The sequence below is a fragment of the Sphingomonas sp. genome (assembly GCF_003248515.1).
Classification (GTDB): Bacteria; Pseudomonadota; Alphaproteobacteria; order Sphingomonadales; family Sphingomonadaceae; genus Sphingomonas_I.
Genome location: NZ_QFOB01000004.1, coordinates 340,819 through 398,489, shown reverse-complemented (window position 1 = coordinate 398,489; position 57,671 = coordinate 340,819). Strand labels below are relative to the sequence as shown.

48 protein-coding genes (2 of these 48 only partly in view) are annotated in these 57,671 nt (G+C 66.0%); 23 read left to right on the top strand and 25 right to left on the bottom strand.

Going from position 1 to position 57,671, the window contains the following annotated elements; genetic code table 11:
• The 5 genes from DI605_RS09355 to DI605_RS09335 form a co-directional block, all read left to right on the top strand.
• Positions 1-1,983: the 3' portion of a TonB-dependent receptor gene (locus tag DI605_RS09355; protein ID WP_293972368.1), read on the top strand. 585 nt of this gene lie to the left of the window's left edge; the window shows 1,983 of its 2,568 coding nt (coding positions 586-2,568); the start codon falls outside the window, past its left edge; the stop codon is at positions 1,981-1,983.
• A 283-nt stretch (positions 1,984-2,266) separates the two neighbouring features.
• Entirely contained in the window at positions 2,267-4,243 is a 1,977-nt protein-coding gene (locus tag DI605_RS09350) for a hypothetical protein (protein ID WP_293972365.1), read from the top strand.
• 212 nt (positions 4,244-4,455) lie between these two features.
• Positions 4,456-7,338, top strand: a complete 2,883-nt coding sequence (locus tag DI605_RS09345) for a TonB-dependent receptor (RefSeq protein ID WP_293972362.1) — start codon at positions 4,456-4,458, stop codon at positions 7,336-7,338.
• A 47-nt stretch (positions 7,339-7,385) separates the two neighbouring features.
• A complete protein-coding gene (locus tag DI605_RS09340) occupies positions 7,386-8,420 on the top strand; it encodes an MBL fold metallo-hydrolase (protein WP_293972360.1) in 1,035 nt (344 codons plus the stop codon).
• A gap of 11 nt (positions 8,421-8,431) precedes the next feature.
• The gene (locus tag DI605_RS09335) at positions 8,432-9,577 is read left to right on the top strand and encodes a mandelate racemase/muconate lactonizing enzyme family protein (protein ID WP_293972357.1); all 1,146 of its coding nucleotides are present in this window, start codon (positions 8,432-8,434) and stop codon (positions 9,575-9,577) included.
• Between the two features lie 124 nt (positions 9,578-9,701).
• Here the strand turns inward: DI605_RS09335 and DI605_RS09330 are convergent, their stop codons facing one another.
• From DI605_RS09330 to DI605_RS09285, 10 genes are all read right to left on the bottom strand, one after another.
• Positions 9,702-11,258, bottom strand: a complete 1,557-nt coding sequence (locus DI605_RS09330) for an aldehyde dehydrogenase (NADP(+)) (RefSeq protein ID WP_293972607.1) — start codon at positions 11,256-11,258, stop codon at positions 9,702-9,704.
• Between the two features lie 40 nt (positions 11,259-11,298).
• Positions 11,299-12,570, bottom strand: coding sequence for a glucarate dehydratase family protein (locus DI605_RS09325; protein ID WP_293972354.1), 1,272 nt, complete (start codon positions 12,568-12,570; stop codon positions 11,299-11,301).
• A 117-nt stretch (positions 12,571-12,687) separates the two neighbouring features.
• Positions 12,688-13,575 carry a LysR substrate-binding domain-containing protein gene (locus DI605_RS09320; protein WP_293972352.1) on the bottom strand — a complete coding sequence of 296 codons (888 nt, stop codon included), beginning with the start codon at positions 13,573-13,575 and terminating at the stop codon, positions 12,688-12,690.
• 115 nt (positions 13,576-13,690) lie between these two features.
• Complete coding sequence (gudD, locus tag DI605_RS09315) at positions 13,691-15,052, bottom strand: glucarate dehydratase (RefSeq protein WP_293972349.1); 1,362 nt, start codon at positions 15,050-15,052, stop codon at positions 13,691-13,693.
• A 5-nt stretch (positions 15,053-15,057) separates the two neighbouring features.
• Positions 15,058-15,990 carry a 5-dehydro-4-deoxyglucarate dehydratase gene (gene kdgD / locus DI605_RS09310; protein ID WP_367120035.1) on the bottom strand — a complete coding sequence of 311 codons (933 nt, stop codon included), beginning with the start codon at positions 15,988-15,990 and terminating at the stop codon, positions 15,058-15,060.
• A 125-nt stretch (positions 15,991-16,115) separates the two neighbouring features.
• Positions 16,116-17,486 carry an MFS transporter gene (locus DI605_RS09305; RefSeq protein WP_293972346.1) on the bottom strand — a complete coding sequence of 457 codons (1,371 nt, stop codon included), beginning with the start codon at positions 17,484-17,486 and terminating at the stop codon, positions 16,116-16,118.
• Positions 17,487-17,696: 210 nt separating this feature from the next.
• Positions 17,697-18,821, bottom strand: a complete 1,125-nt coding sequence (locus DI605_RS09300) for a mannonate dehydratase (RefSeq protein ID WP_293972343.1) — start codon at positions 18,819-18,821, stop codon at positions 17,697-17,699.
• 169 nt (positions 18,822-18,990) lie between these two features.
• Positions 18,991-20,019 carry a hypothetical protein gene (locus tag DI605_RS09295; RefSeq protein WP_293972340.1) on the bottom strand — a complete coding sequence of 343 codons (1,029 nt, stop codon included), beginning with the start codon at positions 20,017-20,019 and terminating at the stop codon, positions 18,991-18,993.
• Positions 20,020-20,064: 45 nt separating this feature from the next.
• Entirely contained in the window at positions 20,065-21,288 is a 1,224-nt protein-coding gene (locus tag DI605_RS09290) for an MFS transporter (RefSeq protein ID WP_293972601.1), read from the bottom strand.
• Positions 21,289-21,365: 77 nt separating this feature from the next.
• The gene (locus DI605_RS09285; RefSeq protein ID WP_293972337.1) at positions 21,366-23,744 is read right to left on the bottom strand and encodes a TonB-dependent receptor; all 2,379 of its coding nucleotides are present in this window, start codon (positions 23,742-23,744) and stop codon (positions 21,366-21,368) included.
• A gap of 151 nt (positions 23,745-23,895) precedes the next feature.
• On the opposite strand from DI605_RS09285, the gene DI605_RS09280 reads away from it, so the two are divergent.
• The 5 genes from DI605_RS09280 to DI605_RS09260 all read left to right on the top strand — a co-directional run bounded on the left by DI605_RS09280 (position 23,896) and on the right by DI605_RS09260 (position 27,983).
• Positions 23,896-24,516: a TetR/AcrR family transcriptional regulator gene (locus tag DI605_RS09280; protein ID WP_293972335.1), complete on the top strand. Its 621-nt coding sequence runs from the start codon at positions 23,896-23,898 to the stop codon at positions 24,514-24,516.
• Positions 24,513-25,370, top strand: a complete 858-nt coding sequence (locus tag DI605_RS09275) for an alpha/beta fold hydrolase (RefSeq protein WP_293972333.1) — start codon at positions 24,513-24,515, stop codon at positions 25,368-25,370. Before DI605_RS09280 ends, DI605_RS09275 begins: the two co-directional genes overlap by 4 nt.
• Positions 25,371-25,491: 121 nt before the next feature.
• Positions 25,492-25,974, top strand: a complete 483-nt coding sequence (locus tag DI605_RS09270; protein WP_293972330.1) for a hypothetical protein — start codon at positions 25,492-25,494, stop codon at positions 25,972-25,974.
• A gap of 95 nt (positions 25,975-26,069) precedes the next feature.
• Positions 26,070-27,194 (top strand): sensor histidine kinase, encoded by a 1,125-nt coding sequence (locus tag DI605_RS09265; RefSeq protein WP_293972327.1) that lies wholly within the window; start codon positions 26,070-26,072, stop codon positions 27,192-27,194.
• Positions 27,195-27,221: 27 nt separating this feature from the next.
• On the top strand, positions 27,222-27,983 hold the full coding sequence (locus tag DI605_RS09260; protein ID WP_293972325.1) for a LytTR family DNA-binding domain-containing protein: 762 nt from the start codon (positions 27,222-27,224) through the stop codon (positions 27,981-27,983).
• Positions 27,984-28,025: 42 nt separating this feature from the next.
• On the opposite strand, the gene DI605_RS09255 is transcribed toward DI605_RS09260, so the two are convergent.
• The 3 genes from DI605_RS09255 to DI605_RS09245 form a co-directional block, all read right to left on the bottom strand.
• Positions 28,026-28,409, bottom strand: a complete 384-nt coding sequence (locus DI605_RS09255; protein ID WP_293972323.1) for a hypothetical protein — start codon at positions 28,407-28,409, stop codon at positions 28,026-28,028.
• Positions 28,410-28,590: 181 nt separating this feature from the next.
• Complete coding sequence (locus DI605_RS09250) at positions 28,591-29,658, bottom strand: sensor histidine kinase (protein ID WP_293972321.1); 1,068 nt, start codon at positions 29,656-29,658, stop codon at positions 28,591-28,593.
• A gap of 143 nt (positions 29,659-29,801) precedes the next feature.
• Complete coding sequence (locus DI605_RS09245) at positions 29,802-30,371, bottom strand: rhodanese-like domain-containing protein (RefSeq protein ID WP_293972319.1); 570 nt, start codon at positions 30,369-30,371, stop codon at positions 29,802-29,804.
• 80 nt (positions 30,372-30,451) lie between these two features.
• Between DI605_RS09245 and DI605_RS09240 the strand changes: the two genes are divergently transcribed.
• The gene (locus DI605_RS09240; protein WP_293972317.1) at positions 30,452-31,234 is read left to right on the top strand and encodes a quinoprotein dehydrogenase-associated SoxYZ-like carrier; all 783 of its coding nucleotides are present in this window, start codon (positions 30,452-30,454) and stop codon (positions 31,232-31,234) included.
• A complete protein-coding gene (locus DI605_RS09235) occupies positions 31,234-32,175 on the top strand; it encodes a quinoprotein relay system zinc metallohydrolase 1 (protein ID WP_293972599.1) in 942 nt (313 codons plus the stop codon). Before DI605_RS09240 ends, DI605_RS09235 begins: the two co-directional genes overlap by 1 nt.
• 67 nt (positions 32,176-32,242) lie before the next feature.
• Here the strand turns inward: DI605_RS09235 and acs are convergent, their stop codons facing one another.
• From acs to DI605_RS09220, 3 genes are all read right to left on the bottom strand, one after another.
• A complete protein-coding gene (acs, locus tag DI605_RS09230; protein WP_293972314.1) occupies positions 32,243-34,219 on the bottom strand; it encodes an acetate--CoA ligase in 1,977 nt (658 codons plus the stop codon).
• 25 nt (positions 34,220-34,244) lie between these two features.
• Complete coding sequence (locus DI605_RS09225; RefSeq protein ID WP_293972312.1) at positions 34,245-35,651, bottom strand: porin; 1,407 nt, start codon at positions 35,649-35,651, stop codon at positions 34,245-34,247.
• Positions 35,652-35,885: 234 nt separating this feature from the next.
• Entirely contained in the window at positions 35,886-36,845 is a 960-nt protein-coding gene (locus tag DI605_RS09220; protein ID WP_293972597.1) for a PQQ-dependent catabolism-associated beta-propeller protein, read from the bottom strand.
• Between the two features lie 121 nt (positions 36,846-36,966).
• Between DI605_RS09220 and pedF the strand changes: the two genes are divergently transcribed.
• From pedF to DI605_RS09195, 5 genes are all read left to right on the top strand, one after another.
• Positions 36,967-37,401, top strand: a complete 435-nt coding sequence (pedF, locus tag DI605_RS09215; RefSeq protein WP_293972594.1) for a cytochrome c-550 PedF — start codon at positions 36,967-36,969, stop codon at positions 37,399-37,401.
• The gene (locus DI605_RS09210; protein ID WP_293972310.1) at positions 37,401-38,261 is read left to right on the top strand and encodes a transporter substrate-binding domain-containing protein; all 861 of its coding nucleotides are present in this window, start codon (positions 37,401-37,403) and stop codon (positions 38,259-38,261) included. The genes pedF and DI605_RS09210 overlap by 1 nt, the downstream gene beginning before the upstream one ends.
• Positions 38,262-38,528: 267 nt before the next feature.
• Positions 38,529-40,271, top strand: coding sequence for a methanol/ethanol family PQQ-dependent dehydrogenase (locus tag DI605_RS09205; protein ID WP_293972308.1), 1,743 nt, complete (start codon positions 38,529-38,531; stop codon positions 40,269-40,271).
• Positions 40,272-40,342: 71 nt separating this feature from the next.
• Positions 40,343-41,014 carry a response regulator transcription factor gene (locus tag DI605_RS09200; RefSeq protein ID WP_293972306.1) on the top strand — a complete coding sequence of 224 codons (672 nt, stop codon included), beginning with the start codon at positions 40,343-40,345 and terminating at the stop codon, positions 41,012-41,014.
• Between the two features lie 271 nt (positions 41,015-41,285).
• On the top strand, positions 41,286-41,999 hold the full coding sequence (locus DI605_RS09195; RefSeq protein ID WP_293972304.1) for a PEPxxWA-CTERM sorting domain-containing protein: 714 nt from the start codon (positions 41,286-41,288) through the stop codon (positions 41,997-41,999).
• 70 nt (positions 42,000-42,069) lie between these two features.
• On the opposite strand, the gene DI605_RS09190 is transcribed toward DI605_RS09195, so the two are convergent.
• From DI605_RS09190 to adh, 4 genes are all read right to left on the bottom strand, one after another.
• Positions 42,070-44,328 carry a NahK/ErcS family hybrid sensor histidine kinase/response regulator gene (locus DI605_RS09190; RefSeq protein WP_293972302.1) on the bottom strand — a complete coding sequence of 753 codons (2,259 nt, stop codon included), beginning with the start codon at positions 44,326-44,328 and terminating at the stop codon, positions 42,070-42,072.
• Positions 44,325-45,479 carry an FIST N-terminal domain-containing protein gene (locus DI605_RS09185; RefSeq protein ID WP_293972299.1) on the bottom strand — a complete coding sequence of 385 codons (1,155 nt, stop codon included), beginning with the start codon at positions 45,477-45,479 and terminating at the stop codon, positions 44,325-44,327. Before DI605_RS09185 ends, DI605_RS09190 begins: the two co-directional genes overlap by 4 nt.
• Before the next feature lie 56 nt (positions 45,480-45,535).
• A complete protein-coding gene (locus DI605_RS09180; RefSeq protein ID WP_293972296.1) occupies positions 45,536-45,925 on the bottom strand; it encodes a DUF779 domain-containing protein in 390 nt (129 codons plus the stop codon).
• Between the two features lie 250 nt (positions 45,926-46,175).
• Positions 46,176-47,696, bottom strand: coding sequence for an aldehyde dehydrogenase (gene adh / locus DI605_RS09175; protein ID WP_293972293.1), 1,521 nt, complete (start codon positions 47,694-47,696; stop codon positions 46,176-46,178).
• 162 nt (positions 47,697-47,858) lie between these two features.
• Here adh and DI605_RS09170 point away from each other — a divergent pair, with 162 nt between their 5' ends.
• The 6 genes from DI605_RS09170 to DI605_RS09145 all read left to right on the top strand — a co-directional run bounded on the left by DI605_RS09170 (position 47,859) and on the right by DI605_RS09145 (position 54,545).
• A complete protein-coding gene (locus DI605_RS09170) occupies positions 47,859-48,302 on the top strand; it encodes a pseudoazurin (protein ID WP_293972290.1) in 444 nt (147 codons plus the stop codon).
• Positions 48,299-48,601: an EthD family reductase gene (locus DI605_RS09165; protein WP_293972287.1), complete on the top strand. Its 303-nt coding sequence runs from the start codon at positions 48,299-48,301 to the stop codon at positions 48,599-48,601. Before DI605_RS09170 ends, DI605_RS09165 begins: the two co-directional genes overlap by 4 nt.
• Before the next feature lie 24 nt (positions 48,602-48,625).
• The gene (locus tag DI605_RS09160) at positions 48,626-49,897 is read left to right on the top strand and encodes an ATP-binding protein (protein ID WP_293972284.1); all 1,272 of its coding nucleotides are present in this window, start codon (positions 48,626-48,628) and stop codon (positions 49,895-49,897) included.
• On the top strand, positions 49,894-50,580 hold the full coding sequence (locus tag DI605_RS09155; protein WP_293972281.1) for a response regulator transcription factor: 687 nt from the start codon (positions 49,894-49,896) through the stop codon (positions 50,578-50,580). The genes DI605_RS09160 and DI605_RS09155 overlap by 4 nt, the downstream gene beginning before the upstream one ends.
• A 78-nt stretch (positions 50,581-50,658) precedes the next feature.
• Complete coding sequence (locus DI605_RS09150; protein WP_293972278.1) at positions 50,659-53,154, top strand: TonB-dependent receptor; 2,496 nt, start codon at positions 50,659-50,661, stop codon at positions 53,152-53,154.
• Between the two features lie 269 nt (positions 53,155-53,423).
• The gene (locus tag DI605_RS09145; RefSeq protein WP_293972275.1) at positions 53,424-54,545 is read left to right on the top strand and encodes a diguanylate cyclase; all 1,122 of its coding nucleotides are present in this window, start codon (positions 53,424-53,426) and stop codon (positions 54,543-54,545) included.
• 14 nt (positions 54,546-54,559) lie between these two features.
• Here the strand turns inward: DI605_RS09145 and DI605_RS09140 are convergent, their stop codons facing one another.
• The 5 genes in view from DI605_RS09140 to cyoC are tightly spaced (at most 10 nt apart) and all read right to left on the bottom strand, a layout consistent with a single transcriptional unit that may run on beyond the window.
• On the bottom strand, positions 54,560-55,090 hold the full coding sequence (locus DI605_RS09140) for a response regulator transcription factor (RefSeq protein WP_293972272.1): 531 nt from the start codon (positions 55,088-55,090) through the stop codon (positions 54,560-54,562).
• On the bottom strand, positions 55,083-56,372 hold the full coding sequence (locus DI605_RS09135) for an ATP-binding protein (RefSeq protein WP_293972271.1): 1,290 nt from the start codon (positions 56,370-56,372) through the stop codon (positions 55,083-55,085). Before DI605_RS09135 ends, DI605_RS09140 begins: the two co-directional genes overlap by 8 nt.
• A gap of 10 nt (positions 56,373-56,382) precedes the next feature.
• The gene (locus tag DI605_RS09130; protein ID WP_293972269.1) at positions 56,383-57,069 is read right to left on the bottom strand and encodes an SURF1 family protein; all 687 of its coding nucleotides are present in this window, start codon (positions 57,067-57,069) and stop codon (positions 56,383-56,385) included.
• Positions 57,066-57,452 carry a cytochrome o ubiquinol oxidase subunit IV gene (gene cyoD / locus DI605_RS09125; protein WP_293972267.1) on the bottom strand — a complete coding sequence of 129 codons (387 nt, stop codon included), beginning with the start codon at positions 57,450-57,452 and terminating at the stop codon, positions 57,066-57,068. The genes DI605_RS09130 and cyoD overlap by 4 nt, the downstream gene beginning before the upstream one ends.
• Positions 57,449-57,671: the 3' end of a cytochrome o ubiquinol oxidase subunit III gene (gene cyoC, locus DI605_RS09120; RefSeq protein ID WP_293972265.1), read on the bottom strand. 416 nt of this gene lie beyond the right edge of the window; the window shows 223 of its 639 coding nt (coding positions 417-639); its start codon lies off the right edge, out of view; its stop codon occupies positions 57,449-57,451. The genes cyoD and cyoC overlap by 4 nt, the downstream gene beginning before the upstream one ends.

The window sequence follows — 57,671 nt, the reverse complement described above, 5'->3', positions numbered from 1 at the left end:
GGCCCGCTCACGGACAATATCGCCTTCCGCACCGTGGCATATGGAACCCGATCGGATGGCTGGATCTCGACGCCGTTCCGCCCGGCCTTCCGCGATGCGGCGACGCAGAAGGGCATCTACGCCCCGACCGCGACCGACGATTCCAGGACGGCGGGAACCGGGCGTTGGGGCGTGCGCCAGCAATTCCTGATCAATGCCGGCGATCTCAAGATCAATATCGCGGGCGATCTGAACGTCGAAAGCGACAGTTCCTCGGGCTTCAGTTCGGGTGGCGGGATCGTGGAACTGTTCGGCCCCGGAAACTGGGGCATCAACACCACGGCGGCCCAGCAGGCGAGGGTCACCAACGCGCGCAACGCGCTCAGCCAGCTCTCGAATTTCGGTGGTGTGCAGAACTGGAATCTGGCGATCGATCCGAAGACCAATATCACCAACAACTACAATCATATGAAGACGAAGAATGCGGGTGTGTCCGTCACGGCCGACTATGATTTCGGTTGGGCCACGCTGACATCCATCAGCGCCTGGCGGCTCTGGACCTTCAATCCGCCGCAAGACAGCGACAGCTCGCCCCTCGACATCTATCAGAATATGGCGATCAGCCGGAACGATCAGTTCAGCCAGGAATTCCGGCTGGCTTCGAACAGCCACGGCCCCATCGAATGGCAGGCCGGCGCGTTTCTTTATCATTCAAAGCTGAAGGATCATTATGTGATCCATCAATTCGGCGCGGACGTCATTCCCTGGTACAATGCCTATAATACGCTGGCCGGCACGGCCTTCACGCCGATCCCGCTTTCCTTCCGTTCCCAGCTGACCGGCGTGCAGATCATCGAGGATACGCGCGTCACGAACAAGAATGCGGCCGCCTATGGCCAGGCGACCTGGCATATCAGCAGCACGCTGGATCTGACCGGGGGGGTGCGATACACCTATGATCGCAAGACCGGCAGCAGCCCGGTGGATACCAGCCAGCTGCCGACTTCGCTGCCGGCCGGGATCACCAACGCCCAGTTGCTGGCCTTCTACAATGCGATCGATGCGGTCCAGCGGAATGCGGGCGTGGCCTATACGGTGCCCGGCTATCCGGCCGGCGTTGCCAGCACCGGCTATGCGCTCGGCAGATCGACATCCAACGACAATGTCTCGGGCACGGTCAGCCTGTCCTACAAGATCACGCCGGATCTCACGACCTACGTGACCTATGCCACGGGTTTTCAGGCCGGCGGGCTGGATCTCAACAACCGCGCGCTGGATCCCTCGGCGCCCGATGTGAAGCCCACCAAGACCAAGAATATCGAGGCCGGCATCAAGGCTTCGCTGTTCGATCGCCGCCTGACGCTGGCGCTGGCGGCCTATCAGGAGAAACTGGAGGGCTTCCAGACATCCGTTTCCTTCACCCTGCCGAATGGCACGCCGCAGCGGGGCGCCACCAATGTGGGCGATATCCGTGCGCGGGGCTTCGAATGGAGCCTAGCCGCCGATCTGGGCTCCGGGATTCGCCTGACGTTCGACGGCAATTATAATGACGGCATCTATACGCGGGCGCCTTCGCTGCCGGCGCCTGCGGAACTGAGCTATAACGGCATCGCCAATATCGATGCCAAGGGCCAGCAGGCGCCCTATTCACCCAAATGGGCACTGTCCGTTACGCCATCCTGGGATTTCCGGATCGCGCCGGGCACCGAGTTCTACAGCTATGCCCAATATAGCTACACCACATCCTATGGGACGGGTGTGACCCAGTCGATCTACACGCGGGTGCCCAATCAGTTCAATCTCAACCTGCGGGCCGGCGTTCGGCTGGACAATGGCAAATACGATATTTCAGTCTATGCGAACAACGCGACCAACGAGAAGAATATCATCTCGCAGGCGTTGCTGACGGCGCCCTCGGGCGCGGGCGTGACGGCCTATCTCGGGCGGACGGTCAACTATAACCAGCCGGCCCGCTATGGCGTGACGCTGCGGGCGAAATATTGATGCGGCAGGCCCGGAGCGGAGTTCGCTGCGGGCCTTGTTCACGCCCGATCCCCGGTATCGCGCCGGCCGGGGCATCGCCCTTTCCTTCGTCGTAAGGGCGGGTTGCACTGCGGCCAGTGCGGCGCGGACCCGCCGGAAGGGCTGCCGTCCGGGCGGAAAGCGCGCAACATTCAATCGCCGCATCAATCGATAGCGGTTTTGGTTTGGTCGGGCCGGGACGGCGGCCCTATCCCTCGTTCCTGATAAGGCCTCGCAAGAAGGGGCGCAGTTCATGGAGAGTGGGATGGGCACGAGCCGACGCGATTTCCTGTTCGGCACGACGGCACTGGCGCTGTCGGCGGCGGTGATGCCGCTCACCGGGGCGGCCGCCGAAGCGCCCCTGCTGGAGATCGGCACGCCGATGGCGCCACCGGAATGGGCGCTGCTGGAGCGGGCCTTGCTGGATGCCCACACGCCGGCGTGCGAGGCCTTCTTCGCCCGCTATTACGATCAGCAGACCGGCTTCTTTCAGGCCATCGAGCGCTGGGGCGGGGATGACGGCCCCGACGATGCGATCGAGAATGTCAACGATTGGCCGCACCTCTACCAGCTTGGCGGCTCGGAGAAGATCCGCCAGCTCTATGAACTGGCCTATGAAGGCCATGTCCGCCAGTTCACGCTGGCGAAGACGAAGGACGTGCCATTCGCCCGCAACGGCATGTACTTCAAGGAATTTCCGGTCATGATGGACTGGCAGCACAATGGCGAGGGGCTGTCCGTCTTCAACATCATGGGGCTGGGCGATCCCTATTCGCAGAAGTTCCGTAATCGCGTACGCCGCTTCGCCGGATTCTATACGGGCGAGGACAAGGATGCGCCCAATTACGATCCCAAGCACAAGATCATTCGCAGCCTGTTCAACGGCAGCCGTGGCCCCCTCATGCGCAAGGCGACGGCGCTTGACTGGGCGGGCGATCCCATCGACCTGACCGGCATCGATCCCTCCGCGCTGCTGCACGGCGAGCGCAGCTATGAGGAGATGCTCGCCCACTTCAAGGATTATACCGAAACCACGGGCGATCATCCCTTGAACCTGGAGGCGACGGGCCTGGTGCTCAATGCCTACATGCTGGCGCATGAGCCGAAATATCGCGCCTGGATCGTGGAATATGTCGATGCCTGGGTAGATCGCGCCAGGGCCAATAATGACATCGTTCCCACCAATATAGGCTATGACGGCACGATCGGCGGCGAGGCCGGCGGCAAATGGTATGGCGGCACCTATGGCTGGTCGTTCAGCCCGATCGTGCCGATGACGGGCAAGCCCGAGGATCGCAACCGCATCCCCTATGCGATCGTCGGCTTCTTCAACGCCTATCTGCTCACCGGCGACGACAAATATCTCGATGTCTGGCGCCGGATGACCGACCGCATCAACGCCAACGGCAAGATGATCGATGGCAAGATGCAATATCCCACCATGTATGGCGACAAGGGCTGGTATAGCTTCAAGCCCGCCAAATGGGCGGTCGGCGCGCAGGATATCTACCTGCTTTCGATGAAGCCTTCGGATCGCGCCCGCGCGCCCGATCATCCCTTCTTCCAATACCTGGATGGCAAGAATCCGGCCTTCCCTGTCACGGCGCTGCGTGGCGCCCTGGATCATATTCGCGATACGGCGGAGGCGGTGCGCGCGGATCAGACGCTGCCGGATACGCGCTTCGTGGATACGGTGATGGATTATAATCCGGCCAGCGTTTCCGCGCTCATCATGCTGATGCAGGGCGGCGCCCATGTCGGGCGGCCGGGCTGGTCGGAAAAATCCCCCCATGTGGGCGGTGCGCTGCAATTCTCGCGGCTGCGTTACTTCGATCCGGATGCGCGGCGGCCGGGCGTCCCACCGGATGTCGCCGCGCTGGTGGACATGCTCACCACCGATGCGACCGGGGTCTCGATCGTCAATTGCAGCCCGACGGAGGCGCGGACCGTGACCATCCAGGGCGGCGCCTATGGCGAGCATCAGATCCTTTCGATCGCGGAGGGGACGGGTTCCGCCAGGCCGGTCAATGCACGCTCCGTCACGGTGCGGCTGGCGCCCGGCGCCGGCGCGCGGCTCGTGCTGAAGATGCGCCGCTATGCCAATCCGCCGACGCTGGATTTCCCTTGGGGCGGCCCGCTCACGGATGCGGCGCTTTCCAGCGAGCCGGCGCGCTTCGCCGAGGATTCCCGCAAGGACATCCGCACGCCGCCCGCCCGGCAGAACGGGACGCTCGCTTACTGATCGAGGCGGCGGCCCGCTTTCGCGCTGATCCACAAGATCAGAATCAATTCATGCCGTCGCTGCATTGCCCGATCCGCCATCAGCATTGGACCATGGCGGGCCCGGGCCACACAGTGATGATGGCATCAAAGACAAGATGCCCGGAAGATTGATGAAGAGGCGTGACAGGCTCTTCCTCTTTTGATCCGGGTGACAATAAAAGGGAGAGAGACGTGGGAAATGACTTCCGCGCGACGAGCCGGTCGCGCCTGCTGCACGGCGCCGCGATTTTGGCCGTTTCCGGTGCTTTCGGAGCGCCGGTCGCCCTGGCTCAGGCGCAGACCGTCCAGTCCGCCCCGGCCGCGGGCGCCGAGCCCGCCGCCGCGGAGGTGCAGCCGGCCGCATCCGCCGGCGTGAGCGAGGCTGTCGCCAGCGATATCGTCGTCACCGGATCGCGCATCACGCGCAACGGCTTTTCCGCGCCGACGCCCACCACCGTCGTCGGGATCCAGGAAATCCAGAAGGCGGCCCCGGCCAACATCGCCGATTTCGTCAACCAGATGCCACAGCTCAGCGGCAGCTCCACCACGCGCACCGGCAACGGCAATACGAGCACCGGCACCAACGGCCTCAACACGCTGAACCTGCGTTCGCTGGGATCGAACCGCACGCTCGTGCTGCTTGATGGCCGGCGCGTCGTGGCCTCCTCGGTCAATGCGGCGGTGGATATCAACAATCTGCCGAGCGCGCTCGTCGAGCGGGTCGACGTGGTGACGGGCGGCGCCTCTGCCGCTTATGGCTCCGATGCCGTGGCGGGTGTCGTCAACTTCATCCTCCAGAAGAAGTTCACCGGCATCAAGGGATCGATTTCGGCTGGCATCACGGATCGCGGCGACGATGCGAACAGCAGCGGCTATCTGGCCTTCGGCACGCCTTTCGCGGGCGGGCGGGGCCATTTCCTCGCCAGCGTGGAAGGCCAGTATCAGCAGGGCATCGCCGGTATCGATCCTTCCAAGCGGAAATGGTTCAACCAGACGAACCTGCTGACCAATCCCAATTATACCGCCACCAACGGCCAGCCGCGCCGCATCATCGCCAGCAACGCCAACAATCTCACCGTGGCCAAGGGCGGCGTCATCACGCCGACCGGGCTGACGACGGCGCAGGCGGCGGCCTTCGCCAACCAGCAATTCGGGTTCAACGGACAGGTGCTGCCGTTCCAGCGCGGCACATTGCTGAGCGATCCGCTGATGGTGGGCGGCAACAGCTGGTTCGAAGGCAATCTGATCGCGCTGGATTCGAACCTGAAGCGTTATGCCGGCTTCGCGCGGGCCAGCTACGAACTGACCGACGATATCGAGTTCAGCCTGGAAGGATCCTACGGCTATTCGCAGGCATCGAACGGCGCCGCCTATCAGCGCTATCCGGGCAATCTCACCGTCTCGGCCACCAATGCCTTCCTGCCGGACAGCATTCGCGCGCAGGCGGCATCGCTGGGCATCACCAGCTTCCGCTACGGCTATTCCACCTATGATCTGGGTGTGCCGTTCAACGTGGCGACCCGCAAAACCTATCGCACGGCGGCCGCGCTGACGGGCAAGGTATTCGGGGAGTGGACGTGGGATGCCTATTATCAATATGGCCAGACCGACACCCGATCCTTCCTCTACAATACCACCAACGTCGCCCGCTTCGCGCAGGCGATCGATGCGGTGCGCAATTCCTCCGGCCAGATCATCTGCCGTTCGACGCTGACCAATCCCACCGACGGCTGCGTCCCGCTCAACATCTTCGGCTATGGCGTCGCTTCGCCGGAGGCGATCGCCTATGTGAAGGGCACGGCCAGCCAGAAGCTGTCGCTCAAGCAGAATGTCGCCGCCGCCAGCATCAGCGGTGAGCCGTTCAGCCTGTGGGCCGGCCCGGTCAGCCTCGCGACCGGCATCGAATATCGCAAGGAAGAGGTCAGCGGCACGGGCGATGCCATCTCGGCCGTGAACGGCTTCTACACCGGCAATTTCAAGGGCACGAACGGCAGCTATGACGTGAAGGAGGCGTTTGCCGAAATCGTCGTGCCGCTGGCTGAGAATCTGCCCCTGTTGCGCAGCCTCGAATTCAACGCCGCCGGCCGCTACACCGATTACAGCACCAGCGGCGGTGTGGAGACGTGGAAGGCGGGCCTCACCTGGAAGCCCATCAACGATATCCGCCTGCGCGCCGTGCGCTCGCGCGATATCCGCGCGCCAAACCTGACGGAGCTGTTTGCCGCCGGCAACACGCAGGCGCAGGACGTATCCGATCCGACACGCAACCTCGTCGTCACGCGGCTCACCCGCGTCACGATCGGCAATCTCGATCTGAAGCCGGAAAAGGCCGACACGACGAGCCTTGGCATCGTCTATTCGCCGTCATGGCTGCGCCAGTTCACCGGCTCGTTCGATTATTATTCGATCAAGCTCAACGATGCGATCACGACGCTCGGCAGCCAGGACGTGGTGGACCGCTGCTATCGCGGCGAGGCGACGCTCTGCCAGTATATCACTCGCAACAGCGCCGGCGTGATGACGCAGATCATCACCCAGCCGATCAATCTGGCGACGCTGAAGACGCGCGGCTTCGACGTGGAGGCGAGCTTCCGGCAGCCGCTGGGCGATATCTTCGATGGCATGGGCGGCACCGTCACGCTGCGCGCGCTGGGATCGCATATCGCCAAGCGCACGACGATCAACGGCGGCGTCGTCACCGAGGCGGCCGGGCAGAATACGGCCGACGCGCCCAAGTGGCGCTGGTTCGTCACGCTGGGCTACGATGATGCGCGCGTGTCCGGCCTCATCACGCTGCGCACGATCAGCAAGGGCGTCTATGACAATGCGTGGACGTCCGGCGTCGACATCGACAACAACCGGATCAAGGGCGCGGCCTATGTCGATCTTGCGGGCGTCTATCACCTGAAGCCCGCCGGCAGCAGCCAGATGGAGATCTTCTTCAAGATCGAGAATCTGCTCGACAAGGATCCGCCGGTCGTGGCCCAGGTCGGCACCAGCGGCCTGCAGACGAACCCCACCCTCTACGATGTCGTCGGTCGCGCCTATCGCGTCGGCCTGCGCTTCAAATATTGAGCTGCGCGATGCCCACCTTCCACCCATCCCCAAGGGAAGGACAGACGATGAAGAGATCCCTCCTCGCATCGGCCATGGGCATGGCGTTCGCCCTGCTCGCCACTGCGTCCCCGGCGCAGGAGGCGGGCGGGGCACCCCCTCGCGCCGCTGCCGATTATCCGGCGCCGCAAACCTTCCCGAAGGCGAATGAAAAAGCGGTGGCCGAGCATCTTTCCGCTGCGCGCAAACTGGCGGGCACGGATCTGTTTCCGGATATGGCGCATCGCTGCATCATCAGCCCGGTCTATCCCGTGCGCGTGCGCGGCATCCAGTTCGACGGGAAGATCACGCCCACCAGGATCTTCGACCAGCTTTATTCGGTCGGGCAGAATGCGGTCTCGGCCTATGTTCTGAAAACCAGCGCGGGGCTTATCCTGTTCGACACGCTCGACAATGCGGACGAGGCGAAGACTTTGCTCGTGCCGAATATGGAGAAGCTGGGGCTCGATCCGAAGCAAATCAAATATATCGTCATCACGCACGGCCACGGCGATCATTATGGCGGCGCGCAGTGGCTCCAGCAGGCCACGGGCGCGAAGGTGATCGCCTCCGCCATCGATTGGGAGATGATGGAGAAGGGGCCGAAGCCCGGCGTCTTCAAGGATCTGCCGCTGCCGAAGCACGATATGGAGATGAAGGACGGCGACACGCTCACCCTGGGCGATACGACGATCCGCTTCTATGTGACGCCGGGCCATACGCCCGGCACGCTTTCCGCCATCTTCCCCGTGACCGATCATGGCCAGCGCCATGTCGTCGGTTTCAACGGTGGCACGGGCGGTGGGCGTGACGAGGCGGGGCTGCGTGCCAGCATCCCGTCCTTCGCCCGCTGGGGCGAACTCACCAGGGCGGCCGGCGTCGACGTGCTGATCGCCAATCACCCGCTGCATGCCGAGACGATCGAGAAGGAGGAGTTGCTGCGGCACGCGCTGCCCGGCGATCCCAATCCCTTCATCGTCGGCACCGATACCTACCAGCGATACGTCCGCATCCAGGCGGAGTGCGCGCGCGTTCAGCTCGCCCGACTGGGCCTCAGCGAATAAGAAGGGATTTCATGAGCCTGCCCACCGCCAGCCTCGCCAGGGATCGCATCGACGAGGTCAGGATCTCGCTCGCCTTCCTTCCGCTCAAGACCCCGGTCAGCGATGCGAAGGTGCTGACCGGGCGGCAGCGCCCGCTGACCGAGGTGGCCTTCCTCTTCTGCGAGATCCGCACGGCGGGCGGCCAGGAAGGGCTGGGCTTCAGTTACTCCAAGCGCGCCGGCGGCCCCGGCCAATATGCCCATGCCAGGGAGATCGGTCAGCTTCTGATCGGCGAGGATCCGAACGACATCGGCAAGATCTGGACGAAGCTCGTCTGGGCGGGTGCCTCGGTCGGCCGATCGGGCCTCTCGACGCAGGCCATCGCGGCGTTCGACAATGCGCTGTGGGACATGAAGGCCAAGCGTGCGGGCCTCCCGCTCGCCAAGCTGCTGGGCGCCTATCGCGACGGGGTTTCCTGCTACAATACATCCGGCGGATTCCTTTCGACTCCGATCGAACAGGTGCTGGAGAATATCGACGAGGCGCTGGGCAACGGCATTGCCGGCATCAAGATCAAGGTGGGCCAGCCCGATACTGCGACGGACCTGAAGCGGCTGGAGGCGGTTCGCAAGCATATCGGCATGCAGGTGCCGCTGATGGTGGATGCCAATCAGCAATGGGATCGGCCGACCGCGATGCGCATGGGCCGCGCGATGGAGCAGTTCGATCTCGTCTGGATCGAGGAGCCGCTGGATGCCTATGATTCAGCCGGCCACGCCAGGCTTTCGGCGATGCTGGCGACGCCGATCGCCTCCGGCGAGATGCTGACCAGCGCGGCCGAGCATTGGGATTTCATTCGCCAGGATGCGGTGGGCTTCATGCAGCCGGATGCGGCGCGCGTGGGTGGCATCACCCAGTTTCTGAAGATCATGGCCATGGGTGAGCAACGCCACCTGAAGATGGCGCCGCACTTCGCGATGGAGATTCACGTCCATCTCTCGGCCGCCTATCCGCACGATGCCTGGGTCGAGCATTTCGACTGGCTCGCCCCGCTCTTCAACGAGGAACTGGAGACGAAGGACGGCAAGATGCTGATTCCGGATCGGCTGGGTCTGGGCGTGACGCTCACCGATCAGGCGCGCGCCTGGACGACGGCGAAGGAGGTCTTCAAGGCCTGATCTGGCGCGCCGTGGCTCCCCGCGAAAGCCGGAGCGCGGCGGCAAAGGCGAGCGGGAATGAAAAAGGGGGCGGATCGATGGCCGATCCGCCCCCTTTCCCTTGGCCGTGTGGCGCGCCGGGCGATCAGCCCTGCATCACACCATCCACAAGGCGCGGAATACCGAGCGGGTTCGCCTGCTTCAGCACATCCGGCAGCAGCGCGTCGGGCAGATCCTGGAAGCTCACCGGGCGCAGGTAGCGCGCAATGGCGAGGCTGCCGACCGAGGTGCTGCGCACGTCGGACGTGGCGGGGAAGGGGCCGCCATGCACCATCGCATGCGAAACCTCGACGCCCGTGCCGAAGCCGTTGACCAGCAAGCGGCCGACCTTCGCCTGAAGATGCGGGATCAGCGTGGCGGCGGCGGGCTGATCGGCCTCCACGATGTGGATCGCGGCGGTCAGCTGGCCTTCCAGCGCATCGATCACGCCGGCAAGCTCGGTCATGTCCTTGCAGCGGACGACCAGCGAAGCCGCGCCGAAAATCTCGTCCTGCAACTCGTGATGCGCGAGGAAGGCTTCGGCCGAGGTCACGAACAGGCCGGCCTGGCCGCAATGCGCGCCGCCTTCCTGCCCGCGGGCCAGCGTCTCCACCTGATCGTGCGCGCCAAGCGCGGCCACGCCCGAACGATAGGCGTTGGCGATCCCCGGGGTCAGCATCGTCTGGGCGGGAAGGCCGCCCAGTGCTTCCGAAGCGGTGGCCAGGAAACGATCGAGCGCCTCACCCTCGATCGCCAGAACGAGGCCCGGATTGGTGCAGAACTGGCCAGCGCCGAGCGTGAGCGAGCCGACGAAGGCCTTGGCGGTCGCTTCCGCCTTTTCGGCAAGCGCGTGCGGGAAGAGGATGACCGGGTTGATCGAGCTCATCTCGGCATAAACGGGGATCGGCTCGGCTCGCTCCTGCGCGATCTTCAGCAAGGCGAGGCCGCCCCGGCGCGATCCCGTGAACCCCACAGCCTTGATGCGCGGATCGGCGACCAGAGCGGAGCCGATCGCATAGCCGCTGTCCATGATGAGCGAGAAGACGCCTTCGGGCAGGCCGCAGCTGGCGACCGCATCGCGCACGGCGCGGCCGACCAGTTCGGATGTGCCGGGATGTGCCGGATGCGCCTTGGCGACGACCGGGCAGCCAGCGGCGAGCGCGGAGGCGGTGTCACCGCCCGCCACCGAGAAGGCGAGCGGGAAATTGGACGCGCCGAACACCGCGACCGGGCCGACCGGCACATTCATCAGGCGCAGATCGGGGCGGGGGGCCGGCTGACGATCGGGCAGCGCCGGATCGATCCGCACGTCCAGATAGCGGCCCGCGCGCAGCACGTTCGCAAACAGGCGGAGCTGGCCGCAGGTGCGCCCGCGCTCACCTTCCAGCCGGCCGCGCGGCAGGCCGCTTTCCTGCATCACGCGCACGATCAGCTCGTCGCCCAGCGCCATGATCGCATCGGCGATCGCCTCCAGGAATTCGGCGCGCTTCGCCGGCGCCAGCGCCGAGAAGGGCTCGAAGGCTTCGGCGGCGAGCGCGCAGGCCCGCTCCAGATCGCCGGTCGTCGCGCCGCCATAGGCCGGCTGCAATGTCTCGCCGGTCGCCGGATCGATCCCGAACACGGAGCCGTTGCTCCCGGCAACCTCCTTCGCGCCAATGAACATGCTGCCTTGAATAGTCATACTGATCTCCGGAGGGGACGGATTAGAAACGGGGCTTTCCGGGCGACCAATCCGGCCGATATTTTCGCATCTGGCGGGCGTCGTCGCGGCTACGGATGTCGATATCCAGATAGAGGTTGTGAAGGCGCTCTACTTGGGCATGATTCAGCTCCACGCCAAGCCCCGGCGCGTCACTAATACTCATACAACCGCCAACGAAGGGAATTTTTCCGCCGACGATCACCTCATCCTCCTCCTCCACCCACGGATAATGGGTGTCGCAGGCATAGCTGAGGCGCGGCGTGGCGGCGGCGAGATGCGTCATCGCCATCAGGCTGATGCCCAGATGCGAGTTGGAATGCATGGAGAGGCCCAGTCCGAACACCTCGCACATCTGGGCCAGAAGCTGCGTGCGGCGCAGCCCACCCCAATAATGATGATCGGACAGCACGATCTGGACGCTGTTGAGGCTCAGGCTCTGGCGAAGCTCGTCGAAATCGGTGACGACCATGTTGGTCGCCAGCGGCAGGCCGGTGCGGCGATGGAGATCGGCCATGCCCTGAAGGCCGGGCACCGGATCCTCATAATATTCCAGCATCTCATATAGCTGATCCGCGCAGTGGACCGCCGTCTCCAGCGACCAGTTGCCATTCGGGTCGATCCGCAGCGGCAGCCCCGGGAAGGCGTCCGCCAGGGCCGCGATCGCGGCGCATTCCACCTCGGGCTCCAGCGCGCCGGCCTTCAGCTTGATGCTTTCGAAGCCGTGCAGGCCGATCATGCGCCGCGCCTGGGCGACGATGCCGGCCGGATCGATCGCCTCGCCCCAGGGATCGGGGGGATAGCAATCGTCAATATGTCTGACATATTTGAAGAAGAGATAGGCGCTGAACGGCACCTTGTCGCGCACCGCTCCGCCCAGCAGCTCCACCAGCGGCACGCCGATCGTGCGCGCCTGGCAATCGAGCAGCGCGACCTCGAATGCCGAAAAGGCGTTGGGGATCTGCTTGGAAGGGTGCGATCCCGGGGCAAGCTCCGCGCCGGCCTCGGGTGGCGGCAGGGTGGACAACACCTGGCGCACGCGCGCTTCCAGCCCGTTCAGATCGAAAATGGACAGCCCCACCAGAGGCTCGCGCAGCGCCAGGAGCGTGGCCAGCACGGGGGCGTCGCCATAGGTTTCCCCGAGGCCGACGATGCCGCCATCGCTTTCCACCTCGATGATCGAACGAAGCGCATAGGGCTCGTGGATGCCGCTCGCGTTGAGCAGGGGCGGATCGCGAAAGGCGATCGGCGTGACCCGGACATGTCTGATCTTCATTGTCTCTCTCCCACCGGACGGGCCGGCGCGCGGAGTTTAGGAGGGGCGCCCACGCCGAGACCAATGCGCTCCTAGGATCGATCGATACAATGGGGCGATCCCGTTCGCTCCGGCGGCTCAGCCCCCGATCGTCTCCATCCGCGTCAGGAAGCGCTGGATCGCCGGATTGTCGTTGTCGTGGCGCCAGGCGAGCATCAGTTCCACGGATTCGCGGGCTTCCTCCAGCGGATGGAAGCTGATGCCGTCCATGTGCAATGCGCGCGCGGCATCCGGCACGATCGCGGCGCCAAGACCTGCGCCGACGAGTGCGAGGATCGAGTGGATCTGGCTGAGATACTGGACATAGCGGGGCGCCACGCCGGCATTGGTCATCAGCCCCTGCACCAGATCGTGGAAATAGCGGGCACCATCGGGGGAATACATGACGACCGGCAGATCATCGAAATCGGCCAGCGTGCGCGGCGGCGGGCGGCCATCCACTCCGGTATCGAGGCAGGCGATCGAAAGGCCCTCCCGCATCACGAACTGCGAATCCAGCTCGGCGCGGCGGAGCGGCGGCCGCAGCAGGCCGATATCGATCTGCCCGGCCATCAGCGCATCGATCTGCTCGGTGCTCACCATCTCCTTCAGCCGGAGATCGACATTGGGGAGCGCCGCGCGCGCGTGGGATACGAGCTTGGGCACGAAACTGTAGCCGGATGCTGCCGTGAAGCCGAGCGTCAGCGCGCCAATCTCTCCGGTTGCGGCGCGGCGGGCGGTGAGCCGGGCATTGTCCGCCAGCCGCACGATACGGCGCGCGTCGTTCATGAAGGCGGCACCCGCCGCCGTCAGCTCCACCGAACGGCTGCTCCGCTTGAAAAGCTCCACGTCGAGAATGCGTTCCAGGATCTGGATCTGCCGGCTCAGCGGCGGCTGCGTCATGTTCATCCGCGACGCGGCCTTGCCGAAATGAAGCTCTTCGGCGACCGCCACGAAGCAGCGCAACTGCATCAGTTCGAACATCATCGACGATTGCGCCAATCCCGGGCGGAGAGCAAGCGACGCCGGGACAAGTGGCCCGGCGGGGCCGAAGCGGCGGCGATGCCCCTTCCGCGTGATCGGATCGGGGGCCGACCCCGGCTCAGCGAACCAGGCACGGCCGCTTGTTGTCGAACGTCCATCCCTCGACCAGATATTGCATGCCCGCACCATCGTCGCGCGCACCCAGGCCATGCGCCTGATAGAGGCGATAGGCTGCGTCCAGCGCGTCCATGTCGATCTCGATGCCGAGGCCGGGCTTTTCCGGCACCTCGACATGACCATCGCGGATCTGGAGGGGATCGCGCGTCAGGCGCTGCCCGTCCTGCCAGATCCAGTGCGTGTCGATCGCCGTCACGCGGCCCGGCACGGCGGCGGCGACATGGGTGAACATCGCCAGCGAAATGTCGAAATGATTGTTCGAGTGCGAGCCCCAGGTGAGGCCCCATTCGGAGCAGAGCTGGCCGACGCGGACGGAGCCCTGCATCGTCCAGAAATGCGGATCGGCCAGCGGAATGTCGATCGCGTCCAGCTTGATCGCGGCGCCCAGCTGGCGCCAGTCGGTCGCGATCATGTTGGTGGCCGTGGGCAGGCCGGTGGCGCGGCGGAATTCCGCCATCACCTCGCGCCCCGAATAGCCATTCTCGGCGCCGCAGGGATCCTCGGCATAAGCGAGCACATCCCCCTTGCCCTTGCAGACGGCGATCGCCTCCGCCAGCGACCAGGCGCCATTGGGATCCAGCGTCACGCGCGCCTCCGGAAAGCGGCGGGCGAGCGCGGTTGTGGCCTCCATCTCCTGATCGGAGGACAGCACGCCGCCCTTGAGCTTGAAATCGCGGAAGCCGTATCGCTCCTCGGCCGCCTCGGCGAGCGCCACCACCGCATCCGGCGTCAGCGCCTCCTGATCGCGCACCCGCTCCCATCCGTCGCGCGCGCCGGTGCCGTCGCGATAGGGAAGGTCGGTCTTCCGCCTGTCGCCGATATAGAAAAGATAGCCGAGCATCTCGACGCGATCGCGCTGTTGCCCGTCACCCAGAAGGGCGGCGACCGGCAGCCCCAGATGCTGACCCAGCAGGTCGAGCATCGCCGCCTCGATCGCGGTGACGACATGGATGGTGGTGCGCAGATCGAACGTCTGCAGGCCCCGTCCGGCGGCGTCCCGGCTCGCGAAGGCGGATCGGATGGCGTTGAGCACCCGGCCATGATCGCCGACGCGCGCGCCCTCGACGATGGCGCGCGCATCCTCCAGCGTGCGCCGGATCGGCTCGCCGCCCGGCACCTCGCCCAGGCCGACCCGGCCCGACGCATCGCGAACGACGACGACGTTGCGCGTGAAGAAGGGGGCATGCGCGCCGCTCAGGTTGAGCAGCATGCTGTCCTGCCCGGCAACGGGGACGACCCGCATCCCGACGATCGCGGGCAGGCCCGCGATATCGGACGGGGCAAGCTGGGGCGCGCTGCTCATCGGGTTTATGCCGCAGCCTTCTCGCGCACGCTGGCATTCGCCTTCTCGATCAGCGCGGCCAGTTCGTCCATTTCGGCCGAGGTCAGATCGGTCAGCGGCAGGCGCACCGGCCCCGCATCGCGGCCGACCACCTTCATGCCCGCCTTCACGATCGACACGGCATAGCCGGTGCCCCTGTTGCGCAGCGTGATGTAGGGGATCACGAAATCGCGCAGGCCCGCCATGATCGCGGCCGTATCGCGCGCGCGGACGGCGGCGTAGAAGCCCAGCGCCCATTCCGGCATGAAATTGAAGATGGCGGAGGAATAGGTGGTGACGCCCATTTCCAGATAGGCCGGGGCGAATGTCTCGGCGGTGGGAAGGCCGCCGACATAGGTCAGGCGATCGCCCATCTTGGCATAGACGCGCATCATCAATTCGATATCGCCCACCCCATCCTTGAAACCGACGAGATTGGGGTTCCTGTCGCACAGGCGGGCCAGCGTATCCTCATGGATCACGCCATTGTCGCGATTATAGACGATCACGCCCAGGCCAGTCGATTTGCAGACCGCGTCGATATGGGCCTCAAGCCCCTCCTGCTTGGCGTTGATGAGGTAGGGCGGGAGCAGCAGGATGCCGCCGGCACCGGCCTTTTCCACGCCGCGCGCCATCTCGGTCGCGATCGCGGTGCCATAGCCGCAGCCGGAAAGCAGCGGCATGCCCTTCACCTCCCTGGCGGCGGCGGCCACCACCGTCACCACCTCGGCGGGGGTGAGCGAGAAGAACTCGCCCGTGCCGCCGGCCGCGAACAGACCCTTCACCGGATAGCTGGCCATCCATGCGCAATGTTCGCGATAGGCTCCCTCGACGAACTTATGGTCGGCATCGAAATGAGTCACGGGAAACGACAGCAGGCCGGTGCCGATCGTCTTTGCCATTTCAACGGGTGACATCATTTTCTCGGTCCTCGAACAATAGGGCCTCGATGAAGGCCGGCTGATTACGATCAGGATTGGCCGCAGTGCCGATCCCGTTCCAACTCAATGTGAGACTTGCGCGATGCCATTCCGGTATCGCGGGATCATGCGGCGGCGGGCGCCGGGGCCGGCTGCGCGCCCCGCCCGCCGGGGGCGGGCTCCTCGATCCGGGCGATCTTCCCGGCGATGAACAGATAAGCGAAGGCGGCCAGCAGGGCGTTGCACGCGACGAAGACGAGGGCGAGCTTGAACGATCCCGTGCCCTTGAGGATGCCGCCGATGATGATCGGCGTCAGGATCGAGGAAAGATTGCCCACCATGTTGAAGAGGCCGCCGCTCAGGCCCGCCGTCTTGCGGGGGGCCACATCCGCGATCACCGCCCAGCCGAGCGCGCCGATGCCCTTGCCGAAGAAGGCGATGCTCATGAAGATCAGCACCAGCGCATTGCCGTCGACATAATTGCACGCCACGATCGCAAGGCTGACGAGCATGCCGCTCACCACCGGCACCTTGCGCGCGATCGTGAGCGAATGGCCGCGCCGCAGCAGCCAATCCGACCAGAAGCCGCCCAGAACGCCGCCGAGGAAACCGCAGATGGCGGGCGCGGAGGCGAACAGGCCAGCCTTCACGATCGTCATGCCACGCTCCTGGACCAGATAGACCGGGAACCAGGTGATGAAGAAATAGGTGAGCGTGTTGATCGCGAACTGGCCGATATACACCCCCCAGAGCGTGCGGTTGCTCAACAGCACCTTGAGGTTCGCCATCGTCTCGCCGGGAATGGCGGGCGGACGGGCGGCGGCGTTGCGATCCATATCCACCAGCGCGCCGCCGGCGGCGATGAAATCGATCTCCGCGTCCGAAACGCGGGGATGCGTGCGCGGGCTGTAGATCGTCACCGTCCAGGCGAGCGCCGCGACGAGGCCGAGCGCGCCCATGAAATAGAAAGTGTAGGGCCAGCCGAAGTGAAAGGTGATCCAGCCCATGATCGGCGCGAACAGCACGGTCGCGAAATATTGCGAGGCATTGAAGATGGCCGATGCGGTGCCGCGCTCGGAGGCCGGGAACCAGGCGGCGACCAGACGGGCGTTCCCCGGAAAGGATGGGCCTTCCGCGAAGCCGACGAGGAAGCGCAGCCCGAACAGGACGGCCACGGCGGCCGAAGCCCCGAATGCCAGCACCGTGCCCTGCGCCGCCGTGAAGATGGACCAGAGCGTGATCCCGGCCAGATAGACGGGCTTGGTGCCGAAGCGATCCAGCGCCCAGCCGCCCGGCAGCTGTGCGATCACATAGGCCCAGCCGAAGGCGGAGAAGACGATGCCCAGCTCCAGCGGATCGATCGCCAGATCCTTGGCCAGCAAGGGCGCCGTGATCGCGAGGATCGAGCGATCGGCATAATTGATGATCGACACGAGGAAGAGCATCGCGAGGATCGTGTAGCGAACCCTGCCGCCGCGTGCTGCGATACCTGCCATTCGGGGCCTATCCTCTCGATGCCGGCCGCTTCACAGCCGGCGGACTGACATTGTCTTGGCCGCTGCTGGCGGCTCTTTCAGTCTTGAATAGCAAAGCGGATCGGGGCGGCCATGTCCAAGCGGGCATCGATCGATCCATGATCCATATCGGCGCGGGCTCCGGCCTTGCCGGTCAATGCGCTGCGACGCGTGGGGGGATGATCGCCGGGGTCACGACAGCCGCTCGGCCGATTGCAGCAGGCCGCGAATATAGCCGTAGCAGAAGGCGAAACTGGCCAGCCGCGCGCCGTCGCCGTCGCCCGGAACCTCGGGCACATGATCGGGCATGATCATCCCGTCATAGCCCACCTCCCGATAGGTCTGGAGCGCGCGGACCATGTCGACGCTGCCCTCGTCCGGATAGACTTCCAGGAATTTGTCGCGATGCCCCCGGATGTTCCGGAAGTGCACGTTGAAGATCTTCCGGCGCGTGCCGAACCAGCGGATCACGTCATGGATCTGCGTGTTTGGATCGACGAGATTTTCCGAGATCGTGCCCTGGCAGAAATTCAGCCCGTGATAGGCACTTTCGCGGATGCCGACGAAGCGCTTGAGGCCGTCGATCGTGCCCAGCACGCGATCGATGCCCTGATAGCCCTGGGGCGGTACGCCCGGATCATGCGGGTGGCAGGCGATCCGCACCTTATATTCGTTGGCGACCGGCACGACGCGATCGAGGAAATAGGTGATCCGTTCCCAGAAGGCGTCTGCATTGACCGGGCCGGCTTTGGTCAGCGGCGTCTTGGGCGGGACCGTCGCATCCCAGGAGAGATAGCGCGTGTCGCCCCGCCCGGGCACGTCGCCCACGCGCAGCACGCCGAGCAGGCTCATATTGTATTTCACAGCCGGGATGCCCGCCCTGGCGCAATTGCGGATCAGCGTCTGGAATGCCTCGATGTCGCGATCGCGCTCGGGGCTGTCGGCCATCATGATCGCGGGGTGCTTCTCCCGATCGATGTGGCTGGACGGCAGCAGCACCGGCTCCACCATGTCGATGCTCAACTGGTGACGCTCTCCCATCGCCTTCAGCGCGTTGAGTTCGTCGACGGTGTAATAGAGGCGCCCTTCCGATACGGCGGGCTTCGCGCAGACATTGTGGATGCCATAGCGGGCGAAGAAGGCGAAATGCTCCTCGTTCGAAGGGCCGCTCTGGCAGCCGAGCTTCATCAGCAGCGGTTTCCTGCCAGCGCCCGGTCGGGGGGCGGATTTGGGGGACGCGCCGGATGCGGGGGGGAGCCCGAGGCTCGAAGCGGCCAGCGCCGCGCCGCCGAGCGCCATGAATGCCCGTCTTTCCATCCTGTCCCTCCTCTGCCCGGCTCTTTCGGTCGGCGATGATGATCGGCCATGCTAGGCATGGGCGGGGCAGGGCGGCCATTCTTTTCCCGCTATCGGACGATGCGGGCTTTGGATCGTGGAGAGAGAGGGTGCGGCCGCCGCCGAGCCCGGAAGGAGCGGATGGGTCGGCTCAGTGCGAGGCGGTTAGCCGCTCGACCATCGCGCGGACGGCGCGCAGTTGCGGCGCGCTCTGCGTGTGAAAGCGGGGAAAGCCTGTCAGGGCCGGGCCGGTATAGCCCCACCAGTCCCAGCAGCCCTGCGGATTGAACGGCGCGACCTCGCTCTTGTCGACCTGCGGATAGAGGATGATGATCCGGTTGGCCTCGGCCCAGCCATTGTAGCCGAGCATGTCGACCACATCCCGGCCGACATATTTCGCGCTCTGCCCGCAGCCGTGGAACACGACATGCACGGCGCAGCGCGCGCCGCCCCGGCGGCAGGCGGCGGGAATATAGACATAGCCCGTATCGGCCATCGCGCTGGAGGCGGGCAGATAGGGGCGCTGATCGAACGGCTTGGCCCTGGCGGTGGCCGGGCCGGCTTTCGGCTGGAGCGGCCCATAGATGTGCGAGAGGATCGCACCCGGCTGGTCATAGGCTTTCCCGCCCACCTCGCAGCGATCGATATAGGGGGCGCCGTTCACCGCGCAGTCGTTGCCGGTCGCCGGTGCGATGAAGGCGTGGCCCGCGCCGATCTCCCGCTCATAGGCCAGATTGGCGGCCGGCACCTTCAGATCGGCGTAGAAATCGCGCACCGCATCCATTGCGGGTGCCAGCACGATCGTGTCGGCCTTGCCGTGGAAGAGGTAGATCTTCTGGCGCGCGATCCCGTCGACCGGATCGATCGCGGCGGATGCGGCATACCAGGTGGCGAGATTATAGGCGGCGGCGCCTGAAGGCTTTCCCTGCATGCAGGCGAGGGCGACCGTGAGGCCGGCGAGCGCGCAGCCATAAGGTCCGCCGGCCACGATCCCCGCGCCGATCGTGCTGCGCGAATAGGCCACCGCATATTGGACGGCCATGAACCCGCCGGACGACAGGCCCGATACCGACGTGCGGGTGGCATCCGCGCCCAGCGCCGGCAGCTTCGCAGGCGTCGCCGGGGCGGGGGCCGCCAGGGCGGCAGCGGCGAGAGTCGCGAGAATATGGAATGCGCGCATGATCATCCCCCATCGATCATCGAGCCGTCTTCGCCCGCGATCATGCTATGAAACGGCCGATTCGGACAGAGGCTGGACCCAATCCCGCGCGAGATGGCGGCTCGCCAGCAGCATCAGCAGGCCCGCAACCACGTAAAAGCCCAGCGAGGCGACGATCGCCCACCGCAGCGCTTCCTCCCCCAGCCGTGGCGCCAGGGCATCCGAAAGCGTGCCGATCGCCAGCGCGCCGAAGCCCACGCCGATCAGATTGTTGATCGTGAGGAAGCAGGCGGAGGCCGTCGCGCGCATCGCGGGCGGCACCAGATGCTGGACGGCGGCGAGCACGGGGCCAAGCCACACATAAGCGAGGCCCTGCGGGATCAGCAGCAGCAGGAAGGCGGCCAGCGGCGAATGGCTGAGCACGCCCGCGGCATAGAGGGGCGCCGCCGCCAGGAAAGCGACAGCGGGCACGCGCGCATAGGCACCCTTTTCGCGCTCGCCCAGGCGATCGGCAATCCAGCCGCCCGCGAACATGCCGATCGTGCCGCCGATCAGCGCGAGGCCGGCGAAGAAGCGGCCGGTCGCCGGCAGATCCAGTTCGAACGAGCGGCGCAGCAGCGATGGCAGCCAGAAGGCGAGGCCATAGCCGAGCATCGAGCTGGAGGCGGCGCCGCAGGCGAGCAGCCAGAAGCTCGGCTTGGCAGCGAGGATCGCGAAGACATGGCCGATGCCCGGTTCGTCGGCGCGGGCGGCGGGACGGGGTGGATCCCTGACGATCAGCGCGAAGATGGGCGCCACGGCCATCCCCGCCAGACCCACCCACAGGAAGGCGGCGCGCCAGTTAACGAGAGCCGCCACATAGCCACCGAACAGCACGCCCAGCGCCGAACCGATCGGAATGCCGAGCGAATAGATGGCAAGCGCGCGCGCACGTCGATTGGCCGGATAGATTTCGCCGATCAGCGCGTAGGATGGCGCCACGCCGCCCGCCTCGCCCACGCCCACGCCCACGCGAAACAGCAGAAGCTGGGTGAAATTGCCGGCTACGCCGCACAGGGCCGTGAAGGCGCTCCACACGGCGAGCGATCCGGTGATGACCCAACTGCGGCGCGTCCGGTCCGCGAGCCACGCCAGCGGAATGCCCATCGTCGAATAGAGGATCGCGAAGGCCAGCCCGCCGAGCAGGCCGAGCTGTTTGTCCGAAAGCGCGAACTCCGCCTTGATCGGCGCGGCGAGGATGCTGACGATCTGGCGATCGAGAAAGTTGAAGCTGTAGACCAGCAGCAGCATGGCGAGCACCACGCCCGGCGCCCGCTTTTTCACGGGGGCGACGGGCAGTCCGCCCGCGCCGCCGCCCGCGCCCCGCATCAGAATTTCGCCGTGAAGGTGGCCAGCACCTGGCGCGGATTACCATAGAAAGCGGTTGCCACGCCCTCGCGGCCCAGCGTCGGCGTATAGCCGCCCGCCGCGTTCAGGATCGGCACGCCGGCCGCGTTGACGCTGATATATTGGTAGCCGGCGGTCTTGTATTTCTTGTTGGTCAGGTTCTTGCCGTGCAGGCCGATCGAATAGCGGCCCTGCGAGAAGGCATAGACGATATTGCCATCCAGAAGCGTGTAGCCCGGTTGATCGAGGAAGGGAGACGCCACCTCGAACTGGTGGGTCAGGCTGCGATAGGAAAGGGTGGTGGAAGCCGTGAGCGTGCCCGCCGATACGGGCAGCGTGCCGCCCAGCGTGCCGCTCAGCGTCCATTTCGGCGTGTTCTGGAAGACGCGGAAATTCGATACGTCCGCCGGTGGCACACCCGCGATGAAGCTGCGATATTTCGCGTCGATATAACCCGCCGTTCCCGCCAGCGTGACGGACGAGCCCGCGCCTGCGAAATCCCGCGCGAGGATGGCGTTGCCCTCGAACTCCAGGCCCTTGATGCGGGCCTTGGCGGCGTTGGTGGTGATGCCGCAGAAGGTCTGCACGCCGCCCACCGTACAGCCCGACGAGCCCGGCACCTGCACGTCCTTGTAATCGGCATAGAAGCCGTCGACCGCGAAGGTCAGCCGATGATCGAGCAGCGCGCCCTTCCAGCCGATTTCGTAGCTCTTCACCGTTTCCGGCTTGAACAGCAGGAAATTATAGATGTCCTGATAGGATCGGCCGACCGCGGGATTGCTGATCGGCGCGTTGGCTCCGGTGCCGCGCGGATCGAAGCCGCCGCCCTTGAAGCCCACCGAATAGGAGGCATAGATCATGTGATCCGGCGTGATCTTGTAGCTGAGCGAGGCGCGCGGCGTGAACTTCCTGAAGTTCGCCTTGCCCTGGAAATTGGTTGAGGGAACGCCAAGCAACGTGGGATTTCCGCCAAACTCGCTGGTGAAGCCGCCGAGATAATTGGCCTTGAAGATCTGGCTCTCGCGCTGATCCCAGGTGTAACGGCCACCCACGGCGAGGCTCAGCTGCGGGGTGAAATCATAGGTGAAGTCGCCATAGACCGAGTGGGTCTCGGTGCGCACGTCACCGCTGGTGTAGCCGTTCAGGCCGGGCAGGGCCGTGCCGCCTGTGGTGAACAGCAGCACGTCGAATCCGGTGCTCGCCTCGGCGCCCAGATAATAATAGCCTATCAGGCCGTTCAGCTTGTCGCTCTTGTAGAGTAGCTGGAATTCCTGGCTCGTCTGGTTGTTGCGATAGACGGCGGGCACGTCGACATCGACGGCCGGCAGCGCATCGAAATCGATCGGCGTATAGCTCTTGTCGCTGCGATAGGCGCTGATGCTGCGGAAGGTGACGTGATCGGTCAGCTCCGCCGTCGCCGACATGGAAAGACCGCCGCCCTTCACGCGATTGTCCGGATTGGTGAGGCCAGCGCGCGTGTCATAGACATCCGACAGGACCGGCGCGCCGGAGAGGAGGCCCGGGATCAGCCGGTGGCCGTTGCGCGGATTGGACTTGTCATCCGTATAGTCGCCGGTGATGCGGACGAAGAGCCGCTTGTCAGGGCTCTCGAACTCGACGGTGCCGCGCCCGGCCCACACGTCCTTGTTGTAATTGTCGATGCCAAGATAGGTGTTGCGGCCGAAGCCGTCATGCCGCAGCCGTGCACCCGTCACGCCGATCTTGAAAAGCTCTCCGAGTGGAGCGGAGACGCTGACCACGCCATCCGTCTCGTTATAGGAGCCATAGGTTCCGCGCAGGGTGAGCTGGAACTTGTCGGGCAGCCGCTTGGTCACATATTTCACCGCGCCGCCGATCGTGTTGCGCCCGTAGAGCGTGCCCTGCGGGCCGCGCAGCACCTCGATCCGCTCCACCTCGTAAATGTCGAGCACGGAGGCCTGGGGGCGGTTGAGATAGACATCGTCCAGATAGATGCCGATGCCCGCCTCGAAACCGGGCACCGGATCCTGCTGGCCCACGCCGCGGATGAAGGCGGCGAGAGTGGAATTGGTGCCGCGCGCCGCCTTGAAGGTGGTGTTGGGCGTCACGGTCTGGATATCGGTGAGGTCTAGCGCGCCGGTCTTGGCCAGCTTGTCGCCGCTGAAGGCGGAAACGGCGATCGGCACGCTCAGCAGCGTCTCGTCGCGGCGCCGGGCGCTCACCACGATTTCCTGCCCCGAATCGGCGAGGGGCGCGGCTTCGGGGGTGGAGGATGCCTCGCCCGCCGCCGTGGCGACCTGCGCGTGGCCCGGCGCGATCGCCGCCGTCAGGCTGACGCCGGCCACCAGAAGCGCACGAAATGATGATGCCGCCAAACGCATGTTCCTCTCCTGTCATCGAGCGCTTCAGCCTGTCGCTTGCGCTTCGTCTCGCTTTCTCATACTGAAACCTGAACCGGGTTTCAAATGCGAAAAATAGACCGGCGCGGATTTGCATCGCATGGCGAGAGGGATGGCTGAGCAAGGAAGCTCGATGACTGTCGATGGACAGGCCGGCGCCAAGACGCCGAAGACGGCGCGCGGCCGGCGCACGCTGCGCGCGCTGCTGGATGCGGCGGCGGAGGAATTCGGGGAGCGGGGCTTTCACGAGGCATCGATCAGCCGGATCACACAGCGGGCCGGCGTCGCGATCGGGAGTTTCTACACCTATTTCGACAGCAAGGAGGAGATATTCACCGCGCTGGTCCGCGATCTGAGCGGGCAGGTGCGCGATTTCGTGGCGCCCCGCCTCGCCGGCGTGCGCGGCGGGATCGAGATCGAGGCGGCGGGCCAGGCGGCATTTCTCGGCTTCGTTCGCCAGCACAAGGAGATCTACCGGATCATCGACGAGGCGGAATTTGTCGATCCGGCCAGCTATCGCGAACATTATGCGCGCACGGCGGAGCGCATCGCCCGCCGGCTGGAGGAAGCCTCCCAGCGTGGTGAGATCAGCCCCGGATCGGCCGAGGTGCGGGCCTGGGCTCTGATGGGGATCAACGTGTTTCTGGGCCTGCGCTTCGGCGTCTGGAACGATGATCTGGCGATCGAGGAGGTCGTGAAGACAAGCGGCGATCTGATCGCACACGGCCTTGCGCCACGGGAGCCTCGCCGATGAGCGGATATGTGGATCGCTTCTGGCAATCGTCCGATGGACTGCGCCTGCACGCACGGGATTATGCGGCCGCCCCCGGGCCGGCCCGGCTCCCCGTCTTCTGCCTGCACGGGCTGACCCGCAATGCGCGCGATTTCGGCATGCTCGCCCCGCATCTGGCGGGTCTGGGGCGGCGGGTGCTGGCGATCGACGTGCGCGGGCGCGGACTTTCGGATTGGGCGCGGCCGGAAACCTATCAGCTTCCTTTCTATGCGGAGGATGTGGCGCGGCTTGCGGAAGCGCTCGGCATCGGCGCTGCGATCTTCATCGGCACATCGATGGGCGGGCTCATCACGATGGAGCTGGCGGGGCGGTCCCCGGCCCTGATCCGGTCCGCGATCATCAACGATGTCGGGCCACGACTCTCCGATCGGGGCCTCGCGCGGATCGCCGGCTATGTCGGCAAGAGCGCGCCCGTCGCCACATGGGGCGAGGCGGCCGATCATCTGCGCGCGCTGAACGCGGATGCGCTGCCCCATTATGGCCCGGAGGACTGGCGCCTCATGGCCGAGCGCATGTATCGCGAGATCGGCGGCCGGCTGCTGGCGGATTATGATCCCGCGATCGCCTTGCCCTTCACTTCCAAGCCGCTGGTGACGGACCCGCAGCAGCGCTGGGCCGATCTTGCGGGGGCGAGACCGATCCTGCTGCTGCGGGGCGATCGATCCGATCTGCTCGATCCGGATGCGGCGGAGGAGATGGTGGCCGGCCGGCCCGATGCGACGCTCGCGAGTGTCGCCAATGTCGGCCACGCGCCGATGCTGGATGAGCCCGACGCGCTCGACGCGATCGGCTGTTTCCTCGATCGGCAGCCCTGAGCGGGCGCGACGAACGCGGCGTCCGGCGCGACGAAATCGCACCTGATCGATCGTCGCGAATTCTGTCTGGCTGGTCGAAGCGGAGAGGCGCGCGTGCGCCTTTCCGCGCAGTCAGCCTCCCATGTCGGAGCCCGCGCATTCCCTGCAAGATCGCCACCTGCGCTTCACCCGTGCGCTCGGCATGCTCCTGTTGCTGGGGCTGTGCGTCGGCGGCTCCGCGCTCCGCCCGACCCCGAACTTCACCGGCGCATCGCTCACTGCGGCCCGATCCGGCGGTGGCTGGGATTTCGCGCCCGTGCCCGGCGTGCGGGTGGGCGTGGATGCGGAGCGGCTGCCGGCAAGGGGTGCTGCGGCGCGCGAAATCTATCTGGGTGGCCGCGTCGGCGCGAAGCTCGGGCGTTCGACGCTCGTCTATGTGCGGGCGGGCTATGCGAGCCCGGTGCGTCGCGCCGCGCGGCGGCCCGATGGGCGAATCCGCGTCGCGCTGGGCCTCGAGCGGCTGGCGGCCGGGGGCAGATCGGTTCGGACCGAAGCCCGCTATGACAGTGACCGGACGATGCACGATCCGCAGTGGCGAAGGGATATCGTCACCTATGATCTGTGACGCGCTCCTTGCCCGGCTGGCCGCGTCCGTCGCGCGAACCGTCATGTTCGTCGCGCAGGCCGTGCGCCGGCCGCTGGCGCCTGCTGGATGGGCGAATGAATGTCTTTGGTGCCGTGATCGGCAGCCGATTTCCGGAAGAATCGAGCCCGATGTCCCTGCTGGCCGAGCGCCGGCGGGATATACGCTGGCGGGATGGCGCGGTGATTACGATCGCGCTCTGGTCCTTCACCCTGCTCATCTATCTGCCGATGATCATCGGCCGTTACGCGGGGATGGGGGTGACGAGCGTGCTGCTCGATTGCTCGACCATTCTCGTCTCGATGCTCTTCGGGATCTCGCTCTTCGCGCTTTTTCGGGCGACCTTGCCGCTCTCCGGCCAAACGCGCCTGATCGTGATGATCGTGGCGGTGCTGGTGATCGCGATCGTGCAGGCCGCGTTCGATCTGCTGTTCATGGCGGTCGTCGCGCACAATCTGGAGATGCGCTGGCTCTCGCTGCCGCAGGATCTGCGCCACAGTTACGGCGCGGCGCTCAACTATGCCTGCGTCTTCGCGGTGAACAGCGCGCTGTTTCAGCTGGCGGCGGGGCGGCGCAAGGCGGAGCGGCAGGAGCGGCAGCTGGCCGAATTCCGGGCCGAGGCGCAGCAGGCGGAAGTGGATTCGCTGCGGCTGAAGCTCAACCCCCATTTCCTGTTCAACACCCTCAATGCCATTTCAACCATGGTCGTGACCCGGCGCAACGCCGAGGCCGAACAGGGTCTGGAATTGTTAAGTAGCTTTTTGCGTGCCTCCATCAGCACCGATCCGGCAACGGCGCGGCCGCTGGAGGAGCAGTTTCAGTTGATTGACCATTATCTGAGCCTGGAGGAGATGCGCTTCGGCGAGCGGCTCGTCGTCGCGATCGATTATGCGGACGATGTCGCCGATCTCGCCGTGCCACCCCTGCTGATCCAGCCCCTCATCGAGGAAGCCATCCGCGACGGGGTGGAGCGATCGCTGTCGCCCGTCCGCATCAGCGTATCGGCGCATCGCCGGGATGGCGATCTGGAGCTGCGCGTTTCGGACGACGCGCCGCGCGTGATCCTCAACAATGCTTCGCGGGCGACGGCGAACGTGCGGACCCGGCTGGCCGGGCTTTATGGGCTCGCCGCAAGCGTGATATCCAGCGCCGAGGGGGGCGTGTTCGCCACCACCCTGCGCTTGCCGGCCGTGCCGGCCTGATCCGGCATGTCGGGGGGGGCGACGACGATGCGGGTGCTACTGGTCGACGATGAATCGCTCGCGCTCGATCGTCTCCGCGTCTTCTGCGACGACATTGGCGGGATCGAGGTGGTCGGTCAGGCGCAGAATGGCGACGAGGCGCTGGACCGGATCGAGGCGCTGCGCCCCGATCTCGTGATCCTCGATATACAGATGCCCGGCCGCAACGGCCTGCGCACCGCCGCCGACATCAGCATCGATCCACGCCCGGAGTTGGTCTTCGTCACCGCGCACGAACATTATGCGCCGGACGCCTTCGATCTGGAGGCGGCCGATTATATCCTGAAGCCGGTCCGCTTCGATCGTCTGCGCCTGGCCACGGATCGCGCCCGCCGCCGCCGCGACATGCGCGAGGCGGCGCAGCGCGCGGGATCGCTCGCGGCCGAGATCGAAACGCTGCGCACCGATGCCCGCACTGCCGGCGATCCGGAAATCTGGGTGCCGGAGCGCAACGGCCAGCGCCGTGTTCCGATCGAATCGATCGATTGGGTGGAAGCGGCGCGGGATTATGTGCTGCTCCACACCGAGCTGCGCAGCTTCATGCTGCGGATCACGATGGCGGCGCTGGAGGAGAAGCTGGCGGGAACGGCGCTGATCCGGGTCCACCGCTCCGCATTCGTGCGGCCCTCCAGGGTGGCCGAAATCCGGCGGGCGCAGCGCTCGACCATCCTTCTGTTGCAGGATGGCACGACCGTGCAGGTGGGGCCGAGCTATGTCGCGTCGGTGGAGGCCGCGCTCGGCATCTCCTGAGGGCGCGTCAGCCTCCCCGGCTCGATTCCCGCCCCGGCCTATTCAGACCAGCGCGAGGCCGATCGCCTCATGTAGCGCAACGGAGCTCAGTCCATCCGCCAGCAAGGCATCGGCCAGATCGTGGAGACGGCGATCGTCGCGGCGCATCATGCTGGCGAAGAGCCGCAGCTTTTCCAGACGGGGATCGGCGAGCGGCACCACGGCGCGCATCCCCCGACGCGTGCGCGCCAGGAAGGTGGCCACTCTTTCGGCCCATGACGGCGCGGCGATGCTGGCGTCCCAGCCGGGACGGAACGCATCGTCACGGCCAATTTCCACGGCCTGACGCTCCATCGCGCTCAGCCCCGGCGCCGCCGGAACGAGACGCAGGCGCGGCCGTGCCACGGGCGCATGATCGTCGTTCGCGAAGGCAAGGGCGGTGTGCATGATCGTCTCTCTCGGGCGGCCGCTATGGCCCGCCATCTGACGATCGGCCCCTGCACCGGCGCGCGATCGATCGCATCCTTGCCGCTACCAAGCCGCATGCTGGCGCGACGAAACTGCGCGGTGCGATCAATCCGCATGCCGGCGGAGTCGGATGCGGGCGGCGGTGCTCCCGCGCCGGGGTTCAGATCGCCGGATGCTGGGCGCTGAGCGGCAGGGTGATCGTCGCGCTGAAGCCGCGTTCGCACTGCGCGGGGATGATCGCCGCGGCCTCGCCATAATGGAGCTTCAGCCGCTGGGCGATATTGTCCACGCCGACGCCGAGGCCCGCCGGCCGACAAGCATCGCGATGGGGCATGGCATCATCCTCGACGCAGATGACGAGCGCCCCGCCCTCCGTCTTCGCGCTCACGCGCACGCGCACGGGCCGGGGCGATCGGGCCACGCCATATTTCACCGCATTTTCGGCCAGCGGCTGAAGGATATAATTAGGCACCTGCAGCCGGCCCACCGCAGGCGCGCAATCCAGTTCGACGATCATCCGGTTGCCGAAGCGGACCGCCTCGATATCGAGATAGGTTTCCACCGTCGCGAATTCGTCTTCCAGCGGCACCAGTTCGTTGGGATCGGACTTGAGCGATTGCCGCAGGAAATCGGCGAGGCGCTCGATCATCTCCTCCGCATCGTCGATCCGGCGGGTCACGATCAGGCTGGAGATCGAGTTGAGCGTGTTGAACACGAAATGCGGATTGAGCTGCAGGCGCAGCGCCACGGCCCGCGCATCGGCCTCCGCCCGGACGAGCACCAGCCGCTGCTCGGACGCGCGCTGCGCCTCGACCAGCAGCACCAGCAGCGCGGCGTTGGCGAGAGTGAGGTAGGTGTGGGAGAGGAAGCTGGATGCGAAGCGCGTGCGGATCAGCGAGAGATGCGCGGCGTCGATCGCGGGAACGATGCCCAGGATACGGTTCTCGATCAGGTTGATGAGCGCCTGGACGCAGGCGATCAGGAGCACGGCCGCCGCGATCACGGCGCCGCGCCGGATTAGGCCCCAGCCGGCCGTCTCGCGCGCAAGCGGATAGAGGCATTGCGCGGCGAGCGCGACGAACACCACCGCCACGAGATCGAGGGGAAGCTCGCGAACGAAGCCCGTTCGCCCGGCGATCAGCTCCGAGACGCAATAGCCGCCATAGACGAACACCAGCCAGATGGCGAAGGTGAGCAGCAGTGCTTGCCGGAATCTGGTCTTCTTCATCCGCCCCCTCGCCGGCGGCGGACCCTAGGGCGCGCCTTGGGCATCGGCAAGCGCGCCGCCCTTCTTCCTCGCCGCCCTTCTTCCTCGCCGTCTGCGCATTCGGAGCCGGCCGGTCATTCCACCTGCTTCGAGGTCGCCCCCGTTTATCTTCGGCTAGTGCCTTCGGGGGTGGCGGGCACGAGCGGGCGGCCCAGATCGCGCCATCCGTCTATGCCGTTCGCATACCAGGCGACGGCGCGATATCCGAGGCGGCGGAGCTTCCACGCCGCATTCCAGCTCATCCAGCAATCGGCCAGGCAGAAGGCCACGATCGGCCGGCGATGCGAACCCTTCGTCAGCCGGCTTATCCCGCCGGCGAACCAGCGATCGATCGCGGCATCGGCCGGCCCGCGCCCGGCTTCCGGAAACCAGTGGGCGCCGGGGATCGTCTCGTGCGGCTCGGCCAGCCGCCACTCGCCGGTGGCGGCATCCCGCACGGCCCCGCGTGCCGGGGTGAGATCGATGAACAGCGTGTGCCCGCCATCGTGCCGCTTCGCCGCCTCGCCGTCGTCGATTCTCTCCACGTCCGGCGGCGCTGCGGGAATCACGCCGCGATAGGCGGCGATGCGATAGCCGGTGGCGGCATCGAACAGGGCCGGATCACCGGGGGACGCAGACACAGGCGCTGGCGCGGCGACGGGCACGGTCAGGGCGAAGAGCAATGCCGCGATCATGATCTTCTCGTCTCCCTCCTCCCAAGGTGCCATTGTAGCGCGCGGATGCCATCGCCAAACCCCTTCCTTGGGAGAAGGATATGGCCGCGAAGGCTTTATGGCTGGCGATGCTGCTGGCGTCGGCGGCATCGGCCGCCCCGCCGGCCGATCCGTTGCAGTCGCCCAACTGGGCCGGGCTGGCGCAGACCTTTTTCGGGGACGATCCGGTCCGCTTCGATCCGCGTCTGCTCGTCCATTTCCCGTCGATCGCCGAAGACCAGCACGAATTTCCGGTGCAGGTGGATGCGCGCCCGCTGGGCCAGGTGAAACGCATCCTGATCTTCGCGGATCTCAATCCCATCCCGCTGGCGGTGGATTTCACGCCGGCCCGCGCCAGCCCGTTCATCGCCACCCGGATCAAGCTGGATCAGCGCACGCCCGTGCGCGCGGCGGCGCAACTGGCGGATGGAAGCTGGGTGGTGGCGGGTGGCTGGATCGATGCGGCGGGCGGCGGCTGTTCCGCACCGCCCGTCAGCCGCGTGAAGGGCGATTGGGCGCAGCATCTGGGCGAGGTGCGCGGGCGCGCGGTGGCAGGCGGGGGCGTCACCCGCGTCCAGCTCGCCTTCCGCCATCCGATGGATACGGGCTTTGTGGCCAACATACCCACCTATCATCTGGAAACAGTGAAGCTCACGGGATCGGGCGGGGTGGATTACGGGACGGTCGCGCTGGAGGCGTCGGTGGGCGAGGATCCGGCGCTGACCCTGCTGATCGATGCCGCGCCCGGCAGCGTGCTCGCGGTGGATGGCCGGGATACGGGCGGCGTCGAATATAAGGCGCATCTGCCGGTGGGCAGCGCTCCCGCCGCGATGGCCGCGCGGTGATCCGTCTCGGCCGTCGCGCGATGCTGGCCGGATTGGTGGCGATGCCCGTCGCCGCCGCTCCGCTCCGCTACGATATCGTGCCGCAGAAGGTGGGTGACGGCATCTGGATGATCCACGGCGCGGACGCCCCGATCGCGATGGAAAATGGCGGGGCGATCGCCAACATCACGATCCTCGCCACCGATGCGGGGCCGGTGCTGATCGATTGCGGCCCTTCGCTCCGCTATGGCGAGGCGCTGGCCGGGGCGGCGGCGCGGCTGGTCGGCAAACCGGTCGCGCGCGTGTATCTCACCCATCTGCATCCCGATCATGTCTATGGCACCGCCGCTTTCGATCCGGCGATCGTCGCGACCACACCGGCCGTGGCGCGCGTGCTCGCGCAGGACGAGAAGGGCTTTTCGGATGGCATGTATCGCCTGCTGGGAGACTGGATGCGCGGCACCGAGCCGAAGCTGCCCGGCATCACGCTGCCCGGCGAGAGCGATGTGGTCGGCGGCCGCACCCTCCGCCTCCTGCCGCTGGCCGGGCACAGCGCGGCGGATCTTGCGCTGATCGACGAGCGCACCGGCACTTTGATCGCGGGGGATCTCGTCTTCCACGATCGCGCGCCGAGCACGCCGCATGCGGATCTGCCGAAATGGCGCGCGGCGCTGGATCGGCTCAAGGCCGTGCCGCACAAGACGGTGATACCCGGCCACGGCCCCTTCGATCCCACGCCCGCCGCCGCGATCGATCAGACGCGCGACTGGATAGACTGGCTCGATCGCGCGCTGCGCGATGCAGTGGGGCAGGGGCTGGATATGGTCGCCGCCGGGCGGATGGAGATACCGGCCCGCTTCGCCGGCATGGCGGCCGCGCGCTATGAACTGGAGCGCTCGGTGAGCCATCTCTACCCGGCGCTGGAAGCCGAATTGCTGCCGCGCGTGGATGCGAAGGGATAGCGATCCATCTCCATCGTGCTCCGCCTTCGCCGGGGCACGATGGAGAGAGCGGGAATGGCGGCCGGCGTCAGGCCGCGCGGTTGGCGATCAGATCCTGCACCACGCTGGGATCGGCGAGCGTGGAAATGTCGCCCAGCGCGCCGACTTCGCCTTCCGCGATCTTGCGCAGGATGCGGCGCATGATCTTGCCCGAACGCGTCTTCGGCAGCCCGGGCGCGAACTGGATCGCATCGGGCGTGGCGATCGGGCCGATCTCGCGACGCACCCAATCGCGCAGCGTGCGCCGCAGATCCTCCGAAGGCTCCTCGCCCGCATTCAGCGTGACATAGGCATAGATGCCCTGGCCCTTGAGATCATGCGGCATGCCGACGACCGCCGCCTCCGCTACCTGATGGTGGAGCACCAGCGCGCTTTCCACCTCGGCGGTGCCCATGCGATGGCCGGAGACGTTGATGACATCGTCCACCCGGCCCGTGATCCACCAGTAACCATCTTCATCGCGCCGCGCGCCGTCACCCGTGAAATAGGCGCCCGGATAGGTGGAGAAATAGGCCTGGAAGAAGCGCTCATGATCGTTCCACACGGTGCGCATCTGGCCCGGCCAGGATCGGGTGATGACGAGATTGCCCTCGGCGGCGCCCTCCAGCGTCTTGCCCTCGGCATCCACCAGTCGGGGCTCCACGCCGAACAGCGGATGTGTGGCGGAGCCGGGCTTCAGCGCGGTCGCGCCAGGCAGCGGGGCGATCATCCCGCCGCCCGTTTCCGTCTGCCACCACATGTCGATGATCGGGCAGCGCGCCTCGCCCACCACATCATGATACCAGCGCCACGCCTCGGGATTGATCGGCTCGCCCACTGAGCCCAGCAGGCGGAGCGAGGAGCGATCCGTGCGCGTCACATGATCGTCGCCCTCGCGCATCAGCGAGCGCAGCACGGTCGGCGCGGTGAAGAGGATCTCCACCTTGTGGCGATCCACCACATCCCACATGCGCGAAGGGCTCGGCCAGTTGGGCACGCCTTCGTAGAGCAGGGTCGTCGCGCCGTTCGCGAGCGCGCCATAGACGATATAGGTGTGGCCGGTGATCCAGCCGACATCGGCCGCGCACCAGAAGATCTGGCCCGGGCGATAATCGAAGCAGGCTTCATGCGTCAGCGCCGCCCACAGCAGATAGCCGCCGGAGGAATGGACGACGCCCTTGGGCTTCCCGGTCGATCCGGAGGTGTAGAGAATGAAGAGGGGTGCCTCCGAATTCATCGGCTCCGGCGGGCAATCGGCGGATACGCGCGCGATCGCCTCGTGATACCAATGATCGCGCCCCGCCTGCATGGTGACGGGCGCGCCCGTGGCCTGCACCACCATCACGGCTTGAATGCCCGGGCAGTCCTTCACCGCCGCATCCACATTGGCCTTCAGCGGCACGCTCTTCCCGCCGCGCCGGCCGGCATCGGCGGTGATTACGATCTGCGCGTCGCAATCCTGGATGCGGCCCGCCAGCGCATCGGGCGAGAAGCCGCCGAACACCACCGAGTGGATCGCGCCGATCCGGGCGCAGGCGAGCATCGCCGCCGCCGCTTCCGGGATCATCGGCAGATAGATGGCGATGCGTGATCCCCTGTGCGCGCCCAGCGCCTTCAGCGCATTGGCGACGCGGCAGACCTCCTCATGAAGCGCGGCATAGGTGATGGCACGGGGCTGATCCGCGGGATTATCGGGTTCCCACAGGATGGCTGTCTGGTCGCCGCGCTCGGCAAGATGGCGATCGAGGCAATTGGCGGCGACGTTCAGCGTGCCGTCCGCGAACCATTTGATGCCGAAGTCGGCCTCGGTGAAATTGCTCTCGTCCATGCGCGTGGGCGTCTCGATCCAGTCGAGGCGGGAAATCTGCCCGCGCCAGAAATCGTCCGAATCGGAGAGCGAGCGCGCATAATCCGTCGCGTAGCGGTCCGCGTCATAAAGGGAATCGGTCTGGAAGGTGGCCGGGATGGCGATCAGGTCTTCGGCCACGCGGGTGAGCTCCTTGGGAATGGGCGGCCGGCGGCGCATGGTGCGCCGCCGGCCGCGATGGGGATCAGAAGAACAGGATCGCGCCGGTCGCCAGCGCGTCCGAATTGGCGGAATTGGGGCCGTGCGCGGTCGATTTGGTGTGGACATATTCGCTGATGAGCGTGACCCACGGCGTCAGGCCATACCGGACCTGGCCCACCCAGCTGCTATTGTCGTCCAGCAGCAGCGGGTTCACCTCGCCCTTGGCCAGGCTCAGATGGCTCACGCCATAGCTGCCCGCGACCGTGAACTTGTCGATCGTGTAGGCGGCCTGGGCATACCAGCCATTGCTCTTGCGCTTGCGCCCGGCGGCATCGGTGGAAAGGATGAACAGGCCGGTCGTGCCCACGCCCTTGCCGTCATAATAATAACCGAGCAGCGAGAAGCCGGCATAACCGAGCTTGGCGCCGACATCGAAGGCGCTGCCGGTATAGCTGGGGGAGCCCGCCAGCCCGTCATGCTTCTGCGTGATGCCGCCCGCCCAGAGATGGCCGGTGAACTTGTCCGACGTGAAGTCGTAGGTCACCTTGCCCTGGAAGCCGGGATTCTTGTTCACCTCGCTGTTGCCGATCGTGACCAGCGGCTGGAACACGCCGACCGACGCCTGGAAGCCGCCGATCTTGGGTGTGGTATAGGTGATCTGCGGCTGGAAATCGGTGTAGATATAGCCGAGACCGATCCGGCCCAGCGATGTGTTGGAGGGCGCGGCATTGCCGCCCGTGCCGCCCACGGAGAGCAGGGTGATGTCGTTGAGGATCGCTTCGGACGCGAACAGGCCGATATCGCGGCCGATCTTGAATTCGCCGATATTGGGCTTGCCGAAGGTGAGGTAGGTCTGGCGGAAATCGATGCCGGCCGTTGCCAGCGCCACCGGATTGCCGGCCGAATTGGCGCCACCCACGCCGTTCACCGAATTGATGCCGGGATAGAAGCCGAAATGCGCGCCGACATCCCAGCCCGCCTGCTGGGTCGTCACGTTGATCTTGAAGAAGCCGGGCAGCAGGCCGTTGCGCACGGAGCTGCTCTTCGGGCCGAGCGTGGCGACGCCGCCGGTGACCTGGCGGTTCGCCGCCGTCGATCCGCCGCTGTCATGCACGTAGAAACCGTTGATGGAGCCCGAGAAGCCGATGTTCACATCGCCCACGCGCATGCCGATGCCGCTGTCCATCGCGCGCACAAGCTTCTTGTCGTCCAGCGCGGCGGCGGCGGCGGCCGGCGCGGCCTGCCCCTGGCTGTCGGCGGAAACGGTGGTGGCGGGGGCGGTCGCCTTTCGGGCCAGCAGCGCCTGATATTCGTCGTCGCTCAAGATGCCTTTCTCCTTGAGCTTCAGCAGCAGGGCGTCGGTCGCATCCTGGGCCATTGCCGGGCTCGCCACCCCGATCAGACAAGCAAGCGCTACAGCGGCATGAAGCCGCCCCTTTCGGGTCGTCATCCCCTCTCTCCCTGTTAACCCGGCCTTCTCGATGGCCGATGGGGAGAGACTGGCGCGAGCGGGGGCATGTGCGAAATTGCACTTTGGATCATTGGACCTTGGGCCATAAGACCTTGGGCCAATGCGGCCGAATAGTTCGATGTTCGAAGGGAGATATTCCCCTTCGCGCGCGGGCTTCTGTCGACTGGGCGGGGCGCCCGGCCAGCAGTGCCGTGCTGCTGCCCGCGGACGGCCCTAGGGCGCTACCGCCACGCCCCAGGGCGCCTTGCCGGCGGGGATGGTGGCGATCACCTTGCGCGTCGCGATATCGACAACCGACACGTCATTGGTCAGGCCGTTGGCGGCGAAGACGCGCGCCCCGTCCGGCTCCATCCCCATATGCCACACGCGTTGGCCGACCGTCACATAACCCGTCACCGCGTGGCTCGCCGTATCGACGAAAGCCAAGGCGTTGCCCCGGCCCAGCGCCACGATCGCCGTCTTGCCGTCCGGCGTGAAGACGATGCCGACGGGCATCACCTTGTCCGCCGGAACGCCAGGTGGCTTGAAGGCGATCGTCGCGGTGACGGCACGGCTCCCGGCGTCGATCACGCTCACGGTGCCGCCAATCTCGGAGGAGACCCACACCTGCGCGCCATCGCGCGTGAATTCCGCATGGCGCGGGCGCAGGCCCACCTCCGTCTGGGCGACGTCGGCCTTGGTGGCGAGATCGATCCAGTGGACCTGGCTGTCCGTCTCGCTGGTGGAGAGCACATATTTGCCATCGGGCGAGGCGGCCATGCCCTCCGGCTCCACACCGACCGGGATCTGGAAGGCGACGCTCTTCTTCGCGATGTCGATGGCGGTGACGGCCGCGTCCCGTTCGTTGGCGGCGTAGAGCGTGGTGCCGTCGGGCGAGAGGGTGAATTGCTCCGGATCCTCGCCCGAAGGCAGATTGCCGAGCAGCTTGCCGGTCGCGCGATCGATCACCTGCACCGCATTTTCATCGCTGGCGCAGACATAGAGCTTGGTGCCGTCCCGCGAGAGCAGGATGCCGCGCGGGCGCTTGCCCACCTCCCACGTCGCGATCGCCTTGAGCGTCGCTGTGTCGATCACCGTGATCGTGTTGCCGCGTTCGTTGGAGACATAGGCTGTCGCCGCCGGCAACGCGGTCGGCAAGGCGAGGGCCAGGGCGAGGAGAGGCGTGCGCATCATCATGGTCTAGGCGTGGTCTATCCTTCCTGCCTCTTGGCCGAAAGTCCCATGGGGCGCGCATCCCGGCCATCCTACTGTCGGAATGAAGCGGCGCATGGCCGCATATATTCTGGAGGATGGCATGAAGGCTCGGCTCGGCACGGTTGCGATGGGCCTTGCGGCGCTGGCGGTAGGCGTCTCGATCTCGGGACGGGTGGTTGCGCACGGCAATGTCACGCCGCAGGCGGTGGATACCAGCGCGCTGCCGGATATCGGCACCGAATGGCTCAAGCATAATCCCTATCGGGGCAATGCCACCGCCATCAAGATCGGCGAGGGCGCCTATGGCCAGAATTGCGCGCGCTGCCACGGCCTGGAAGCGATTTCGGGCGGGATCGCGCCCGACCTGCGCTATCTGGAGCTGGGCGACAGCGGCGATGAATGGTTCATCGAGCGCTTCCAGCATGGTTCGGCCCGGGACGGGAAGGTCTATATGCCGCCGATGGGCGAAGTGCTCGGCCAGAAGGCGGGCTGGGCGATTCGCGCCTGGCTCGAAACCAAGCACACCGACAGCTGATGCCTACATTGCTTTCGCGGCGGCGCGTGCTGGCCCTGGCGGGCGGCGCGACCGTCGCGGCGGCGCTGCCGGCGATCGCCGCGCCGCTGGATCGGGTCATCAAGAATGGCTTCCTCTCGATCGCGGTCTATCGTGATTTCGAGCCGTGGTCGTGGCGCGATGGCGATGCGCTCAAGGGCATCGATATCGAGGTGGGCGAGCTGCTCGCCTCGGCGCTGGCCCTCCGCGCTTCCTTCACCGAACTGATTCCGGGCGACGATGTCGCGGCGGATCTGCGCAATGCCGTGTGGCGCGGATCGGTGGTGGGGCAGGCGCCCGCCGACGTGATGATGCATGTGCCGATCGATCGGCAGCTGGCGCTCGCCAATGATCGCGCGGTGCTGATCGCGCCTTATTATCGCGAGAGCTTCACCATGGCCTGCAACCGGGAGAAGCAGCCCGATTGCGAGATCGCGCCAACCGCGCTGAAGGGCAGTCCCCTGGCGGCGGAGATCGATACGATCCCCGATTTCTATCTTTCCAGCGTGGGCGGCGGCGCCCTGCGCGCCAATGTGAAGCATTTCCCGAACGGCCCGCTCGCGGTGGGCGCGGCGGCGAAGGGCGACGCGGATGCCGTCGTGGCGACGCGCGCGCAGATCGAGCATGCGCTGCTGACGGATCGCGAGCGGCTCGTGCAGCGCAAGGGGCCGCTGCCGATGATGCTCTCGCCCGGCTGGAATGTGGGGCTCGCGGTGAAGGATGATAGCCGCGATCTGGGCGACAAGCTGGAATCGATCGTGGCGGCGTTGATCGCCAACGGCAAGATTCCGGCGATCTTCGAGCGTTATGGCGTGGTCTATCGCCCCGCAGCCGAGAGCTGATCCACGCTATTTGCGGCCACGATGCGATTTCATAGGCGCGGCCCGCGTTGAAGATCCGCTTTCCCTTCTCCGTGCATCGGAAAAGGAAGGGTGGCGCTTCGGCGACTCCGGCGCGTCAGGGAATCGTGCGGGCGCCGGCCGCGCCCGAAATCTGAAAAGGTCTTCAGACTAGACCCAAGGTCCAATTGTTCCGCCCCGCGCCGGTTTTAGCATTCTCCCATCCCGCTGCGTGCGTCTGTCACGCCGACAACAGAGGAGAGGGGACCGATGAAGCGCTTTCCAACTATCGCGGCGCTGGGGGCGCTCGCGACCGTATTGACCTCGTCCGTGATCGCCCAGGCGCCTGCCGGGCCGACCGATGCGGATCTGATGGCGTCCGCCACCAACACCAGCGCCGTGCTCACCTATGGCATGGGCCCGAAGGCGCAGCGCTTCAGCCCGATCGAGCAGATCAACACCTCCAACGTAACGAAGCTCGTCCCGGCCTTCTCCTCCTCGCTCGGCGGCGAGAAGCAGCGCGGGCAGGAAGCGCAGCCGATCGTCTATGATGGCACGATCTACGTCACCGGCTCCTACAGCCGCCTCTTCGCCTTCGATGCGAAGACGGGCGAGGAGAAGTGGGAATATAATGCCCGCCTTCCGGACGGCATCATGCCCTGCTGCGACGTCGTCAATCGCGGCGCCGCCATCTATGGCGACAAGATCATCTTCGCCACGCTGGATGCGCACATGGTCGCGCTCAACCGCAACACCGGCAAGGTGATCTGGAACAAGACACTCCAGGATTATGCCGCCGGCTATTCGAACACCGCCGCGCCCATGATCGTGAAGGGCAAGGTGATCTACGGCAATTCGGGCGGCGAATTCGGCATCATCGGCAAGGTGGAGGCGCGCGACGTCAACACCGGCGAGCTCATCTGGTCGCGCCCGACGATCGAAGGCAATATGGGCCAGCTGAACGGCAAGGATTCGACGATCACCGGCAAGACCAATGCCAGCTGGCCGGGCGATCAGTACAAGACCGGCGGCGGCGCCCCGTGGCTGGGCGGCACCTACGATCCCGATACCAACCTGGTCTTCTTCGGAACCGGCAACCCCGCGCCGTGGAACAGCCACCTGCGCCCCGGCGACAATCTCTATACCTCGTCGACCCTCGCGATCGATGCCGATACGGGCGAGATCAAGTGGCACTATCAATATACGCCGCATGACGGCTGGGATTTTGATGGCGTCAACGAATTCATTCCCTTCGATGCCAAGGTCGGCGGGAAGACGATGAAGCTCGGCGCGCAGGCGAACCGGAACGGTTTCTTCTTCGTTCTGGATCGTACCAATGGCAAGTTCGTGCAGGCGACGCCGTTCGTGAACAAGATCACCTGGGCCTCAGGATACACGAAGGCCGGCCGCCCGATCTTCATCGATGCCAATCGTCCGGGCGCGCCGACCACGGACAAGGGGTCGACCGTCTTCTCCGCGCCCGCCTTCCTCGGCGCGAAGAACTGGATGCCGATGGCCTATTCGCAGCAGACGGGCTATTTCTACGTGCCCGCCAACGAATGGGGCATGGATATCTGGAACGAGCCGATCACCTACAAGAAAGGTGCGGCCTATCTGGGCGCTGGCTTCACGATCAAGCCGCTGAACGAGGATTATATCGGCGCGCTGCGCGCGATCGATCCGGCCACCGGCAAGATCATGTGGGAATATAAGAACAAGGCCCCGCTCTGGGGTGGTGTGCTCACCACCGCCGGCGGCCTCGTCTTCACCGGTACGCCGGAAGGCTATCTGAAGGCGTTCGACGCGAAGACCGGCAAGGAATTGTGGAAGTTCAACACCGGCTCCGGCGTGGTCGGCTCGCCCGTCACCTGGGAACAGGATGGCGAGCAATATATCGCCGTGATGTCGGGCTGGGGCGGTGCCGTGCCGCTGTGGGGCGGCGAAGTGGCGAAGGCCGTGCAGCACATCAACCAGGGTGGCTCGCTGTGGGTCTTCAAGCTGCCCAAATCATGATGACGGGCGCTGTCCTCGCGCCGACCATCTCCCGGCCTCGCGAAGCGGGGCCGGGACTGGTAGAAGAGGCTATGGGGGAGACCAGATCAGTGGAGCGCGTGCTCATCGCGGATGACCATCCGATGGTAAGGGATGGGCTGCGAACGGTGATATCGGTCGCCTTCGACGCTTGCGAGACGTTCGAGGCGGCGAGCCTGGATGAAACGATCGCGGTGATCGAGCGCGAGGGCGATTTCGATCTCGTCATGCTCGATGTGAACATGCCGGGCGCGCGCGGCGTGAGCGGGCTGGTCACGCTGCGGCGGCGCTTTCCGGCGCTGCCCGTGGTGATGGTATCGGCCGAATGCGAGCGGGAGATCGTCTCCGCGGCGCTCAGCGCGGGGGCGGCCGGTTTCATTCCCAAATCGCTGAAGCGCGGCGCGATCGTCGAGGCGCTGAAATCGGTCCTCGCCGGCGAAATCTATGTGCCCGCCGATTTCGGCGACGATGGCGAGGGGCAGGTTGAGCGTCGCGATATCGCTCGCCGGATCGAACATCTGACTCCGCAACAGCGCGTGGTGCTGGGGCTGCTGGTGGAAGGCAAGCTCAACAAGCAGATCGCCTATGAACTGGATGTCTCGATGACGACGGTGAAGGCGCATGTCTCGGCCATCCTGTCCAAGCTCAACGTCTTCAGCCGCACGCAGGCTGTGATTCTCGTCAACAAGGTGGGTTTCGATCGGGATTCGGCTGGCGGCCATTGAATGCCGCCGCTTTCCGCATGCGGCTGACCCGCAGGGCATGCATGCCGGGGGATATTAACAAAGTGATTGCCGTTGACTATGATGGTTAACGGTGAGTCGCTTCAGATATTCTTGCGGTTTTGATATCGTCTTCCATGTATCCGAATCTGAATTTCGGAGTTGTTACGTGACAATAACGGCGGATTTTAAGCGAAATTCGCATAGTGTTGTCTGCTGGAGAATGTGAGGCGTCCCGCCGGTCTGAATGAATGATTTCGGAGGGGGGATTGCCATGGTGAACAGGATCGCACGCGCGTCTTTGCTCTTGGGCGCGGCGATGGCCGGCGCCGGATCGGCCGAGGCCACGCAGATCAATATCTCTCTCGGGCCGAGTGCCGAGAATCTCACGCTTTACGGCATGGGGGAAACATTGCCGGGCTCCGGCGTCGGCACCTTCGCGCTGGGGCAGGGCGCGAGCAGCTATGATGCCGGCACGAACCTCTCGACCTTCACCTTCTCCGGCGCGATCGACAGCAGCAACCTTTCGGGTTTCGGTGCCGGCACCTACGAGATCGTGACGACCTATGCCGGTCCCGATACGCCGGCGGCCGGCCCTGCCGCGCCGCACGGTCAGTCGAACCCGTCCAATCTCAACTTCTTCTTTTATACGACGCTCGATCCTTCGATGGACATGACGCTCTATCTGCACTCGGGTGGCGACACGTTCGTGAAGAGCCTGATCGAGAATGGAGCCTTTACCGGCGTCGGGTTCAGTTTCGGTTATGTCAGCGCGACATGCACCGGCATTGCCGGCTGTGCCCAGAATGATGTGGGCGTCACTCCGGGCGCCAGCATCGCGGGAACGGTGCGGACAAATCTCAGCTTCGAGATGGCCGATCCGGTGCCGGAGCCGGCAAGCTGGCTGATGATGATCGGCGGTTTCGGGATGGTCGGCGGCGCGCTGCGGCGCCACCGGATGCGGACGGCCATCGTCCACTTCGGCTGATCGGGGAGGGCCGAGGCGCGTCGTCGGTCGGAAGGCCGATGGGCGCCCGGATCGGTGGAGCGGGGGCGGTTTATCCTGCGGGCCGGCTGAGGAGCGCGCGCAGCTGCGCCGGCTTCACCGGCTTCGTCAGATAATCGAAGCCGGCGGCCAGAAGCTGCTCGCGCAGTTCCGGCATCCGATCGGCGGTGATGATGATCGCGGGTATTTCCGCGCCCAGGCGGGCGCGGATCGCGCGCACTGCATCGTCGCCGGTCAGGCCGTGATCCAGATGATAGTCGGCCAGGATCAGATCGGGGCGCAGCCCGCTTTCGGTCGCGGCCAGCGCGGCGGCGGCATCGCGCACCCCGGTTACGCGGCAGCCCCAGCCGCCCAGCATCGCGCCCATGCCTTCCAGAATGGCGGGCTCGTTATCGATCACCAGCACATTCTGCTCGGCGGCGACACGGCGGCGCGGCAGATCCCGTGCGGCGGGGGCCAGCGCCTGAGGCGCCGCGAGCGGCAGGGAGAGGCGGAAGGTCGATCCTTCTCCGGGCATCGAACGGAGCTTGATCCGCGTGTCCAGCGCGCGCGCGGCGCGCTGTACGATGGCGAGGCCCAGCCCCATGCCGCGCCCCCGATCGCGCCCACCTTCGTCCAGCCGGCGAAATTCCTCGAACACGGCGGCATGATGCTCGGGCGCGATGCCGATGCCGGTATCGATCACCTCGATCTTCACCCGATCGCCATGCTTGCGGCAGCGCAGCTCCACCTGGCCCTGCTCGGTATAGCGCAGCGCATTCGACAGCAGGTTCTGGAGGATGCGCCGTACCAGCCGCATGTCCGAACGGACCCACAGCGCGGTGGCCGGGATGCGCAACGCAAGCCCGCGGGCGCGGGCGACGGGCGCGAATTCGGCCCGGAGCGCGCCCAGCAGCTCCGCGATCGGGAAATCCGCGAACTGGGGCACGATCGCGCCCGCATCCAGCTTCGAGATTTCCAGCAGCGCTTCCAGCAGATCCTCGACGGAATCGAGCGCCGAGCCCGTCTGGCGGACGAGAGCGCGGGTCGGCGTGGCCAGCCTGCGCTCCGCGATGGCCGAGACGAACAGGCGCGCGGCATTGAGCGGCTGGAGCAGATCGTGGCTGGCGGCCGCGAGGAAGCGCGTCTTCGAAAGATTGGCTTCCTCGGCCGCCGTCTTCGCCCCGCGCATCGCGGCCTCGGCGGCCAGACGCTCGCCCATTTCCTGCTGAAGCCTGGCATTGACCGCCGCAATATCGGCGGTGCGCTGCTCCACGCGCCGCTCGAGCGTCTCGGCCGTCTCGCGCAGTGCCTCTTCGGCGGCCAGACGCACGGTGATGTCCTCGAAACTCATCACCATGCCGCCATCCGCCATGGCTGAGCGCCGCACCTCCACCAGCCGCCCGTTCGCGTGGCGGCGCTGGGATACGACATCGGACGATCCCAGCGGCAGCCATTCCAGTGGGCGATCGTCGCCCATCGGACCGTTCACGCGCGCGCAGGTTTCCACCAGGCCTGAATGGCTCGTGATGAGGGGCAGGCCATCCTCGGGCAGGCCGATCGTCGCCAGCAACGGGCCGTTGAAGGCGGTCAGCTGGCGATCGGAATCATACACGGCCACGCCCAGCCGGATATTGTCCAGCGTGGACTGGAGCATCGCCGTCTTCTGCGCCAGATCATGTGCCCGCTGCCGCGCATCGGCCGCCTTCACATCGGTGATGTCGGTATAGACGCCGACGATGCCGCCCTCGCTGGTGCGCAATTCGTTGGCCTGGATCCAGCGGCCGTCGGCCAGCACATGGATATGGCCGCCTTCCGCCACGCCGTGCAGCGCAAGACGGTCCGATACCCAGCGATCCGGCGCCACGCGCGCGCCCAGGCTGTCGCCCGCTTCGCCGATCAGGCGGATGATCTCGTCATAGGTGAGGCCGGGCACGATCGAGGCGGCGGCCTTCGGCCACAGGCCCAGATAGGTTTCGTTGCACAGGATCAGCCGATCATCGGCATCGAAGATCGCGAAGCCCTCATTGATGCTGTCGATCGCGTCGCGCAGGCGCCGTTCCGCGCCGTCCGCCTGTTCCTTGGCCACGGCGAGGGCGGCGTTGGAGGAGGCCAGTTCGTCGAGCGCGCGTTCCAGATCGGCGGTGCGATCGCGCACGCGGCTTTCCAGCGCGATGGCGGTTTCGAACAGGGAGAAGGCATTGCCTTGCAGATCGATCGATCGCTCGACCCGGTCCATCAGCACGCGATTGATCCGTTCGGCCTTGGCGAGCGCGACTTCCAGCTCCGCGATACGATCGGCCTGCGGATCGAAGACGGGCTGGCTGCTCATCGCCCGATGGCCAGGCCGCTGAAGCTCTGGTTCACATGCAGCGCATGAAACTGCTCGCCATAGGTGTTGAAGCCGGCGACATGATGGGCGGCGAAAAGATCGGATACGTTCCTGCGCAGCTGGCGCTGGCGCAATTCCACCGAATTGAGCACGCAATCGAAACCGATCACGCGATCGATGCCGCCAACTGTCGCGTCGAGCTCGTCGAACAGGGCTTCCAGCTCGTGCATCACATCATGCGCCTCACCCAGCGTCATTACCACGCCTTCGTCGATCGCGCAGTAGAAGGTCAGGCTGCCATCCGGATTGGCCGACTGGATCGAGCGGCAATAATATTCGCCGCCCACGCGCACCATCGGCGGGCGGGTGGCGAACACGTCCGGCCCCAGTTCGTCGACCGGCACGCCCACGAGCCGCGCATATTCCTTCGCGGCAGGCTCTGCATTCACCTCGTGGACGATCCGGTCGACCGGATCGGCCCCGGTGATGACCATCTTCACGTTGCCGGGCTTGTAGTGCTGGGATCGGAAGGCGTGCATGGGCCGCGTGGAGGCGAGGATCGCGATCAGCGCGGCATTGCGGCGGAATACCCCCTCGTGGAAAACGAAGGTCTCGCGGAAATCGAGGCCGTCGCCGGAGGAGCCCCCGATGAGCGGGATTTCGCCCAGCGCATCCTGCACCGTCACGGTCAGCATCTCTTCCCGATGCGAAAGGCCGTCGACGAGGAAGAGTGCCGCCCTGCTGGGATGGGGGCCGAGATGGCGCGAATGTTCGGCCGCATTGGCCACGAGCGCGCGGATCGCCTGATGGGCGTGGCTCGCATCGAAATGATCCAGCCCGTCGAAGCGTATGGCCGACATGGTGAAATATTCGGCCGGAAAGCCGATCGCGGTGATCGTGCCTTCGCGCAGACCACTGGGGCTGATCTCTCCGGAAGAGGTGCAGCCGATCACCGTGATGCCCTCGCTCCGCGCGGTTACCGCATCCGCCACGGCGGCCAGATCGTAGCGGCTCGAACAGAAAAGGAGCAGCCCCGCAAGGCTGGGCGGATCCAGTTCGCGAAACACGGACTCGATCGCCGCGACCGGATCGTCCAGATCCGAGCTCGCGGCGCGGACGACCGGTTCATATCGTTCTTTTTTTCTCTCCACGGGTGGCGTTATGCCAGCGGCGCGCGGCCACGTCATCCATCCCGTGGGAGTCTGCCTCATCCCCCGCGAACCGGGGGTGGGCCGGCCTCCAGGGCATCCGATTCCTCATCGGTGAAGACACGGCTGCGGATCATGAAGCGCAGGCCCTCGGGGCCTTCCAGCGAGAAGCCGGCGCCACGACCGGGCACGACATCGATCGTGACCTGTGTGTGTTGCCAATATTCGAACTGCGCCGCCCCGATCCATACGGGCACGTCGCCCGCTATGTGACCCAGCAGCACATCCTGCGCGCCGGTGCGGAACTCGCCCGCCGGATAGCACATGGGTGCCGATCCATCGCAGCACCCGCCCGACTGGTGAAACATCAGCGGGCCATGCTGGGCGGTCAGCCGTGCGATCAGCGCATCGGCTTCGGGCGTGGAAAGAATGCGGGGCGGAAGTGTCATTGCGCGATCGGCCTGACGGGGGCGGCATTGGGCCGGCCCGGGCTATCCGTTTGCGCGGGGGTCTGTCGAAGCGTGATCTCTCCCGCTCATCGATCGCGGAAAGAAGGGCGGCGCTTCGAAAGGCCGGCCGCGCACGGAGATATGGTTTCGAACAAAATGTCCGGAAGGCTCCTGGGTCTGCCAAGAGGGGGGCGGAGCCTCCCGGACATCCCGAACCCCATTCGGGATCGGACTGGCCGTGGGCGCCGGCTCAGAAGAAGCCGAGCGCCTTCGGGCTGTAGCTCACCAGCAGGTTCTTGGTCTGCTGATAGTGATCGAGCATCATCTTGTGCGTTTCGCGACCGATGCCGGACTGCTTGTACCCGCCGAACGCCGCATGGGCCGGATAGGCGTGATAGCAGTTGGTCCAGACGCGACCGGCCTGGATGCCGCGGCCCATGCGATAGGCGGTCGTACCGTTGCGACTCCAGACGCCGGCGCCCAGGCCGTACAGCGTGTCATTGGCGATCGCGAGCGCGTCCGCCTCATCCTTGAAGGTGGTCACGGCCAGAACCGGGCCGAAAATCTCCTCCTGGAAGACGCGCATCTTGTTGTGCCCCTCAAGCACAGTCGGCGTGACATAATAGCCACCGGCCAGCTCGCCCTCCAGCTGCGCGCGGGTTCCGCCGGTCAGCACCTTGGCGCCCTCGCCACGGCCGATATCGATGTAGGAGAGGATCTTCTCGAGCTGATCGTTCGATGCCTGCGCGCCGATCATCGTCGCGGCATCCAGCGGGCTGCCCTGCTTGATCTTCTGGACGCGGGCGATCGCCTTCTCGATGAAGCGATCATAGATGCTCTCGTGCACGATCGCGCGGCTGGGGCAGGTGCAGATCTCGCCCTGGTTCAGCGCGAACATGGTGAAGCCCTCGAGCGCCTTGTCGAGGAAATCGTCATCCTCCTGCATCACGTCCGCGAAGAAGATGTTCGGGCTCTTGCCGCCCAGCTCCAGCGTCACCGGGATCAGGTTCTCGGTGGCATATTGCATGATGAGGCGGCCGGTCGTCGTCTCACCCGTGAAGGCGATCTTGGCGATGCGCTTGTTCTGCGCAAGCGGCTTGCCCGCCTCGATGCCGAAGCCGTTGACGACGTTCAGCACGCCCGGCGGCAGCAGATCGCCGATCACGTCCATCAGCACCATGATCGACATAGGCGTCTGTTCGGCGGGCTTCAGGACCACGCAATTGCCGGCGGCCAGCGCCGGGGCGAGCTTCCACACGGCCATCAGCAGCGGGAAATTCCACGGGATGATCTGGCCGACGACGCCCAGCGGCTCATGGAAATGATAGGCGATCGTGTCGTGATCGATTTCCGCGATCGAGCCTTCCTGCGCGCGCAGGCAGCCGGCGAAATAGCGGAAATGATCCACGGCGAGCGGAAGATCGGCATGCGTCGTCTCGCGGATCGGCTTGCCATTGTCGATCGTCTCGACGAGCGCGAGCAGATCGAGCTTCTCCTCCATCCGGTCGGCGATTTTCAGCAGGATGCGGGCGCGCTCCTGCGGGGACATCCGGCCCCACTTTTCCTTCGCGGCGTGGGCAGCGTCCAGCGCCAGCTCGATGTCGGCGGCGGTGCCGCGCGCGATCTGGCACACCGTCTTGCCGGTGATGGGCGAGAGATTGTCGAAATAGCGGCCCTCGACCGGGGCGACCCAATCGCCGCCGATGAAATTATCGTATTTCGGCCGAATGACGACATCGCCCTTCAGCTGATCGATGGTCTGTTGCAACATCATCACTCTCCCAGAGGCATGTGCCGATCGAGTCGTACGATCGTGCTTCGGTGCCGAGCGTTGCATGCAGGTGGCGGGGTGGCCTATTGCACCATTGGGCTATTGGTAGGGGCTCGCGCCCATGCTGTTTTTTGGTCAATTCAGTTAGAGAGGAATGCCTTTATGCGTTTTGCCAGGCCGCTCGCGGCACTTCTGTTCGGCGCCGCGACCCTCGCAAGCCCCGCTCTCGCCAAGGACATCACGGTCCAGATGAAGAATCAGGGCACCGGCGGCGCGATGGTGTTCGAACCGTCCTTCATTCAGGCGGCGCCCGGCGACAAGATCCACTTCATGCCCACCGACATGGGGCATAACGCGCAGCCGATCCCCGCGATCATGCCCGAAGGCGTGAGCGAGCCGAACGGCGCGATGAACAAGGAATATGTCCTCACCGTCACCAAGCCGGGCCTCTACGGTATCAAGTGCCTACCGCATTTCTCGATGGGCATGGTCGCGCTGGTGAAGGTGGGCAAGGGGCCGTCGCCGAACGCCGCCGCTGCCGCCGCCGCGTCCCTGCCGCCGCTCGCCAAGAAGCGGATGGCGCCGATGCTGGCCAGCGCCAAATGACCGCGGCCCTGTTCGTCACCTATCCGAAGGCCGGGGGCGATCGCTTCGATCGCGACTATTATGTCGAAACCCACCTTCCGCTCGTGGTGAAGAACTGGGGCCAATATGGCCTGTTGTCGGCGGAGGCCTATTTCCCCGCCGGCGCAGGTGCTTCCGAGGCGGCGATCGCACTTCTGGCCTTCGGGTCCGAAGAGGCGATCGGCGTCGCGCTCGGTTCGCCCGAGACGCCCGCCGTGCTGGCCGATCTCGCCAATTTCACGGATATCGGCCCGGTCATCTCGCGCGGCGTGGCGCCCTAGGCGCCGCGCTGCGGGACGCGGGAGATGCAGCGCCTCAACCTGACCGGTGCGGCGCTGCTGGCTGCGCTCGTCGTCTCGCTGCTCGCCCTCCTGGCGGCCTTTCTGCTCAGTATGGCGGCCGCCAGCCGGCATCTGGAGCGCGCGATGATCGCGCAGTCGCAGCTCGCCGCCGTCTCTCGGATCGAGGCGCTCGTGGCCGAAGGTGCCTCACGGGCCGAGGTGGAGGGGGCCGCGCGGCAATATCGCGCCTCGATCGACGCCGAACTGCGCCTGCTCGAAGCTGATCCCGCGGCGATCGCCGCCCAGCGGGAAGAGGGGGCCGAGGCGGATCGCCTCGTCAGGCTGGCGCTGGCCGGCGGACCGCGCGATCGGCTGATCGCCAGCGCCGATGCGATTTCCCGCCGCGAACAGGGCGAGGCGGCCGGAGTGGCCGCGGCGATGACGGGGATGCGCACGCGCACCACGATCCTCGCTTCGATCCTCGCCGGCTTCGCCATCTCGGCGGCGCTTGCCGGGAGCGTCGCGCTCACCCGTGCCAACCGGCGCCTCGCCGGCGAGGTGGAGGCGCGCACGGCGGATCTTCGGGCGATCGATGCCTCCCGTCGGCTCTTCTTCGCCAAGGCCAGCCACGAATTGCGCACCCCCGTCACCGTGATGCGCGGCGAGGCGGAGGTTTCGCTGGCGGATCCCGGCGCCTCGATCGCGGATCTGCGGGCGGCCCTTTCCCATGTCGTCGCCAACGCCGATTTCCTCGGCCACCGGATCGAGGAACTGCTCGGCCTGTCGAGCGCGGCGGACGGTCGGCTCCATCTCGATCGCGCGCCGATCGATCTGGTCGCGCTCGTCGCGGCGACGGGCGATGCGGCGACCGCCTTCGCCCATTCCTCCGAGGTGCGGCTCGCGCTGGCGGCCCCGTCGGCGCCGTTGGAGATTCTCGGCGATGCGCGCTGGCTGGGGCAGGCCCTGCTCGCCGTGCTGGATAATGGCGTGAAATTCTCGCCGATCGGTGGCACGCTCTCGCTCAGCGTGGGAGAGGCGGATGGCCAGGCGGCGATCGAGATTGTGGATCAGGGCGCGGGCGTGATGCCGGCCGATCTGCCCCGCCTCTTCGATGCGTATTATCAGGCTGGCGAGGGCCGGATGCGCGGCGGCACGGGGCTCGGCCTCGCGCTTGCGCGATGGGTGGTGGAGCAGCATGGCGGTGCGATCCGCGCGGCCAATGATCCCGCAGGCGGCTGCCGGATCGCGATCAGCCTGCCGCTGGCACCATTTTCTCCGCAGGCGAGGGCCGCATGAATATCCTGCTGGTGGAGGACGATGCCGGCATCGGCCGGTTCGTCAATCGGGGGCTCGCCGCGCGCGGGCATCAGGTGGCGTGGGAGCGGACGGCGGCGCGCGTGCACACGCTGGCGGCGACACGGCGCTTCGATGCCGTGCTGCTGGATCTCGGCCTGCCCGACGGCGATGGCCTGGAGGTGTGCCGCAAGCTGCGGGAGACGGACAGTATCCCGGTGCTGATGCTCACCGCGCGGGATCAGTTGCAGGACAGGCTCGACGGGTTCGATGCCGGCGCGGACGATTATCTGGCCAAGCCCTTCGCCTTCGAGGAACTGGTCGCGCGCCTGCGCGTGATCGAGCGGCGCGTGGCGGAGCGCGCGCCGGAGCCCCTGCGTCTGGGGGATCTTACGGTGGATCCAGTGCAGCGTGAGGCGCGCTGCGTCGGCCGGCCGATCCCGCTTGGCGGCAAGGCTTTCGATCTGCTGTTCCAGCTCGTCCGCTCCAAGCATGGCATTATCGGGCGCCAATGCCTGATCGATGCGATCTGGGGCGGGGAAGCGGACGTGACCGATAATGTGCTGGACGTGCATATCGGCTCGCTGCGGCGCAGGCTTGCGGCGGCGGGCACGTTGCTGGCGATCGAAACGGTGCGCGGGCAGGGCTTTCGCCTCGCCTGGCGAACGGAGACAGACCCAAGGTAGCAGGGTTTCTGAAGGCATTTTCAGGATTGCCGCCAGCCTCCCACTCTATCCCGATCTCAACGAAAAGAGAGGGGATCCATGAGAGCGCACCTGCATTTGCTCGTCACGACGAGCCTGATCGGCCTGCCGGCGATCGCCACGCCCGCCCTTGCGCAGATCGATCCCTCCCGCATCCAGCCGCCGTCCGAAATCGTCGTGACCGCGCCGACGCCGCTTTCCAACGTGGGCGAGGGCGCGCTCGCCTTTCCCGCGCAGACCGCGAGCGACGAGGAACTGGAGCGCGCCCACGCGACCGACCTGACCGATTATCTGAAGCGGATGGCGGGCGGCGTCTTCGTCAACGAGGTGCAGGGCAACCCCCTCCAGCCCGACATCAACTATCGCGGCTTCACTGCCTCGCCCCTGCTGGGAACGCCGCAGGGCCTGTCCGTCTATCAGGATGGCGTGCGCGTGAACCAGCCGTTCGGCGATGTCGTGAGCTGGGATCTGATCCCCCGGTCCGCGATCCGATCGATCAGCCTCGTCCCCGGATCCAACCCCCTGTTCGGGCGCAATTCGCTGGGTGGCGCGCTTTCGATCCAGACCAAGGATGGCAAATCCGATCCGGGCTATGAGATTGAGGGCAGCTACGGATCGTTCCGGCGCAAGATGCTGGAAGGGCAGGCGGGCGGCAGCGCCGCCAACGGGATCGACTGGTTCGCCAGCGGAGACTGGTTCAAGGAGCGCGGCTGGCGCGATCATTCCGCATCGGAGGCCAGGCAACTGTTCGGCAAGCTCGGCTGGTCGGATGCGATGAGCGACATCCATCTTTCGACCACCTATGCCGATACGGATCTGAACGGCAACGGCCTGCAGGAGATGCGCTTGCTCTCGGCCGATCGCGACAGCGTCTACTCCTATCCGGACAATACGAAGAACCGCGCCTGGCTCGTCAATCTCACCGGCAGCCACCGCTTCTCCGATAGCCTGCGCTTCAACGGAAACGTCTTCTGGCGGCACATCCGCACGCGCAGCTTCAACGGCGACGTCAATGATGATGCCCTGGGCGAGAATGTGTATCAGCCGAGCGCAGCCGAGCGCACCGCGCTGACGCAGGCGGGCTATACGGGCTTTCCCACCAGCGGCGAGACGCAGGCCAACACGCCATTCCCCAAATGGCGCTGCATCGCCAACATCCTGCTGAACAGCGAGCCCAACGAGAAGTGCAACGGCCTCGCCAACCGTGCCGCCACCACGCAGCGCGAATGGGGGGCGACCGGTGAGCTGACGCTGGAGACGCCGATCGGTGATACGAAGAATGCGCTGACGGTGGGCCTCAACTATGTGAACGGCCGCGCGCATTTCACCCAGTCCTCGCAATTCGGCTATCTCACCTCCGATCGCACGATCGCGCTCGTCGACGGGCCGGGCGCCTTTGCGGACGGCACGCAGGATTCGGAGAATGCCTTCGATGCGCGGGTGAACATGACCGGGCGGACCAAGGTGTTCAGCGCCTATGCGCTGGATGCGATCGATCTGACCGACAGGCTGCATGTCGATCTTTCCGCGCGCTATGATCGCACAACGATCCGCAATCGCGACCGGATCACGCCCGGCGGCGGATCGGGCTCGCTCGACAGCGACCAGACGTTCGATCGCGTCAATCCGGCGATCGCCCTGCGCTATGCGATCAATCAGGCACTGTCCTTCGATGCGGCGGTCGCGCAGACCAGCCGCGTGCCCTCCGCGATCGAACTGGGCTGCGCCGATCCCGAAAATCCCTGCCGCCTGCCCAATGCCCTGGCAGGCGATCCGCCCCTGAAGCAGGTGGTGGCGCGTACGGTGGAGGGCGGGGTCAACGCCGTCGTCGCCGGCATTCGGGCGCGGGTCGGCGCCTTCCGTACCACCAGCCGCGACGATATCCTGTTCGTGACCGACGACGCTTCCGGCTTCGGTTATTTCCGCAATTTCGGGAAGACGCGCCGCCAGGGGATCGATGTCGATCTGTCCGGCCGGATTGGCGCCTTCCGCCTCACCGGTCATTACAGCTTCCTCGATGCTACTTATCGTTCGGCCGAGGAGGTGGACGGATCCGCCAACAGTTCGGCCGACCATGCCGCCCCCGGCTTCGAGGGCAGCATCGATATCGAGCCGGGCGATCGCATCCCGCTGATTCCCCGCCATACCTTCAAGGCAGGCATCGGCTGGGATGCGAGCCGGCAGCTTTCCTTCGATCTGGATATGATCGCGGTTTCCAGCATGTATGCGCGCGGCAACGAGAATAACGAGCACAAGGCGGACGGCGTCTATTATCTGGGATCAGGCAAGACGAACCCCTATGCGGTGGTGAACTTCGGCGCGGAATTCCGCCCGGTGAAGGCGCTCACGCTGTTTGCGCAGGTGAGCAACATCTTCGACAAGCATTATGCCACCGCCGCGCAGCTCGCGGCGACCGCCTTCGATGCGAGCGGCAATTTCGTCGCGCGGCCCTTCACGGCGCCTGTGATCGATGGCGAGCGGCCACTGGTGGGATCCACCTTCTACGCGCCCGGCGCGCCGAGGGCGGTGCAGGCCGGCGCGAGGCTGCGCTTCTGAAGTGGGGCAGCCTCTATCCCGCCCGTCCGGGATCGGGGCGCCAAGGCATAAAGGGTCCGCCGGCATGGCCGGCGGACCAGGTATGTGACTGCGATACCGTGACCGCGCTCTCCTTCTAGCAGGCGCTCCTTATGCAACCTGCAAGCGATAGGCTTAACGGCCGATAGGGAATGGTCCGCGCCGGACCGGATCATGAACCATTTATCAAGGCGGCACCGATAGCGTCCGCAGCCGTTCGGTCGATGGCGACCAGCGACGTTGAGTGATGCATGCCGACCTTACCCGATCTGGCGACGCTGCGGCTTTGCAGCATGCTGGCGAGCTTCGCATTCGCCGTGATGTACGTCGCCTTCTGGGCATCCGGTCGGCATCGTTCTTACCTGCTCTATTGGGCGGCGAGTGCCGCGCTTTATGTCTTCGTGCTGGAGGCGTTCGAGTGGGTTGACGGGCGGGCGGCATTCCTCCGTTCGATCACGTTCGGCTTGCTTGCCTGCACCGACATTCTGATCCTGATCGGCGCGCACAGCTTCCATCGTCGCGCGCCTTACCGGCCGGGTGAGATCGCCCTGCTCGCGGGGGTCATCCTGCTTCCGATGATCGCTTCCACCAGGGCGATCGGCGCGCTTCTGCCGGCCGGGTTCGGCTTCGATCTCGCCATGAGCGGGCTCGCTGCGTCCAAGATCGTGGTTGGGTGCTGGATGGCGCTGGAAAAGGGCGAGCATGTCTCGCTGCCGCAGCGCCTCGCCGGCGTCACGCTGCTCGCTTATGTGCCGGTCTATGCGATTGCGATCGCGGCCGGCCATCTCGGGCTGGGCGATCTGCACCTGGCCGCCATCCTGCCGATGATCGCGGATCAACTGCTGCTCGCGGCGCTCAACATCGCGCTGATGGCGATGCCGGCCGAACGGGCCACCCGCGAGCTGCGCGAGAAGGCGCTGCGCGATCCCCTTACGGGCGCACGCAACCGGGCCTGGCTGGAGAATTACAAGGCCGGGGCGATGAGCGGGGAGGCGGCGGTCATCCTTGTCGACATCGATCATTTCAAGCGCATCAACGATCGCTACGGCCATGCCGCCGGGGACGAGGTGCTCACCAATTTCGCCACGCGCGCCAACGAGGTGCTGAAGGCCGAGCATGGCATGCTCGCGCGCCTGGGCGGCGACGAATTCATCGCGATCGTGCCCGATGCGGATGCGGCGCGCGCGGCACGGATCGCGGAGGATCTGCTGGATTCGCTGCGCGTGTGGACTCCCGGCGTGCCGATGGCCACGGCCAGCCTGGGCGTCGCGGTGGCGGATGCGGGCGACGATCTCTCGGGCGTGATGGCGCGCGCCGATCGCCATCTCTATCATGCCAAGGCGGCCGGGCGGGATCGCGTCTCCGTCGATTGATCCCGCGGGGGACGTCAGCGCATGTGGCGCTTGTCGAGCTTCCTGGCGAGCGTCCGCCGGTGCATTCCCAGCCGCCGCGCCGTTTCCGAAATGTTGAAGTTCGTCTCGGCCAGCGTCTGGTGGATATGCTCCCATTCCAGCGTCTTGATCGTGGTCGGCGGGGCGGTGATGTCCACCGTGGCATCGCCCCCGCCCTGGCCGAAGGCACGCTCGATATCGTCGCTGTCGGAAGGCTTGGTGAGATAGTTGGTGGCGCCCAGCTTGATGGCCTCCACCGCCGTGGCAATGCTGGCGAAGCCGGTGAGGACCACGATCTTCATCGCGGGATCGTGGGCATGGAGCGTTTCGACGCAGCAGAGCCCCGATGAGGCGTTCAGCCGCAGATCGACGATCGCGAAGCCGGGGGCGAAGCCCGCCAGCGCATCCGGAAGTGCCGTCACCTCGTGGATGACGCGCACCTCATAGCCCCGCCGCTCGAACGAGCGGGACAGGGTGCGCGCGAATTCCTGATCGTCCTCGATCACCAGCAGGCGGCGATCAGCCATGCGCCGCCTCCGGCGTCAACGCCACCAGCGGCACGGAGATGGCGACGATCGCGCCCCGCACCGGCCCGTTCCGCACCGAAAGCCGCCCGCCCAGCTTGCGCAGCACGTTTACGGCGAGGAAGAGGCCAAGGCCGGCGCCGCGGCGATCCTTGCTCGATCGATAGGGCTGGCCGATCGTTTCCAGCATATCGGGCGGGAAACCGTTGCCATCGTCCTGCACCGTCAGCACGAGGATGCCGTCGCGTATCTCCACGATCATCTGGATATGTCCGGCGCCGGCCTCATGCGCATTGTCGAGCATATTCGTCAGGATCTGCGCAATCGTCCGATCGACCACCACCACGGGATCGAAATGCGGGCGATAATCGAAGGCGAGCAGGCCGGGGCGAAGCGTGGACCATGTCGTCGCCACGTCCGTCAGGAACTGACGCAGGGTCGTGCGCTTGAGATCCTCGCCGCGCGCCTCGCCCGAGGCATAGAGAATGCCACCCACGATATCCTTGCAGCGCGCCACCGCCGCCTGCGCCTCGCCGATTTCCTGCGGATCGGCCGCGAGCGCGGGCTGCCTTCGCCAGTCGCTGAGGATCACGGACAGCGAGGAGAGGGGGGTGCCCAGCTCGTGCGCCGCGCCCGATGCGAGCAGGCCCATGCGCACGATATGATCCTCTTCCGCCGCCCGCTGGCGCAATTCGGCCAGCGTTGCATCGCGCGTGCGCAGATTGCGGCTGATGCGCGTCACGAAGAAGACGAGCAGCACCGCGACGAGGACGAAATTGAGCCAGCTGGCGAGGATCTGGACCGGCGAGAATGTGATCGCATAGCCATCCGGCAGCAGCAGCGGCCGGTGAAACAGCGAGAGCAGCCCGAAGGCGATGCTGTGGAGCGCCACCAGCACCCAGCAGGACCATGCTTCCAGCAGCACCGATCCGATCACGATCTGGAGCAGGCCGATCGGCGCGAACGGGTTGGTCACGCCGCCGCTCATGTAGAATTGGGCGGAAAGCGCGGCGAAATCGGTCAGCAACGCCAGGAACATGCCGCGATTGGTGACGATGCCGCCCCGGGTGAGGAACACCAGCGTTCCCAGATTGAGCAGGGCGAGCGCACCCACCACCGTGATCATCGGCACCAGCGGCAGGCGGACGCCGAGGCCGAACTGGACGAAGAGGATCGTGACGAGCTGGCCCAGCACGGCGAGGATGCGCAGGTGGCTGAGCAGCAGCATGTTGCGGCCGCCGGCAATGGCGGCGCTGTACCGCGCCTGATCTGCGGCAAGGGGCATGGTGCGCCTCTTAGCGCCGCCGGCCCCGCCACGCCATCCCGATGCCCGTGGCGGCCAGAAGCGCCGCCATCGCGAACCAGGTGAGCGCATATTGCATATGATTGTCCGGGAAGGAGACGATCGTCAGCCCCCCCCTGGGCCAGCCCCCGCCGGGTGCCGCATCGGCATCGACGAAATAGGGCGCCACCGCCCCCGCGAGCGATCGTTTCGCCGCGATCGCGGCCACGTCACGCGAATACCAGCGATCCTCGGCGGGCCTGTTGCTGCGGAGGAAGGCGCCGCCGGGCTCGCTCACGCGGAGCAGGCCGGAGATGGTAGCGGGGAGGGGGGGCTGTGGCGCGCTATCCTGCCCATCCTGCGGCACGAAGCCGCGATTGACGATCAGGGTGAAGCCCCGATCCGTTTCCAGCGGCGCCATCACCCAGAAGCCGGGGCCGATCCGGGTGACGGCCTGCACCTTCGTCTGGCGATCGGTGCGGAGCAGGCCGTGGGCGGTGATGCGGGTATAGGCATTGGCGGCGGTGATGCCGGGCCACATCTCCGGCCCCGGCGCCGGGATCGGGGCTGCCGCCAGCCGCCGATCCACCTGTTCGATCAGCGCATGCTTCCATGCGCGACGCTGAAGCTGCCACACCCCCAGCGAAGCGAGCGCCGCCACCGTGAGGCACAGCGCCGCCGCGAGGGCGAGGCGCCTCACATGCCGCTCGTGTCGGATGCCTCCATGGACGGCATCATGTTGGCGTTCATGTTGTGCATCACCCACAGCGAGCCGGCGAGCACGATGACGAGCAGGACGATCGTGAAGACCATCGCCATCATCGACCAGCCGCCTTCCGCGCGCGAGTTCATGTGCAGGAAGTAGATCATGTGGACGACGATCTGCACCGCCGCGAAGCCCATGATCGTGAAGGCCGTGGCCGAGGCGCTGCCCAGCGCGCCCGTCATGACGAGCCAGAAGGGAATGGCCGTCAGGATCACCGACAGGACGAAGCCGATCACATAGCCCTTGCGGGTGATGTGCGCGGGCGCGTCGTGCCCATGCCCACGATCGTGGCTGTGGACGTGATCGTGCGCGCTCAACGGAGGACTCCCATCAGATAGACGAAGGTGAAGACGCCGATCCAGACGACGTCCAGAAAGTGCCAGAACATGGACAGGCACATCACGCGCCGGCGATTGGCGGTGGTGAGGCCGCCGCGCGACAGTTGCACCATCAGCGTCACCAGCCAGATGATGCCGAAGGTGACGTGCAGGCCGTGCGTGCCGACGAGCGTGAAGAAGGAAGAGAGGAAGGCCGAG

Bases quoted from the DNA above. Each gene is read 5' to 3' on its own strand.
- DI605_RS09350 (WP_293972365.1), top strand. From the start codon at position 2,267: ATGGGCACGAGCCGACGCGATTTCCTGTTCGGCACGACGGCACTGGCG.
- DI605_RS09340 (WP_293972360.1), top strand. From the start codon at position 7,386: ATGAAGAGATCCCTCCTCGCATCGGCCATGGGCATGGCGTTCGCCCTG.
- DI605_RS09335 (WP_293972357.1), top strand. From the start codon at position 8,432: ATGAGCCTGCCCACCGCCAGCCTCGCCAGGGATCGCATCGACGAGGTC.
- DI605_RS09330 (WP_293972607.1), bottom strand. From the start codon at position 11,258: ATGTTCATTGGCGCGAAGGAGGTTGCCGGGAGCAACGGCTCCGTGTTC.
- DI605_RS09325 (WP_293972354.1), bottom strand. From the start codon at position 12,570: ATGAAGATCAGACATGTCCGGGTCACGCCGATCGCCTTTCGCGATCCG.
- DI605_RS09320 (WP_293972352.1), bottom strand. From the start codon at position 13,575: ATGATGTTCGAACTGATGCAGTTGCGCTGCTTCGTGGCGGTCGCCGAA.
- gudD (WP_293972349.1), bottom strand. From the start codon at position 15,052: ATGAGCAGCGCGCCCCAGCTTGCCCCGTCCGATATCGCGGGCCTGCCC.
- kdgD (WP_367120035.1), bottom strand. From the start codon at position 15,990: ATGATGTCACCCGTTGAAATGGCAAAGACGATCGGCACCGGCCTGCTG.
- DI605_RS09305 (WP_293972346.1), bottom strand. From the start codon at position 17,486: ATGGCAGGTATCGCAGCACGCGGCGGCAGGGTTCGCTACACGATCCTC.
- DI605_RS09300 (WP_293972343.1), bottom strand. From the start codon at position 18,821: ATGGAAAGACGGGCATTCATGGCGCTCGGCGGCGCGGCGCTGGCCGCT.
- DI605_RS09295 (WP_293972340.1), bottom strand. From the start codon at position 20,019: ATGCGCGCATTCCATATTCTCGCGACTCTCGCCGCTGCCGCCCTGGCG.
- DI605_RS09290 (WP_293972601.1), bottom strand. From the start codon at position 21,288: ATGCTGCTGCTGGTCTACAGCTTCAACTTTCTCGATCGCCAGATCGTC.
- DI605_RS09285 (WP_293972337.1), bottom strand. From the start codon at position 23,744: ATGCGTTTGGCGGCATCATCATTTCGTGCGCTTCTGGTGGCCGGCGTC.
- DI605_RS09280 (WP_293972335.1), top strand. From the start codon at position 23,896: ATGACTGTCGATGGACAGGCCGGCGCCAAGACGCCGAAGACGGCGCGC.
- DI605_RS09275 (WP_293972333.1), top strand. From the start codon at position 24,513: ATGAGCGGATATGTGGATCGCTTCTGGCAATCGTCCGATGGACTGCGC.
- DI605_RS09270 (WP_293972330.1), top strand. From the start codon at position 25,492: ATGTCGGAGCCCGCGCATTCCCTGCAAGATCGCCACCTGCGCTTCACC.
- DI605_RS09265 (WP_293972327.1), top strand. From the start codon at position 26,070: ATGAATGTCTTTGGTGCCGTGATCGGCAGCCGATTTCCGGAAGAATCG.
- DI605_RS09260 (WP_293972325.1), top strand. From the start codon at position 27,222: ATGCGGGTGCTACTGGTCGACGATGAATCGCTCGCGCTCGATCGTCTC.
- DI605_RS09255 (WP_293972323.1), bottom strand. From the start codon at position 28,409: ATGCACACCGCCCTTGCCTTCGCGAACGACGATCATGCGCCCGTGGCA.
- DI605_RS09250 (WP_293972321.1), bottom strand. From the start codon at position 29,658: ATGAAGAAGACCAGATTCCGGCAAGCACTGCTGCTCACCTTCGCCATC.
- DI605_RS09245 (WP_293972319.1), bottom strand. From the start codon at position 30,371: ATGATCGCGGCATTGCTCTTCGCCCTGACCGTGCCCGTCGCCGCGCCA.
- DI605_RS09240 (WP_293972317.1), top strand. From the start codon at position 30,452: ATGGCCGCGAAGGCTTTATGGCTGGCGATGCTGCTGGCGTCGGCGGCA.
- acs (WP_293972314.1), bottom strand. From the start codon at position 34,219: ATGCGCCGCCGGCCGCCCATTCCCAAGGAGCTCACCCGCGTGGCCGAA.
- DI605_RS09225 (WP_293972312.1), bottom strand. From the start codon at position 35,651: ATGACGACCCGAAAGGGGCGGCTTCATGCCGCTGTAGCGCTTGCTTGT.
- DI605_RS09220 (WP_293972597.1), bottom strand. From the start codon at position 36,845: ATGATGCGCACGCCTCTCCTCGCCCTGGCCCTCGCCTTGCCGACCGCG.
- pedF (WP_293972594.1), top strand. From the start codon at position 36,967: ATGAAGGCTCGGCTCGGCACGGTTGCGATGGGCCTTGCGGCGCTGGCG.
- DI605_RS09210 (WP_293972310.1), top strand. From the start codon at position 37,401: ATGCCTACATTGCTTTCGCGGCGGCGCGTGCTGGCCCTGGCGGGCGGC.
- DI605_RS09205 (WP_293972308.1), top strand. From the start codon at position 38,529: ATGAAGCGCTTTCCAACTATCGCGGCGCTGGGGGCGCTCGCGACCGTA.
- DI605_RS09200 (WP_293972306.1), top strand. From the start codon at position 40,343: ATGGGGGAGACCAGATCAGTGGAGCGCGTGCTCATCGCGGATGACCAT.
- DI605_RS09195 (WP_293972304.1), top strand. From the start codon at position 41,286: ATGGTGAACAGGATCGCACGCGCGTCTTTGCTCTTGGGCGCGGCGATG.
- DI605_RS09190 (WP_293972302.1), bottom strand. From the start codon at position 44,328: ATGAGCAGCCAGCCCGTCTTCGATCCGCAGGCCGATCGTATCGCGGAG.
- DI605_RS09180 (WP_293972296.1), bottom strand. From the start codon at position 45,925: ATGACACTTCCGCCCCGCATTCTTTCCACGCCCGAAGCCGATGCGCTG.
- adh (WP_293972293.1), bottom strand. From the start codon at position 47,696: ATGTTGCAACAGACCATCGATCAGCTGAAGGGCGATGTCGTCATTCGG.
- DI605_RS09170 (WP_293972290.1), top strand. From the start codon at position 47,859: ATGCGTTTTGCCAGGCCGCTCGCGGCACTTCTGTTCGGCGCCGCGACC.
- DI605_RS09165 (WP_293972287.1), top strand. From the start codon at position 48,299: ATGACCGCGGCCCTGTTCGTCACCTATCCGAAGGCCGGGGGCGATCGC.
- DI605_RS09160 (WP_293972284.1), top strand. From the start codon at position 48,626: ATGCAGCGCCTCAACCTGACCGGTGCGGCGCTGCTGGCTGCGCTCGTC.
- DI605_RS09155 (WP_293972281.1), top strand. From the start codon at position 49,894: ATGAATATCCTGCTGGTGGAGGACGATGCCGGCATCGGCCGGTTCGTC.
- DI605_RS09150 (WP_293972278.1), top strand. From the start codon at position 50,659: ATGAGAGCGCACCTGCATTTGCTCGTCACGACGAGCCTGATCGGCCTG.
- DI605_RS09145 (WP_293972275.1), top strand. From the start codon at position 53,424: ATGCCGACCTTACCCGATCTGGCGACGCTGCGGCTTTGCAGCATGCTG.
- DI605_RS09140 (WP_293972272.1), bottom strand. From the start codon at position 55,090: ATGGCTGATCGCCGCCTGCTGGTGATCGAGGACGATCAGGAATTCGCG.
- DI605_RS09135 (WP_293972271.1), bottom strand. From the start codon at position 56,372: ATGCCCCTTGCCGCAGATCAGGCGCGGTACAGCGCCGCCATTGCCGGC.